At 40.1% G+C, this 57043-nt stretch carries 57 protein-coding genes, 1 tRNA gene, 3 rRNA genes and 1 other annotated feature; of the genes, 60 read left to right on the top strand and 1 reads right to left on the bottom strand.

Features of this window, described 5'->3' with window-relative positions; genetic code table 11:
- From ACE1TI_RS14945 to rsmI, 12 genes are all read left to right on the top strand, one after another.
- Window positions 1-88: ribosomal RNA gene (locus ACE1TI_RS14945) — 23S ribosomal RNA — on the top strand; the annotation flags it as partial.
- A gap of 149 nt (window positions 89-237) precedes the next feature.
- Window positions 238-354, top strand: a 5S ribosomal RNA gene (rrf, locus tag ACE1TI_RS14940).
- Window positions 355-597: 243 nt separating this feature from the next.
- Window positions 598-801, top strand: coding sequence for a sigma factor G inhibitor Gin (locus ACE1TI_RS14935; RefSeq protein WP_375008370.1), 204 nt, complete (start codon window positions 598-600; stop codon window positions 799-801).
- A gap of 68 nt (window positions 802-869) precedes the next feature.
- On the top strand, window positions 870-2321 hold the full coding sequence (locus ACE1TI_RS14930) for an aminotransferase class I/II-fold pyridoxal phosphate-dependent enzyme (RefSeq protein ID WP_375008369.1): 1452 nt from the start codon (window positions 870-872) through the stop codon (window positions 2319-2321).
- A gap of 2 nt (window positions 2322-2323) precedes the next feature.
- The gene (gene tmk, locus ACE1TI_RS14925) at window positions 2324-2962 is read left to right on the top strand and encodes a dTMP kinase (RefSeq protein WP_375008368.1); all 639 of its coding nucleotides are present in this window, start codon (window positions 2324-2326) and stop codon (window positions 2960-2962) included.
- A 274-nt stretch (window positions 2963-3236) separates the two neighbouring features.
- A complete protein-coding gene (locus ACE1TI_RS14920) occupies window positions 3237-3566 on the top strand; it encodes a cyclic-di-AMP receptor (protein WP_375008367.1) in 330 nt (109 codons plus the stop codon).
- Window positions 3567-3581: 15 nt separating this feature from the next.
- Window positions 3582-4568: a DNA polymerase III subunit delta' gene (gene holB, locus ACE1TI_RS14915; RefSeq protein WP_375008366.1), complete on the top strand. Its 987-nt coding sequence runs from the start codon at window positions 3582-3584 to the stop codon at window positions 4566-4568.
- Between the two features lie 2 nt (window positions 4569-4570).
- Window positions 4571-5386 carry a PSP1 domain-containing protein gene (locus ACE1TI_RS14910; protein WP_375008365.1) on the top strand — a complete coding sequence of 272 codons (816 nt, stop codon included), beginning with the start codon at window positions 4571-4573 and terminating at the stop codon, window positions 5384-5386.
- A 30-nt stretch (window positions 5387-5416) separates the two neighbouring features.
- Window positions 5417-5764 carry a DNA replication initiation control protein YabA gene (gene yabA, locus ACE1TI_RS14905; RefSeq protein ID WP_375008364.1) on the top strand — a complete coding sequence of 116 codons (348 nt, stop codon included), beginning with the start codon at window positions 5417-5419 and terminating at the stop codon, window positions 5762-5764.
- Between the two features lie 156 nt (window positions 5765-5920).
- Complete coding sequence (locus ACE1TI_RS14900; protein ID WP_375008374.1) at window positions 5921-6658, top strand: tRNA1(Val) (adenine(37)-N6)-methyltransferase; 738 nt, start codon at window positions 5921-5923, stop codon at window positions 6656-6658.
- Window positions 6645-6920 (top strand): GIY-YIG nuclease family protein, encoded by a 276-nt coding sequence (locus tag ACE1TI_RS14895; RefSeq protein ID WP_375008363.1) that lies wholly within the window; start codon window positions 6645-6647, stop codon window positions 6918-6920. Before ACE1TI_RS14900 ends, ACE1TI_RS14895 begins: the two co-directional genes overlap by 14 nt.
- Before the next feature lie 96 nt (window positions 6921-7016).
- The gene (rsmI, locus tag ACE1TI_RS14890; protein ID WP_375008362.1) at window positions 7017-7883 is read left to right on the top strand and encodes a 16S rRNA (cytidine(1402)-2'-O)-methyltransferase; all 867 of its coding nucleotides are present in this window, start codon (window positions 7017-7019) and stop codon (window positions 7881-7883) included.
- 45 nt (window positions 7884-7928) lie between these two features.
- Here the strand turns inward: rsmI and ACE1TI_RS14885 are convergent, their stop codons facing one another.
- Window positions 7929-8219: a transition state genes transcriptional regulator AbrB gene (locus tag ACE1TI_RS14885; protein WP_375008361.1), complete on the bottom strand. Its 291-nt coding sequence runs from the start codon at window positions 8217-8219 to the stop codon at window positions 7929-7931.
- A gap of 440 nt (window positions 8220-8659) precedes the next feature.
- Window positions 8660-8914, top strand: a binding site (T-box leader).
- 124 nt (window positions 8915-9038) lie between these two features.
- Here ACE1TI_RS14885 and metG point away from each other — a divergent pair.
- The 48 genes from metG to ACE1TI_RS14645 all read left to right on the top strand — a co-directional run.
- Window positions 9039-11036, top strand: a complete 1998-nt coding sequence (metG, locus tag ACE1TI_RS14880) for a methionine--tRNA ligase (RefSeq protein ID WP_375008360.1) — start codon at window positions 9039-9041, stop codon at window positions 11034-11036.
- Window positions 11037-11160: 124 nt separating this feature from the next.
- Window positions 11161-11928: a TatD family hydrolase gene (locus tag ACE1TI_RS14875; RefSeq protein ID WP_375008359.1), complete on the top strand. Its 768-nt coding sequence runs from the start codon at window positions 11161-11163 to the stop codon at window positions 11926-11928.
- A 212-nt stretch (window positions 11929-12140) separates the two neighbouring features.
- On the top strand, window positions 12141-13337 hold the full coding sequence (locus ACE1TI_RS14870) for a resuscitation-promoting factor (protein WP_375008358.1): 1197 nt from the start codon (window positions 12141-12143) through the stop codon (window positions 13335-13337).
- Between the two features lie 227 nt (window positions 13338-13564).
- On the top strand, window positions 13565-14134 hold the full coding sequence (rnmV, locus tag ACE1TI_RS14865; RefSeq protein WP_375008373.1) for a ribonuclease M5: 570 nt from the start codon (window positions 13565-13567) through the stop codon (window positions 14132-14134).
- The gene (rsmA, locus tag ACE1TI_RS14860; RefSeq protein ID WP_375008357.1) at window positions 14131-15021 is read left to right on the top strand and encodes a 16S rRNA (adenine(1518)-N(6)/adenine(1519)-N(6))-dimethyltransferase RsmA; all 891 of its coding nucleotides are present in this window, start codon (window positions 14131-14133) and stop codon (window positions 15019-15021) included. The genes rnmV and rsmA overlap by 4 nt, the downstream gene beginning before the upstream one ends.
- A gap of 192 nt (window positions 15022-15213) precedes the next feature.
- Window positions 15214-16098 (top strand): sporulation peptidase YabG, encoded by an 885-nt coding sequence (gene yabG, locus ACE1TI_RS14855; protein WP_375008356.1) that lies wholly within the window; start codon window positions 15214-15216, stop codon window positions 16096-16098.
- 624 nt (window positions 16099-16722) lie between these two features.
- The gene (locus ACE1TI_RS14850) at window positions 16723-16974 is read left to right on the top strand and encodes a Veg family protein (protein ID WP_375008355.1); all 252 of its coding nucleotides are present in this window, start codon (window positions 16723-16725) and stop codon (window positions 16972-16974) included.
- Window positions 16975-17120: 146 nt separating this feature from the next.
- Window positions 17121-17300: a small, acid-soluble spore protein, alpha/beta type gene (locus tag ACE1TI_RS14845; RefSeq protein ID WP_375008354.1), complete on the top strand. Its 180-nt coding sequence runs from the start codon at window positions 17121-17123 to the stop codon at window positions 17298-17300.
- Between the two features lie 166 nt (window positions 17301-17466).
- Window positions 17467-18333 (top strand): 4-(cytidine 5'-diphospho)-2-C-methyl-D-erythritol kinase, encoded by an 867-nt coding sequence (gene ispE / locus ACE1TI_RS14840; protein ID WP_375008353.1) that lies wholly within the window; start codon window positions 17467-17469, stop codon window positions 18331-18333.
- A gap of 60 nt (window positions 18334-18393) precedes the next feature.
- Window positions 18394-19236 (top strand): pur operon repressor, encoded by an 843-nt coding sequence (purR, locus tag ACE1TI_RS14835; RefSeq protein ID WP_375008352.1) that lies wholly within the window; start codon window positions 18394-18396, stop codon window positions 19234-19236.
- The gene (locus tag ACE1TI_RS14830; protein WP_375008351.1) at window positions 19233-19607 is read left to right on the top strand and encodes a RidA family protein; all 375 of its coding nucleotides are present in this window, start codon (window positions 19233-19235) and stop codon (window positions 19605-19607) included. The genes purR and ACE1TI_RS14830 overlap by 4 nt, the downstream gene beginning before the upstream one ends.
- A gap of 625 nt (window positions 19608-20232) precedes the next feature.
- On the top strand, window positions 20233-20526 hold the full coding sequence (gene spoVG, locus ACE1TI_RS14825; RefSeq protein ID WP_375008350.1) for a septation regulator SpoVG: 294 nt from the start codon (window positions 20233-20235) through the stop codon (window positions 20524-20526).
- Window positions 20527-21004: 478 nt separating this feature from the next.
- Window positions 21005-22369 (top strand): bifunctional UDP-N-acetylglucosamine diphosphorylase/glucosamine-1-phosphate N-acetyltransferase GlmU, encoded by a 1365-nt coding sequence (gene glmU / locus ACE1TI_RS14820; protein WP_375008349.1) that lies wholly within the window; start codon window positions 21005-21007, stop codon window positions 22367-22369.
- Window positions 22370-22404: 35 nt separating this feature from the next.
- Complete coding sequence (locus tag ACE1TI_RS14815; RefSeq protein WP_375008348.1) at window positions 22405-23355, top strand: ribose-phosphate diphosphokinase; 951 nt, start codon at window positions 22405-22407, stop codon at window positions 23353-23355.
- A 165-nt stretch (window positions 23356-23520) separates the two neighbouring features.
- Window positions 23521-24168, top strand: coding sequence for a 50S ribosomal protein L25/general stress protein Ctc (locus ACE1TI_RS14810; RefSeq protein WP_375008347.1), 648 nt, complete (start codon window positions 23521-23523; stop codon window positions 24166-24168).
- 292 nt (window positions 24169-24460) lie between these two features.
- Window positions 24461-25024: an aminoacyl-tRNA hydrolase gene (pth, locus tag ACE1TI_RS14805; RefSeq protein WP_375008346.1), complete on the top strand. Its 564-nt coding sequence runs from the start codon at window positions 24461-24463 to the stop codon at window positions 25022-25024.
- A gap of 94 nt (window positions 25025-25118) precedes the next feature.
- Window positions 25119-25352: an anti-sigma-F factor Fin gene (gene fin / locus ACE1TI_RS14800; RefSeq protein ID WP_375008345.1), complete on the top strand. Its 234-nt coding sequence runs from the start codon at window positions 25119-25121 to the stop codon at window positions 25350-25352.
- Between the two features lie 309 nt (window positions 25353-25661).
- Window positions 25662-29198 (top strand): transcription-repair coupling factor, encoded by a 3537-nt coding sequence (mfd, locus tag ACE1TI_RS14795; protein ID WP_375008344.1) that lies wholly within the window; start codon window positions 25662-25664, stop codon window positions 29196-29198.
- Between the two features lie 305 nt (window positions 29199-29503).
- Window positions 29504-30043 (top strand): stage V sporulation protein T, encoded by a 540-nt coding sequence (gene spoVT / locus ACE1TI_RS14790; protein ID WP_375008372.1) that lies wholly within the window; start codon window positions 29504-29506, stop codon window positions 30041-30043.
- A 152-nt stretch (window positions 30044-30195) separates the two neighbouring features.
- Window positions 30196-31815: a putative polysaccharide biosynthesis protein gene (locus tag ACE1TI_RS14785; protein WP_375008343.1), complete on the top strand. Its 1620-nt coding sequence runs from the start codon at window positions 30196-30198 to the stop codon at window positions 31813-31815.
- Window positions 31805-33283: a bifunctional methyltransferase/pyrophosphohydrolase YabN gene (gene yabN, locus ACE1TI_RS14780; protein WP_375008342.1), complete on the top strand. Its 1479-nt coding sequence runs from the start codon at window positions 31805-31807 to the stop codon at window positions 33281-33283. Before ACE1TI_RS14785 ends, yabN begins: the two co-directional genes overlap by 11 nt.
- Before the next feature lie 32 nt (window positions 33284-33315).
- Window positions 33316-33576: an RNA-binding S4 domain-containing protein gene (locus ACE1TI_RS14775; RefSeq protein ID WP_375008341.1), complete on the top strand. Its 261-nt coding sequence runs from the start codon at window positions 33316-33318 to the stop codon at window positions 33574-33576.
- An 86-nt stretch (window positions 33577-33662) separates the two neighbouring features.
- Entirely contained in the window at window positions 33663-33959 is a 297-nt protein-coding gene (yabP, locus tag ACE1TI_RS14770) for a sporulation protein YabP (RefSeq protein WP_375008340.1), read from the top strand.
- A complete protein-coding gene (yabQ, locus tag ACE1TI_RS14765) occupies window positions 33956-34540 on the top strand; it encodes a spore cortex biosynthesis protein YabQ (RefSeq protein WP_375008339.1) in 585 nt (194 codons plus the stop codon). Before yabP ends, yabQ begins: the two co-directional genes overlap by 4 nt.
- A 16-nt stretch (window positions 34541-34556) precedes the next feature.
- Window positions 34557-34946 (top strand): septum formation initiator family protein, encoded by a 390-nt coding sequence (locus ACE1TI_RS14760; protein WP_375008338.1) that lies wholly within the window; start codon window positions 34557-34559, stop codon window positions 34944-34946.
- A 92-nt stretch (window positions 34947-35038) separates the two neighbouring features.
- Complete coding sequence (locus ACE1TI_RS14755; protein ID WP_375008337.1) at window positions 35039-35473, top strand: S1 domain-containing RNA-binding protein; 435 nt, start codon at window positions 35039-35041, stop codon at window positions 35471-35473.
- A gap of 197 nt (window positions 35474-35670) precedes the next feature.
- A tRNA-Met gene (locus tag ACE1TI_RS14750) sits at window positions 35671-35747 on the top strand.
- A gap of 538 nt (window positions 35748-36285) precedes the next feature.
- A complete protein-coding gene (gene spoIIE / locus ACE1TI_RS14745) occupies window positions 36286-38790 on the top strand; it encodes a stage II sporulation protein E (RefSeq protein WP_375008336.1) in 2505 nt (834 codons plus the stop codon).
- Between the two features lie 102 nt (window positions 38791-38892).
- The gene (locus ACE1TI_RS14740) at window positions 38893-39636 is read left to right on the top strand and encodes a vWA domain-containing protein (RefSeq protein WP_375008335.1); all 744 of its coding nucleotides are present in this window, start codon (window positions 38893-38895) and stop codon (window positions 39634-39636) included.
- Window positions 39596-40612, top strand: coding sequence for a protein kinase domain-containing protein (locus ACE1TI_RS14735; protein WP_375008334.1), 1017 nt, complete (start codon window positions 39596-39598; stop codon window positions 40610-40612). The genes ACE1TI_RS14740 and ACE1TI_RS14735 overlap by 41 nt, the downstream gene beginning before the upstream one ends.
- 27 nt (window positions 40613-40639) lie before the next feature.
- Window positions 40640-41398 carry a threonine/serine exporter family protein gene (locus tag ACE1TI_RS14730; protein WP_375008333.1) on the top strand — a complete coding sequence of 253 codons (759 nt, stop codon included), beginning with the start codon at window positions 40640-40642 and terminating at the stop codon, window positions 41396-41398.
- A gap of 27 nt (window positions 41399-41425) precedes the next feature.
- Window positions 41426-41872 (top strand): threonine/serine exporter family protein, encoded by a 447-nt coding sequence (locus tag ACE1TI_RS14725; RefSeq protein WP_375008332.1) that lies wholly within the window; start codon window positions 41426-41428, stop codon window positions 41870-41872.
- On the top strand, window positions 41856-43271 hold the full coding sequence (tilS, locus tag ACE1TI_RS14720; RefSeq protein ID WP_375008331.1) for a tRNA lysidine(34) synthetase TilS: 1416 nt from the start codon (window positions 41856-41858) through the stop codon (window positions 43269-43271). The genes ACE1TI_RS14725 and tilS overlap by 17 nt, the downstream gene beginning before the upstream one ends.
- A 125-nt stretch (window positions 43272-43396) precedes the next feature.
- Window positions 43397-43939, top strand: coding sequence for a hypoxanthine phosphoribosyltransferase (hpt, locus tag ACE1TI_RS14715; protein WP_375008330.1), 543 nt, complete (start codon window positions 43397-43399; stop codon window positions 43937-43939).
- A gap of 67 nt (window positions 43940-44006) precedes the next feature.
- Window positions 44007-46076, top strand: a complete 2070-nt coding sequence (gene ftsH / locus ACE1TI_RS14710; RefSeq protein WP_375008329.1) for an ATP-dependent zinc metalloprotease FtsH — start codon at window positions 44007-44009, stop codon at window positions 46074-46076.
- Window positions 46077-46295: 219 nt separating this feature from the next.
- Window positions 46296-47078 (top strand): type III pantothenate kinase, encoded by a 783-nt coding sequence (locus tag ACE1TI_RS14705; protein ID WP_375008328.1) that lies wholly within the window; start codon window positions 46296-46298, stop codon window positions 47076-47078.
- 5 nt (window positions 47079-47083) lie between these two features.
- A complete protein-coding gene (gene hslO / locus ACE1TI_RS14700) occupies window positions 47084-47980 on the top strand; it encodes an Hsp33 family molecular chaperone HslO (RefSeq protein WP_375008327.1) in 897 nt (298 codons plus the stop codon).
- A 100-nt stretch (window positions 47981-48080) separates the two neighbouring features.
- Window positions 48081-49007 carry a cysteine synthase A gene (gene cysK / locus ACE1TI_RS14695; RefSeq protein ID WP_375008326.1) on the top strand — a complete coding sequence of 309 codons (927 nt, stop codon included), beginning with the start codon at window positions 48081-48083 and terminating at the stop codon, window positions 49005-49007.
- Window positions 49008-49159: 152 nt separating this feature from the next.
- Window positions 49160-50605 (top strand): anthranilate synthase component I family protein, encoded by a 1446-nt coding sequence (locus tag ACE1TI_RS14690; protein ID WP_375008371.1) that lies wholly within the window; start codon window positions 49160-49162, stop codon window positions 50603-50605.
- The gene (pabA, locus tag ACE1TI_RS14685; protein ID WP_375008325.1) at window positions 50589-51173 is read left to right on the top strand and encodes an aminodeoxychorismate/anthranilate synthase component II; all 585 of its coding nucleotides are present in this window, start codon (window positions 50589-50591) and stop codon (window positions 51171-51173) included. Before ACE1TI_RS14690 ends, pabA begins: the two co-directional genes overlap by 17 nt.
- Window position 51174: 1 nt before the next feature.
- Window positions 51175-52077: an aminodeoxychorismate lyase gene (pabC, locus tag ACE1TI_RS14680; RefSeq protein WP_375008324.1), complete on the top strand. Its 903-nt coding sequence runs from the start codon at window positions 51175-51177 to the stop codon at window positions 52075-52077.
- Complete coding sequence (folP, locus tag ACE1TI_RS14675; protein ID WP_375008323.1) at window positions 52070-52912, top strand: dihydropteroate synthase; 843 nt, start codon at window positions 52070-52072, stop codon at window positions 52910-52912. Before pabC ends, folP begins: the two co-directional genes overlap by 8 nt.
- Window positions 52905-53267, top strand: a complete 363-nt coding sequence (folB, locus tag ACE1TI_RS14670) for a dihydroneopterin aldolase (protein ID WP_375008322.1) — start codon at window positions 52905-52907, stop codon at window positions 53265-53267. Before folP ends, folB begins: the two co-directional genes overlap by 8 nt.
- On the top strand, window positions 53264-53797 hold the full coding sequence (gene folK / locus ACE1TI_RS14665) for a 2-amino-4-hydroxy-6-hydroxymethyldihydropteridine diphosphokinase (protein ID WP_375008321.1): 534 nt from the start codon (window positions 53264-53266) through the stop codon (window positions 53795-53797). The genes folB and folK overlap by 4 nt, the downstream gene beginning before the upstream one ends.
- Window positions 53749-53952 (top strand): helix-turn-helix domain-containing protein, encoded by a 204-nt coding sequence (locus tag ACE1TI_RS14660; protein ID WP_375008320.1) that lies wholly within the window; start codon window positions 53749-53751, stop codon window positions 53950-53952. Before folK ends, ACE1TI_RS14660 begins: the two co-directional genes overlap by 49 nt.
- Before the next feature lie 18 nt (window positions 53953-53970).
- On the top strand, window positions 53971-54972 hold the full coding sequence (gene dusB / locus ACE1TI_RS14655) for a tRNA dihydrouridine synthase DusB (RefSeq protein WP_375008319.1): 1002 nt from the start codon (window positions 53971-53973) through the stop codon (window positions 54970-54972).
- Between the two features lie 127 nt (window positions 54973-55099).
- Complete coding sequence (gene lysS / locus ACE1TI_RS14650; protein ID WP_375008318.1) at window positions 55100-56596, top strand: lysine--tRNA ligase; 1497 nt, start codon at window positions 55100-55102, stop codon at window positions 56594-56596.
- A gap of 355 nt (window positions 56597-56951) precedes the next feature.
- Window positions 56952-57043: ribosomal RNA gene (locus ACE1TI_RS14645) — 16S ribosomal RNA — on the top strand; the annotation flags it as partial.

The following is a 57043-nucleotide window of genomic DNA, read 5'->3' as shown; positions in this document are numbered from 1 at the left end:
CTTGCAGATGACAAGGTTGATAGGTCTGAGGTGGAAGCGTGGCGACACGTGAAGCTGACAGATACTAATCGGTCGAGGGCTTATCCAACACAAAGGAAAGCGCCTCGGTGGCTCGAACATTCGTTATGCAGTTTTACTAACACAGGATGTGTTGGCTTCTGCGTTGTGCACAGGACGTGCACGATCTTAGCAGAAGATCCATAATCTCCTCATCCTTAAGATCATGGAACATCCCTGTCTGGTGACGATAGCGAAGAGGTTCCACCCGTTCCCATGCCGAACACGGAAGTTAAGCTCTTCAGCGCCGATGATAATGAAGGGGCAGCCCTTTGTGAAAGTAGGACGTTGCCAGGCAATGAAAGAAAGCTGTCAGATTAATTTCTGGCAGCTTTTTGTGTGTTTCATGATTTTTCCCCCTCTAGATATTTTTTTCTCCGGACGTGGCATCCCTTTATTATATTTCTTCCTGACTCGTGATTTTTTCTGAGTTCCTATCAAGTCTTTTCACAGGTTTTTCGTAGAAAGATATAAGAAATAGAAAGATGGATAAAATCTAACTGTTTCGGAGAAACTAAGATTGATAGGGAGGTGAGCACGTTGACTATTCACAAAAAAGATAATGAGTGGAGCGAACCTTGTATTCTATGTGAGCAGGAAAAGAAAGAAGGCATCCATATTTTAGAAGCTTTTTTATGTAAAGAATGTGAAAGGGAAGTCGTCCGCATGGAACCAGAGGATCCAGCCTATGCAGATAAAATAAAAAAGTTACGGAAAATTAGAAGTACTACATTATTCTCATAGAAAAATTGCAAGAATCAAAGCAATGCGTCATAATTTTAATAGAAAGTCATCGTGAATGAGGTTCTTAAATGGAACAGCAATCTATGCCTCTTGTGGAGGCTTTACTAAGACATACAAAAAAACAGCCCATTTCTTTTCATGTTCCAGGGCATAAAAATGGCAGCATCCTTTCAACTTCAGTAAAAAACATTTATGAGTCTGTCTTACCTTTTGATCAGACAGAGCTTACAGGACTGGATGATTTGCATGATGCCGATGGTGATATTGCATCAGCTCAAAATCTATCAGCTGAACTTTACGGTGCTGCCGATACGTTATTTCTTGTAGGTGGTTCGACGGCTGGAAATTTGGCAATGATACTTGCTGCATTTAAACATGGGGATACAGTGTTCGTCCAGCGGGATTCCCATAAGTCAGTGATAAATGGAATAAGACTGGCAGGGCTAAAGCCGGTTTTTCTCATTTCTGACTATGATGAAGAAACACAATTATCAATGGGACTCTCTTTGAACACTGTTGAAAAAGCTTTTTCTTCTTATCCTGAGTCAAAAGGTCTTCTCATTACTTCTCCAACATATTATGGATTGGTTCGGCAGCTTGGCCCGATTATTAAGCTGGCTAAAAAGAAAGGAGCAACCGTGGTTGTAGATGAAGCTCATGGTTCTCATTTTACTGCTGGCTCGGTCTTTCCTAATTCAGCGCTTGAGCAGGGGGCTGACGCCGTTGTGCATTCAGCTCATAAGACACTGCCGGCAATGACGATGGGAGCGTTTTTGCATATAGGAGCAGGCAGCAGTGTTTCTGCAGACGTGGTAAAAGAAACAGCTTCTATGGTTCAGTCTAGCAGTCCATCTTATCCTGTTATGGCCTCCTTAGATGCAGCTAGAAAATATCTTTTTGATATAAAACAAATACCGGACAAATTTTTAACAGACCATTTTAAAATGATGAGAAATAATATAGAGAAAGCTTCCAGTCTTTCGTTAGTAACTCTTAGAGGAATAGATCATGATTTATTGAAATGTATATTAAAAGCTCCGGATGGTTATAGCGGCTGGACCCTTCAATATTTTTTAGAAAAAGAAAACATTTTTGTTGAATTAGCAGATCACAAACATGTTTTGCTGATTCTGCCGCTTACTATAGAGCCTCTTCCTTCTCAAACTTATGAGAAGCTTCAAACAGCAGTTGAACGAATGAAATCTGAGTGTCCGTCTGAAAAGAGCGAAGCACCTATTAAGATACCCTCTTTTACTTCAAAATTGATAGAGACAGAAGGTGGACGATCAGCGTTTCATGTGAAACATTTGAAAGTACGTTTGAAAGAAGCATATGAGAAAAAGGCTGGTGCTGATATTATTCCTTATCCGCCCGGTATTCCATTATTTTTAAAAGGAGAAAAAATAAGAGGCGAGCGCTACGCATATCTGATTGAATGGTTACAAAAAGGAGGGAGGGTCCAGGGGGTAGAATACAAGAAGCATGATTGGTACATAAGCATACAAATAAAGGATGAATGATAATGAGAGAAAATGGCGGGGCTTTTATCACGTTTGAGGGATGTGAGGGAGCAGGGAAGACGACAGTAATTGAACATGTACGACAAATTTTAGAGAATCAGGGGAAGCCTGTCATAAAAACGCGAGAACCCGGGGGAATTGACATCGCAGAAAAAATACGCACTGTCATTTTAAATCCTGAGCACACAAAGATGGAGGAACGTACAGAAGCTTTATTATATGCTGCAGCAAGAAGACAGCATTTAATAGAAAAAATCGTACCAGCATTAGAGAACGGCTGTATCGTTTTATGCGATCGATTTATCGACAGCAGCCTTGCTTATCAAGGATATGCGCGAGGCATTGGATTGGAAGAAGTGTTCACCATTAACAAGTTTGCTATCGGAGAACATATGCCAGATAAAACTATTTATTTAGACATAAATCCTGAAAAAGGGTTGTCACGCATTCACCAAAATAAAGAGCGCGAATTTAACCGACTTGACCAAGAAGTAATGGAATTTCATCAAAAAGTATATGAAGCATATCATCAATTATTAGAGCGTTTTCCAAAGCGCATCGTTCATGTAAATGCAGATCAATCAATAGATATCGTTGTTCAAGAAGCTGCATCCCATGTTCTATCCGTATTGCCGGAGTGAAGGAAAGGTTCTTTCTTCGTAATATTTTCAGTAAGATAATAAAAAACCTGTTTTGTTACCAGGAATATAACGAGAATGCGTTTAATTGTAAAAGAAGCTCTCCCCAAAGAAAGGGGACAAGAACACCCTGCTTTAAGATAAGGAGATTGAAATACAGAAACCTTTTCTGTGCAGTCCATGGCATTTGCACTTATCTTTTAGATTCATTCATAAAATGAGCTTTCTGAAGTGAAGAAAATTCTTAAAAGAAATGGAAAAGAAAGAGGGGGTTTTGATGAAGCTAATCGTTGCTGTAATACAGGACAAGGATAGCAATAGACTGTCCAATGCATTGATTGAACAGGATTATCGTGCAACAAAACTGGCCAGTACAGGTGGTTTTTTGAGAGCTGGAAACACTACTTTTCTCATTGGAGTAGAAGATGACCATGTAAACAAAGTATTAGAGATTATTCAAGACAACTGTAAATCGCGGGAGCAGCTCGTCGCCCCTGTTTCGCCTATGGGAGGAAATGCAGATTCCTATGTTCCTTATCCAGTGGAAGTACAAGTTGGCGGAGCTACCGTTTTTATTATGCAGGTAGAACAGTTTGAACAGTTCTAAAATTGAGGGATGGACATGAATTGGGAAGAAATGAAAATTGATCAGCCGACTGTAATGACAATGCTTGAAAGAAGTATGGAAAAAGACAGACTGGCTCATGCATATATATTTGAAGGTATGAGAGGAGCAGGTAAGAAAGCTGCGGCTGTTCTTCTCTCCAAAAGCCTTTTTTGTCAACAAAAAATAAAATCAGCACCGTGTGGAAATTGCGCTGAATGCCGGCGGATAGACCATGGCAATCACCCTGATGTCATGCTGGTCGAGCCAGAAGGAGCGACTATAAAAAAAGCACAGGTGGAGTCTCTACAGAAAGAATTCACATATAAAGGCATGGAAGCAGGATTGAAAGTATATATTGTAAATGAAGCGGACAAAATGACAGCAAGCGCAGCCAACAGTTTGCTGAAATTTTTAGAAGAGCCAGAGAGTCCAACACTGGCTCTTCTATTGACAGAAAATACTCATTTTATGCTTGATACTATTATATCCAGATCTCAAAAAGTAACCTTTGCACCACCTCCTTTAAAAAAACGAACAGCTATTTATATAGAAAAAGGATTTAGTGAAGCAGCAGCCTCCCTATTGGCAAGACTTCCTGATCAAATAGCAGGAGAATATGCTGAAGAGAGAAAAGACTGGATTGTACATGGAAGAACTCTAGTGATACAATTGGTAGAAGAGGTGCACCATCGGCCTCAGCAGATGCTGTTAACAATACAAGAAAAGTGGCTAGCCCATTTTACGGATAGAAAAGAGCTGGACATCGGCCTGGATTTGCTGCTTTTCTGGTATCGCGACCTTTTGGCGGTCAAACATAAAAAAGATAATCTTGCTTACCCAGATCAAGTAGATAAATTAGAGCAAGACGCCCTTCAAATGTCAGAAAGAGAGGTTGCCCAGCGGCTGCAGCAGATCCTCGAGGCGAAACGCCGTCTTCGCGCCAATGTTAATGCGCAGCTTCTTATGGAGCAATTACTGCTCCGCTTACAGGAGGGATCGTAGCTTTGCATGATGTTGTTGGAGTTAGATTTAAGAAAGCAGGGAAAATATATTATTTTTCCCCAGGCGATCTTCATATAGAGAAAGATGAATGGGTAGTAGTTGAAACTTCCCGAGGTCTTGAATTCGGTAAAGTGGTAATTGGGAAAAAACAAGTAAGCGATGATGATGTCGTTCTTCCATTAAAAAAAGTTCTTCGGCTTGCAAATACACAAGACAAATTAACGATAGAAGAAAATAAAGAATTAGCAAATAAAGCTTATGAAGTATGTGCAACGAAAATCGAAGAACATAACTTAGATATGAAATTGGTTGACGTAGATTATACGTTTGATAGAAACAAGGTATTATTTTACTTTACTGCAGACGGACGAATTGATTTTCGGGATCTGGTTAAAGACCTTGCTTCGGTTTTTCGTACACGTATTGAGTTGCGCCAGATCGGCGTTCGAGATGAAGCCAAAATGCTTGGTGGTATCGGACCATGTGGACGAGTGCTTTGTTGTTCTTCCTTCCTGGGGGATTTTGAACCGGTCTCCATCAAGATGGCAAAGGATCAGAATCTTTCACTCAATCCTGCAAAAATTTCAGGTTTATGCGGTCGGCTTATGTGCTGTCTGAAGTACGAAAATGATCATTATGAGACGGCTAAAAAAGAACTGCCTGATATTGGGGAAAAGATTACTACACCTCAAGGAGTAGGGAAAGTAGTAGGGATAAATATTCTTGAACGTCTCGTAGAGGTGGATCTTGCTGAACCACAGAACGTATTGGAATATAGTTTGGATGAATTGATGGAAGAAGGATACATTGTGAGCTGAAGTCACATGGGTGATTGAGGTGGAAGGAACGTGGAGAAGAAGGAAATATTTTCTCAAGTGATTCATATGGAAGAGCGGATTGGAGCTCTCCATGATGAATTGGGAGAATTAAAGGAACAGCTTGCAATGCTGATTGAAGAAAACCAGGCGCTCGCCTTGGAAAATCAGCATTTGCGCGAACGAATGGAAGAAAAAGACCAGACGCAGAAATCAACGAAGCCAAAAAAAACTGTTAAAGACCGCCCAAATGTAGGAGAAGGGTATGATAACCTAGCCCGTTTATACCACGAAGGATTTCATATTTGTAATTTACACTATGGAAGTCTAAGAACGGATGGAGATTGTTTATTTTGTCTTTCATTTTTACATCAAAAATAAACGTTAAGTGCTGTCCCATTAAGAGGGACAGCCCTTTTTATATACCGGTTGAGCGCTTATAATTAATGGATTATTATTAATATAGATAGAACTGAAAAGGGTTCTTTTTCGTAAAGCACGAAATGAAATAATCTAAGGAGATGGATGGTGAAAAGGATGCCTCCATTGCTAGAAGGAGAAAGAATTGATTATGTAACAGAAGGACTGGAAATAATCCAAAGCAAAGACGTGTTTGCTTTTTCTATAGATGCAGTCCTTTTAGCAAAATTTACATATGTACCTATTACCAAAGGATCAATCATAGATTTGTGCAGTGGAAACGGTATTATTCCTTTAGTTCTTTCCACACGCAGCTCAGTACCAATAACAGGAATAGAGATACAGCCCAGGTTAGTGGATATGGCAAGAAGAAGTGTACAGTATAACCATCTTGATGGCAGACTAACATTTATAGAAGGCGATATTAGAGAAAAAAACATCATAGAGAAGGCAGGTAAAGCAGACTTGGTCACTTGTAATCCGCCTTATTTTGCCACGCCAGGGAAAAAGCAGTGGAATAATAATCCTTATTTCACAATGGCACGTCATGAACGTAATGGAACCCTTAATGATATGACAGCAGCTGCTGCAAGCCTGGTGAAACAAAAAGGAAAAGTGTCCATGGTGCTAAGACCAGAAAGACTTCCTGAGTTAATGGAAGTTTATCGAAAACACGATTTAGAACCTAAACGTCTGAAGTTTGTTCATCCCAAAGCAGGAAAAGAGGCAAACATTGTATTACTAGAAGCGATAAAAGGTGGTAAGCCAGGGCTGACATGTCTGCCTTCATTAATTGTATACAATGAAGATGGGAAATATACAGAGGAGTTTCAAGATTACTATGCAGGAAACTAAACATTATGTGTATATGCTTCATTGTGCAGATGATACCTTTTATATTGGTTATACACCAAACATAGAAAGAAGACTCGCCATGCACGAAAGTGGGAAAGGGGCAAAATATACAAGAGGCCGCGGTCCGTTCCGTTTAGTTTACAAAAAAGCATTTTCGACAAAAAAAGAAGCTATGCAGGCTGAATATCTGATGAAAAAGATGAAACGAAAAGAAAAAGAATCATTGGCAAAGAAACAAAAAGGGTGTGGCGAAGGTAGTTAGTTTAATGGTATATCTAGAAGGAAGGACAAGCTTTGTGCAAAATTAACGAAAACACTTTCGCTTCCCTTTGCATTTTTGACAGATAGGGTGAAATAGATGAAGCTGCAAAAAAGTTTTCAAAAGAATGACTCAGGTGTCTTATACTTAGTTCCTACTCCTATCGGTAATTTAGAGGATATGACCTTTCGAGCAGTAAGAATATTAAAAGAAGTAGATCTTATCTTTGCAGAAGATACAAGACAGACTCGAAAGCTTCTTTCCCATTTTGAGATTTCTTCTCCTCTAGATAGTTATCACGAATATAATAAAGAAAATAAAGGAGAGAAATTATTAGCAATTTTACAAAATGGAAAGTCTGCTGCACTTGTTAGCGATGCAGGAATGCCCCTCGTTTCTGATCCTGGCAGAGAAGCAGTCCAGCAATGTATAGAAGCAGGTTTTCATGTCATCTCCCTCCCTGGCGCAAACGCTGCCACTACAGCCTTAACAGTATCCGGTCTTGGAGGGGGCCCCTTTTATTTTCACGGTTTTCTGCCGCGGAAAAAAAAGGAACGAGAAGATATATTAGAAGAGCTTACTTATATTAGTGCTCCCCTTATTTTTTACGAATCCCCTTATCGTTTAAAAGAAACGATGGAACATTTAGAGAAAAAATGGGGAAATCGAAAGGCTGTTTTAGCCAGGGAATTAACTAAGAAGTTTGAAGAACTGTGGAGAGGTACGTTAGATGAATTAAAGAACCATCTTGAGAATCATACCGTAAAAGGAGAATGCTGTTTAGTCGTAGAAGCAGGAAATACAGAAGAGAGAGTACAAAGACGCTGGTGGGAAGAATTAAGTATTTCTGAACATGTTGATTGTTATGTTCAGAAAGGTATGCCGCCTAAAGAGGCAATAAAAGCAGCGGCTAAGGAAAGAAACCTTCCTAAACGAGAAGTTTATGCTCATTATCATGATTTATAAATAAAAAGACGATTTCATTCTAGGAGAAATCGTCTTTTTTAATCTTTATGCGTTAGATTTTTTATTTACATAACCTTCGAGGTCTTTTATTATTTCTTTTGCGCCTTCAGGAGAAAGAATGATCTTACCATCAGCGAGAGCAATGTTTTCATCGGACACTTCCCCCGTTACTTGACACGTCATGTTAGGCTTGTACTTTTTTAAAACGATGCGGTCATGGTCTACATAAATTTCGAGAGCGTCCTTTTCTGCAATATCAAGAGTTCTTCTCAATTCAATTGGAATAACCACTCGGCCTAGCTCGTCCACTTTCCGTACAATACCAGTAGATTTCATAAAAGCTCCTCCTCAAATAAATATGGCTCAGGTATATGTCGTCAATTTTCGACAATTTTCTCTTTCTATGTGTACTAAGAATACCAATCTTTCCAAATCACGTCAATTCATTTAGTTTAAAAAAATGATAAACTTTGAAAATTTTTCTATATTTCTTAAATTCCTGTCATAACAGGCATTAAAAGCAAAATATTACATTTAACATACCTAAATTTAATACAAAGTACAAGTAAATTTCGATTTAATGAACAAAAGTTATACTTTTAATAGAACAATAGATGTATTTCTTCGACATAGATGCTTAGAAGTTTGTCGAATGTATGAGCTGAACCATTGATGGTAATTATATAGAAAGCGCTAGATGACCTGACTTGTCAAGCTTGACACAATAAACCTGCTTCGTTATAGTCTTAGTGAGAATTACTAGGTGAAGCCAATAATGTAATCCGATGAAGGGATGAGTAAAGGGGAAAGCTGTTTCAGAGAGCCGGATAAGCTGGGAACCGGTACAGCCAGAACTCTTGAAGATGGTCCCGGGAGGATTTTCTTTTCGAGCCCTTGAGTAAGAGAAGAACGTATTTCTGCGTTAAAGGAAGAGCGCTTTATCCTATTAAAGGCAGCGCATAAAGCTTCGTCCTTGCAAAAGGCGGAGAAAATTTGGGTGGTACCGCGTGAGTATAACTCTCGTCCCTTTGCAGGGCGGGAGTTTTTTTAATATGTATCAGTCGGCCAGCCAATGAGCTTTTCTTTCAATTGTACGATTAGCACACACATCTTAAGTTTGATTTTATAAGAAATTAAAATGAAGGAGGATTCATTATGGCAGCTGAACAAAAAAACTTTTATATTACAACACCTATTTACTACCCGAGTGACAAACTCCACATTGGACACGCATATACCACTGTAGCAGGAGATGCAATGGCCCGTTATAAACGCTTGCGCGGATATGATGTGAGATATTTAACAGGTACGGATGAACATGGTCAAAAAATTGAACGTAAAGCAAAGGAAAAAGGAGTGTCACCACAGCAGTTTGTTGATGAAGTGGTAGCTGGTATAAAAAATTTATGGGATAAATTAGACATTTCTTATGATGATTTCATAAGAACGACGGAAGAACGTCATAAAAAAGTAGTGCAGCAAATATTTGAAAAACTAAAAGAAAATGGAGACATTTACCTTGATGAATATGAAGGCTGGTATTCTGTGCCGGATGAAACCTTTTATACTGAACTTCAGCTTGAAGAGCCGGTGCATGATGAAAATGGTAAGATCATAGGCGGAAAAAGTCCGGAAAGCGGCCATCCAGTTGAATGGGTTAGAGAAAAATCTTATTTTTTTCGTATGAGTAAGTATGCTGATCGTTTACTAAAATTTTATGAAGAAAACCCTGAATTCATTCAGCCGGAATCACGTAAAAATGAAATGATTAATAATTTTATTAAGCCAGGTCTTGAGGATCTTGCGGTGTCACGAACAGCTTTCGAATGGGGAATCCCTGTAAAAAGCGACCCTGAGCATGTCGTGTATGTTTGGATTGATGCGTTGTCGAATTATATTACTGCGCTCGGATATGGAAGTGACAATGATGAAGCATACTTAAAATATTGGCCGGCCGATGTACATTTGGTTGGAAAAGAAATAGTGCGTTTTCATACGATTTACTGGCCTATTATGCTGATGGCCCTTGATCTGCCTTTACCTAAGAAAGTATTTGGTCATGGATGGCTTTTAATGAAAGACGGAAAAATGTCAAAATCAAAAGGTAATGTAGTAGACCCAATTCCGCTTATCAATCGGTACGGTCTTGATGCACTCCGTTATTATTTACTTCGCGAAGTACCTTTTGGTTCTGATGGTGTATTTACTCCAGAAGGCTTTGTGGATCGTATAAATTACGATCTTGCCAATGATTTAGGAAACCTGTTAAACCGCACCGTAGCTATGATAAATAAATACTTTGACGGAGAATTGCCGGCATATCTAAAAGACGGAACTCCTTATGATGCATCTCTTGTGGATTTAGTGTATGCCACTGTCAATAAAGTTGAAAATGCAATGGAGGATATGGAATTTTCCGTAGCTCTTACTGCTATTTGGCAGCTAGTCAGCAGAACGAATAAATATATCGATGAGACGCAGCCGTGGATGCTGGCAAAAGAAGAATTGCAAAAAGAACAACTCGGAGCAGTGATGTATCATTTAGCGGAATCCCTCCGCTATATTTCCATCATGATTCAGCCGTTTATGACTGAAACTCCGCAGAAAATGTGGGAACAAATCGGCGTTCCATCTTCTTTAACGGAATGGGAAACAATGCGTACATTTGGTCAGCTTCCTGAAGGAACCAAAGTCGTAAAAAAAGGGAAACCAATTTTTCCGCGTCTTGAAGTAGAGCAGGAAGTAGCAGCAATCATTAAAGATATGGGCGGAATTGTAAAAACAGAAGAAGAACAACAAAATGAAAAAAATCAAGAAGAAGAAAAAACGAATGTAATCGATATAGATGATTTTTCAAAGGTAGAATTGAAAGTTGCAGAAGTCTTGGAAGCAGAACCTGTAAAAAAAGCAGATAAATTATTGAAAATCCAGCTGGATTTAGGTTATGAAAAACGTCAAGTGGTGTCTGGTATTGCAGAACAATATACACCAGCGGATCTAAAAGGGAAAAAGGTTATCTGTGTTACGAACTTAAAACCAGTAAAACTACGGGGAGAGCTTTCACAAGGTATGATCCTTGCAGCTTCGAAAGGCAGTGAATTAACCTTAGCAACCATTGATGCTAATCTTCCAAATGGTTCGGATGTAAATTAATCAAGCAAGGAGTCGCCCTGGGAAATACAAAGCTCGGGGCGTTTTACATGAAGTAATTTTTTTATTAGTCACACATTTACAGCCGATCAGGAGGCTTATGCTTTTCAAAATAAGGGGGATAACGATGTTATTTGATACTCATGTTCACTTAAATGCAGATCAGTTTGAAGAAGATGTAGAAGACACCATCAAGAGAGCAAAAGCAGAAGGAGTAGAATGGATGACCGTTGTTGGCTTTGACCGGGAAACCATCCCTAAGGCCATGAATTTAGCGGAAACCTATGATTTTATTTATGCTGCTGTCGGCTGGCACCCAGTTGATGCGATTGATATGACCGAAGACGATTTAAAGTGGCTGGAAGATCTGGCCGCCCATCCAAAGGTAGTGGCCCTTGGAGAAATGGGATTAGATTATCATTGGGATAAATCACCAAAAGAAGTGCAAAAAGAGGTATTTCGCAAACAAATTCATATAGCTAAAAAAGTAAATCTCCCGATTATTATTCACGACAGAGATGCTCACCAGGACATTGTCGACATTTTAAAAGAAGAAAATGCTGCGGAAACTGGAGGCATCATGCATTGCTTTGGGGGAAGTTTGGAAATAGCCCAAGAGTGCCTGAAAATGAATTTCTATATTTCTTTTGGAGGCCCTGTCACTTTTAAAAATGCGAAAAAACCAAAAGAAGTAGCGAAGGAAATACCAATGGACCGGCTCCTAGTAGAAACAGACAGTCCATTTTTGGCTCCTCATCCGTACCGCGGAAAACGTAATGAACCTGCCTATGTGAAACTCGTAGCAGAAAAAATTGCTGAATTAAAAGAAATATCTTTTGAAACATTAGCCCAGCAGACGACGGCAAATGCTAAAAAACTTTTCTGCATAAACTGACAGCTTTCTCTGTCAGTTTATGTAAAGGCTTGTCACCTTCGTGGTTGTTTCGAAATCCTTCTATTCTTCTCTCCTTGTACATACATTACAGTGTCGATAAGTTTTTCTTCACTTGTTTCCTTTTATGGAAGATAATGAGAAGGGAAATTATATGGTTTGACATGGGGGGTGGAAATCTCTATAATGCTTAGCTTGTAGAGGAGGATTAGGCCATGAGTTCAAAAATGAAGTCCTTTTTTCCAAAAGTAAGTATGGGAAAAAGACTTGCTTTGGTCTTTTCAGCAATTTTTATAATGGTTGCTTTTGCTGTTTATCAAACAACCAAAGCAACTGTCACTATTATGACGGATGACAGAGAAGATATTACCGTCACGACCCATGCCGAAACAGTGGGTCAACTGCTGAAAGAACAGGAGCTTAGCATAAGTGAAGAAGATGAAGTAAGCCCATCTCTTCATGAACCTATTACTGGAAATATGACTGTAGAATGGATGAAGGCAGCAAAAATCTCTGTTTCTAAAGACGGAGAAGACCAGGACGTCTGGACAACAGCTGACACAATAGAAGAAATTATAGATGAACAAAATATTACACTGAATAAACATGATTACTTAAACAAAGATTTAGATACTTCAGTAGAAGAAGGTATGCAGGTAACATATGAATCTGCTTTTCCTGTAACCCTTAAATATGACGGGGAAAAAGAGGAAGTAATGACAACTTCGACTACGGTCGCTGACCTTTTAAAAGATGCCGGTATAGAAACAGACAAAGACGACCGGATAGAGCCGGGAAAAGATAAGAATATAACCGGCAAAACAGATATTGAGATTGTACGGGTGGAAAAGGTTACCGATGTAGTGGAAGAAGAAGTAGATTATGCTACTGTTACCCGCCGCGATGATTCCCTTCCTAATGGAGAAGAAGAAGTGGTGGAAAATGGTAAAAAAGGTGTAATCGAAAAACATTATGAGGTTGTCCTTGAAGATGGTGAAGAAGTTTCTCGGGAGTTGATAGAAGAGGAACTTGTAGAAGAAAGTAAGGATAAGGTAGTAGCGGTAGGGGCGCGGACGGAAACGGCGGCGGCTTCTCGTGGAGGCAGCAGTCAAACGGCATCAGAGCGTACTATTTCGATGCAGGCTACTGCATACACTGCAAACTGTTCGGGTTGTTCAGGAGTGACGGCAACCGGAGTTGATTTGAACAGCAGTCCAAATAAAAAAGTGGTGGCGGTTGACCCTTCGGTAATCCCGCTTGGTTCAAGAGTGTATGTAAAAGGGTACGGAGAAGCAGTGGCTGCTGACACAGGTGGAGCAATAAAAGGTAATAAAATTGATTTGCATGTTCCTAGCAAAGCAGAAGCAAGAAGGTTTGGAGTACAGACGCTAGAGGTTACGGTATTGGATTAATCGAGCGAGATGCAGCTGATTTAGACGTAATACAGTTTTTGGGAAAGAACAAAAACTGTATTACGTTTTTTGTAATGGCAGAACTCTAATTTATAAATGGGTACCGGTATTCTCGGGTGATCTTTTCTAATCGTAAAAGAACTAGTATAATAAGGCAGACTAAAAAATGACAAGAACAGCAGGTGGTCCTTACTATTCTTACGCTTGCTGGGAGGCATAAATATTTGATGAAAATTAACGAATGTATTGTAGTTGAAGGAAAAGATGACACCATTGCGGTAAAACGAGCACTTGATGTAGATACTATTGAAACGAACGGGTCTGCTATAGGAGAAGCGGTACTGAAGAGAATTGCTCTTGCGCAGCAAAGACGAGGAGTTATTATTTTTACCGACCCGGACGTTCCTGGAGAGAGAATCAGGAGAATTGTCAGCAGGGAGGTACCAGGCTGCAAGCATGCTTTTCTAACAAAAGAAGACGCTTTATCCCCTTCAAAAGATAACTTGGGGATTGAAAATGCTTCTGTACAAGCAATAAGAAACGCTATTTTAAAAGTTAGAGAAGAAACTGCCTTCCCCATCGAACATAACAACTCAGTTACCCGTCAAGATTTAATCGATGCTGGAATGATGGGTGGACAAGAATCGCAGCGTCGAAGAGAACGAGCAGGAGAAATTTTAAATATTGGGTATGCCAATGCTAAACAATTCTTAAAACGATTAGAAATGTTTAACATAGACCGTCATGAATTTGCCAGAGCGGTACAAGAGGTTTTAGAGGAGGAAAGACGTCCGTGACAAAAGATATTGCCACTCCAGGCAGAACAAAGGAAATTCTTGAAAAACACGGGTTTTCCTTTAAAAAGAGCCTGGGACAAAATTTCTTAATTGACGTTAATATTTTAAATCAAATAGCTGATGCTGCCGGCACGAATGAAAATGACGGAGTGGTTGAAGTCGGGCCGGGAATTGGAGCATTGACTGAACAATTTGCGAAAAGGGTCAAACAAGTGGAAGCCTTTGAAATAGATGGGCGGTTAATACCAATTCTAGAAGATACTCTTTCCCCTTATGATAACGTAACTATTCACAATGAAGATGTTTTAAAGGCAGATGTAAAAAATGTAATAAATGAAAAAATGCATGATGTACATGAAATAGCTGTGGTAGGTAATTTACCTTATTATGTAACCACTCCTATATTAATGAAACTGCTTGAACAGCGTTTGCCTGTTACTCGGATTATAGTTATGATTCAAAAAGAAGTAGCGGATCGAATAGCAGCCAAACCCGCCTCCAAAGAGTATGGTTCTTTATCGATTGCGGTCCAATATTATTCAAACGCGTCTACTGTCACGATTGTTCCTAAAACTGTATTTGTACCAAGGCCAAAGGTAGATTCAGCGGTGCTTAAGCTGGAGATTAGAAAAACACCTCCTGTACATGTCAAAAATGAAGAATTTTTCTTTAAAGTTGTTAGGGCATCATTTGCCCAGCGAAGAAAAACGATTTGGAATAATCTTCAGCATAACCTTTTAGGAAAAGAAAGAAAAGAGCTTCTTGCTCAATCATTAAAGCAAGCAGGGATTGAGCCGCAAAGAAGAGGAGAAACTCTTTCCATGGAAGAGTTTGCAAATTTAAGCAATGAGCTTTATGACTTTACCTCCGGATTATCCTCTTTATAAAGTGCTGGCGCAGGACTGTCACAACTGTGGCAGTTTTTTTTCTATTTGTGGAGTGTATTGTATTGTATTGATACCAGGTAGACACGATGCTTTTATGGTTTGACCTGTTCTTATTTGTTCATTTCCTCTTACTTTTGTGCACACATTTTTCAAGTTTGGAATAGGCTGTGACGAGAGAAGGGGGAGAAGCAGGTGGAACTTAAAGTAGGTGATCTCGTCGCACGCTATTCCTATGACTGTGATATTATATTTCGGATAACAGCTATTGATCAGGATAAGGCAGAGCTTGCGGGAGAGGAGCTTCGCCTGGCCGCTGACGCACCTCTCGACGATTTAAAAAAGGTAGATGATGAAGAGAGAAAAACACACGAAAAAAATGCTCGCGAAAAAGAAGAGTACAGCTATAGGTTATTCCGCCAGGAAGCCCGGCTGATGAAAGAACGAAACGAACATGAAGTCTCAGATGGATATAAAGAGCAGACCTCTTATTTTGAAATGCGGGGCCGTGTGCTTCATCTAGACGGTGATCCTTATTATTTGGCAAAATGTACTACATTATATGAAAGACTGGGAATACCTGTTTACGGCGTACACATACCTGAAAAAGAAATGCCAGATCAAGTAGCTTCTCTGCTGCACATGGTGCGTCCGGATATTTTAGTTATTACAGGGCATGATGCATTTGTCCCTTCTAAAGGCGGAGAAAACGATTTGAAAGCTTACAGGCATTCAAAGGTTTTTGGTCAAACTGTTAGGGAAGCAAGAAAAGAAGTCCCCCAACTGGACCAGCTCATTATATTTGCAGGAGCCTGTCAGTCTTACTTCGAATGGCTGTTAAAAGCAGGCTCAAATTTTGCCAGTTCACCGGAACGAGTAAATATACATGCTCTGGATCCTGTATATATCGCAGCTAAAATCAGCTTGACACCGTTTATGGACAGAATTAGTGTCATGCAGCTGATCCGTCACACATTAACAGGACAGGAAGGATTGGGAGGACTTGAAACCAAAGGAGTTCTCCGGAAGGGGCTACCATGGAAAGAGGACCACTCCTTTTCAAATGAAATCGATGAATAAATTTGCTTATTAAGCATTGAAAACAGTGGGGTGTCTCGGAAGGAAGAGGCATCCCTTTTTAGACTTGAAACCCAAGATAGGAGATAGAAAGATGAAATGGTAACCAAGGAAGGGATTTGAAGCCCGAAGTCAGAGCAAGAGAGGAAAAACGGTAACAAAGCAAAGATCCTTGACGCATTTCGTGGGGTGTTGCGGCAGATCCTACTCGAGTAAGGTTCACATCAAGCGCTGCGCCAACTTTCTAAATAAACGCAATGGCACCCGTCCGTAGAAAAAAGAAAATCATGCAAAACAGCCGGCTGTTTACCATGCAGCGGCTTTTGAGACAGCTCCGAATTGCAGTAATTTTGAAATATTTGTTTTAACAAGGAATACGAAACCAAAACTAGCGTAAACTATACATTGTGAGCCAAATTCTTATAAATGTCAGAAATTATAAGCGTATGGACAATACAAGATAAACGAAAGCTTCCGCCATTAAACTTGGCAACAAGCAAGTTTTTCTAATAAATTCGTTTATAGTTATTGACAATAAAACCATATCATTGATATAATTAAAAATTTTATTTGACATTTGAGGGGGGAAATGCTACAATAAAATACGAGTGAGGTGGGTCCGATATAATGGGAAAAACGCTGATAGAAATTAAAGAAGCACTGGATGCTAATGTCGGAAAAAAGGTCACGGTTATCGCAAATGGTGGGCGCAAGAAAACAATCGAACGCTCTGGCTTGCTTGAAGAAACATATCCTTCTGTCTTTATTGTTAAGTTAGACAAGGACAAGCATTCTGTTGAACGAATTTCTTACAGTTATACAGATGTACTCACCAAGACAGTACAGCTAACCATGAGCGAAGAAGAGCTTCAAGCATAAAAAGTGAATGGAAAATCATTCATAAAACGGTGTAAATTGGCTTTCTGTTGATTGCGGACAGGAAGCTATATTTATGTCTTTTTCGAGTAATCTATACATATACCTGCGGTGTTTAGACAATTCTTTCTTTTAAGGAGATGGGCGTAATGAGCCGGAGACGCGGTATGATGTCTGAGGATTTAAAAGTAGAAATTGCAAAAGAGCTTGGTTTTTATGAAACGGTGCAGAAGGAAGGCTGGGGAGGCATCAAATCCCGAGATGCGGGTAACATGGTGAAACGAGCCGTTCAGATGGCTGAAGAAAGTCTGGCCGAGAATAAAAAATAGCAGGACACATCGCAGGTATTTCATGCTCCGGGGGCATCCCCCGGAGTTTTTCCTCCTTTTATGTTCGAGCCTGTACATGCACTGCATTTTCGACTAAAATGTACAGAGATATTAACGTTTTAATCAATAAAGATGGGTTATGTAGGGAAGAGAAGGAGAATAAAAGGTGAAACGATCAATAAAAGCCCCAGCGAAAATTAATTTATCGCTCGATGTGCTGCACAAAAGAGAAGACGGTTACCATGAAGTGAAAATGGTTATGAGCCAGGTGGACTTAGCAGATCGGCTGGATTTAGAAAGAAGAGAAGACGGGCAAATAAAAGTAGAGCTGTCAGAAGGATTTTTGCCTGTGGATCATCGAAATTTAGCTTATCAAGCTGCTTCACTTCTGCAAAAACGTTATAAGAATAAGCTGGGCGTTTCTATATATATACATAAACACATTCCTGTGGCAGCGGGATTAGCTGGTGGAAGCAGTGATGCTGCTGCTGTTTTAAAAGGGCTTAATGAGTTGTGGGAGCTTGGTCTTTCCACGGATACATTAGCAGATCTTGGTTCCGAAATCGGCTCTGACGTTTCTTTTTGCGTATATGGAGGGACAGCCCTTGCGACAGGAAGAGGAGAAATCATTAAACCACTTCCCTCTCCTCCGCCTTGCTGGGTCATTTTAGCAAAACCTCCAATTGGAGTGTCCACCAGGGATGTTTACCAAAGTTTAAATTTAGACGGCTCCATTAGAGAAGAATACTCAGATCGGATAGTCAGAGCCATAGAGTACAATGATTATCCCTCCATTTGCGCTAACCTTTTCAATACATTAGAGGAAGTTACACTTCCTATGTACCCGGAAGTAAGGCGAATTAAAGAAAGAATGAAGGATTCAGGCGTAGATGCTGCTTTGATGAGCGGCAGCGGCCCAACAGTATTTGGCTTAGTGAAAAAAGAGTCAAGGCTCCATCGAGTGTACAACGCCCTGCGAGGTTTTTGTGATCAAGTGTACGCAGTTCGTTTGATAAGTGATAAGGAAGCTTGATAAAATCCGTATAAAAATGGTATATTTCAAATACAACATTCGGGTTTTATGGAGGTTTTCATGAAAAAACTGAAGCGGAGCGGTCGGTTGGTGGATATGACCTATTATTTGTTGGAGCATCCTCACCAACTAGTATCGCTAAGTTACTTTTCGGAAAGATATCAATCCGCAAAATCTTCTATCAGTGAAGATTTAACTATCGTAAAAGAAATTTTTGAATCACAAGGGATTGGCTCCTTGTTAACGATAGCCGGTGCAAGCGGCGGAGTGAAATATGTACCTATGGTTTGTGAAGAAGAAGGTACACAGCTTGTAGAAGAGTTATGCAGTAAACTTGAAGACAAAGAACGTCTTCTGCCTGGCGGATATTTATATATGATGGACATCCTCGGAAGTCCTCGGTTAATGAACGAAATTGGCAGATTGTTTGCTGCTGTCTTTTCAAACCAAAAGATTGATGCAGTAATGACGGTAGCCATGAAAGGAATACCGCTTGCATACGCTATCGGTTCTTATTTGGATGTTCCAGTAAGCATAGTGCGCAGAGACCACCGCGTAACAGAAGGGTCTATGGTCAGTATCAATTATGTATCAGGCTCGGCAAAACGTATTCAAACAATGTCGCTTGCAAGAAGAAGTCTTGAAGAAGGCGCAAACGTGCTTATTGTCGATGACTTTATGAAGGCTGGCGGAACCGCACGCGGGATGATGGATCTCTTAAAAGAGTTTAACGCTAATGTGGTTGGTATTGGTGTATTAGTAGAAGCAGAAGATGTCGAAGAACGGCTCGTTAATGACTATGTGTCTATTGCCCGGCTTGAAGAAGTGAACGTAAGACAAAAGCTGGTTAAAGTGGTGCCGGGTAACTTTTTAAAGAAATTAAATGAGGTGAATCAATTATGAAAGAAGTTTTCACACCAAAAGCTCCTGAGGCCATCGGTCCCTACTCTCAGGGTATTGTAGTGAATAATATGTTTTACAGCTCAGGTCAGATTCCTTTGACGCCTGAAGGAGAAATTGTTAAAGGAAATGTTGAGGAACAAACTCATCAAGTATTTAAAAATTTAAAAGCAGTCCTTCAAGAAGCTGGTGCCTCGTTAGATACTGTAGTGAAGGCAACCGTATTTATCAAAAATATGGACACTTTTCCAGCCGTTAATGAGGTCTATGGCCAGTATTTTAATGAACATCAGCCGGCAAGATCTTGTGTAGAAGTTGCCCGCTTACCCAAAGATGTTCTAGTAGAGGTCGAAGTGATTGCTCTAGTTAAATAAAAATCTATATTACTTCAAAAAACCGCTGCAATGCGGTTTTTTATTGTTTAGGAAATTATGTTTTTACAAGTTGTGGATAACTATCTTCATATTGTTTGATCCGCGTCTAGCTTAAGCGCCCAGCCTCTCGGAGGCCCAAGACGGTTTAAGGAACTTTTGCTAGAATCGGGAACATCGTGTTCGCAACGCAAAAGTCAGCACATCCTGTGCAAGCCAGTTCGACGTTGTCACAGGACGTGACGTTCTTAGTCGAACATCCTTTAGGACCCTTCTGCTAAAGACGCACACGTCGACGCACAGGACGTGGCGTTTTTGGCTACGAAAGTGCAACGCAGAAGTCACCGCATCCTTGTGGAAGTAAGAGCGCCTTTCATGACTGAAGAACATTTACCTGTCGAGGCTGATCAGGGCGCTTGCGCTTTTGTTCATTAGAGCAGAGATTACGACAGAAGGTAATGGATGGATACAAAGGCCGCATGATTCAGGTAGTTCATATTATTCAGGGACTCAGTACCCAATTAATTTAAAAATTTTAATATTTTTTAGCTCTATAAGAAGGAAATAACATCTGACCTGTTGAATTATATGTCAGAAGTATTTTTATTTGGAAAAAGGTGGTGAAAGAATGGAAGTAACAGACGTAAGACTTCGTCGGGTGAACACTGATGGACGCATGCGGGCCATCGCTTCAATTACAATGGACAGTGAGTTTGTAGTACACGACATTCGGGTGATTGATGGGAATAACGGCTTGTTTGTGGCTATGCCAAGTAAACGTACGCCTGATGGAGAATTTAGAGACATCGCCCACCCGATTTCATCGCATACACGCGAAAAAATCCAAACAGCCGTTTTGGGTGAGTACAAACGCCAGGGAGAATTTGAAAATCCTGAATATGAAGAAGCTGGCGCTTCATAAAAGGGATAAAATATGGAAGTATATTTACGCTATCAGGCGGCCTGCTCCAGGCCGCCTGATTTTTCTAATTGTTTAGGAAATTATGTTTTTACAAGTTGTTGATAACTATCTTCATATTGTTTGATCCCGTCTAGCTTAAGCGCCCAGCCTCTCGGAGGCCCAAGACGGTTTAAGGAACTTTTGCTAGAATTGACATCGTGTTCGAAACGCAAAAGTCAGCACATCCTGTGGAAGTAAGAGCGCCTTTAGTGACTGGAGAACATTTACCTGTCGAGGCTGATCAGGGCGCTTGCGCTTTTGTTCTTTACTAATCGTCATAACTATTCGCTAGGGTTAAAACGAAGGGCTGTTTTCCCTTTTATATCTTTCAAAATCCGGAAAGTTTTGTAAAGTAACGATAATGTTTTGTGTTTCCTTGAAATAAAGAGAATTTTAGGATATATTCGTAAGGAAAAACCGGATACTTGGAGGATGGATAATGAGCAATCGTTACGCGGTTATTTTAGCCGCCGGACAAGGAAAACGAATGAAATCAGATTTGTATAAAGTGCTTCATCCGGTATGCGGAAAGCCTATGGTAGAACATGTGGCAGACCAAGTAAGTCAAGCTGGACTTCAAGAAGTGGTAACGGTAATAGGACACGGCGCCGATGCAGTAAAGGAGCATTTGGGTGATCGTGTTTCTTATGTGTTACAAGAAGAGCAGCTGGGAACCGGACATGCTGTCATGCAGGCGGAGGAGCTGTTAGCGGATAAAGATGGGGTAACTGTCGTGCTTTGCGGAGATACGCCAATTATCCGGGCAGAAACCATGCAGTCGCTGATGGAACACCACGAAAAAACAGGGGCTAAAGCCACTGTTCTTACAGCAAGAGCTGAGGATCCAGCAGGTTACGGACGCGTCATTCGTGACAAAAGCGGTCAAGTAACCAGAATTGTCGAACACAAGGACGCAAATGAAGAAGAGCGTACCGTAAAAGAAATAAATACAGGAACTTATTGTTTTGACAATAAAACACTTTTTCAAGCCTTAAAACAAGTAGGTAATAACAACGCACAAGGGGAATACTACCTGCCTGACGTTATTGAAATTTTAAAGAAAAATGGTGAAATATTAACTGCTTGGCAAACTTCTGACTTTTCCGAAACGATAGGAGTAAATGATCGTGTAGCTCTTGCTAAAGCTGAAAAAGCATTAAGACAACGAATTAATGAACATTGGATGAAACAAGGTGTTACTATCATAGACCCGGACCATACTTACATATCTGCTGATTCTATTCTAGAGCAGGATACTGTTTTATATCCAGGTACGGTGCTGAACGGTTCTGTGAAAATCGGCAGAAATTGTGTACTGGGGCCGAATACAGAAATAACAGAGAGTGTAATCGGGTCAAACTCTGAAATTAAACAATCTGTTGTATCCCAAAGCGAGATAGGGAAATATGTTAAAATAGGACCTTTTGCTCATATCAGACCTGATTCTTCCATCGCTGACGAGGTGAAAATAGGAAACTTTGTCGAAATTAAGAAATCCCGCTTTGGAAAAGGAAGCAAGGCTTCTCATCTTAGTTACATTGGAGATGCGGAAGTCGGAAGTGACGTGAATTTAGGCTGTGGATCTATCACCGTTAATTATGACGGTCAAAATAAATTTCTTACCAATATTGAAGATGGAGCATTTGTTGGATGCAATACGAATTTAATTGCTCCGGTAACAATAGGAGAGGGAGCTTATGTGGCAGCAGGCTCCACTATTACCGATGATGTTCCTCGGGAAGCTCTGTCTATTGCCCGCTCTAGACAGACGAATAAAGAAGGTTATGCAAAAAAGAAGGATTGATCACTTTTTAAATTTTTGTAACGGAGGGAATATTGATGTCAATCTATGACGATCCTTATTTGAAGGTGTTCACCCTAAACTCCAATCCTGGTCTGGCATACGAGGTTACCAAACAAATTGGAGTAGAGATGGGGAAAAGTTCTGTAAAGAGATTCAGTGATGGAGAAGTTCAAGTAAATATTGAAGAGAGTATCCGCGGGTGTGATGTGTTTCTTGTTCAATCTACATCTGAACCAGCTAATGAACACCTTATGGAACTTCTTATTATGATCGATGCCATGAAAAGAGCCTCAGCGGAAACCATTAATGTGGTCATTCCTTATTACGGCTATGCTCGTCAAGATCGAAAAGCAAGATCAAGAGAGCCAATTACTGCAAAGCTAGTAGCAAACTTGGTTGAAACAGCAGGAGCAACTCGAGTGCTGACGATTGATCTGCATGCAACTCAAATTCAAGGATTTTTCGATATACCAGTAGACCAGCTCTTAGCAGAGCCTATCTTGTCCAAACATTTTCAGGATAAAGGCGTGGAAGACACAGTTATTGTATCTCCTGACCATGGCGGAGTTGTGCGGGCAAGAAAAATGGCTGACCGCTTAAAAGCCCCAATTGCTATTATTGATAAACGCCGCCCAAAACCAAATGTATCAGAAGTAATGAATATTGTTGGTAATGTAGAAGGAAAAACAGCCATTATTGTAGACGATATTATTGATACAGCTGGAACTATGACGTTAGCGGCAGATGCTCTTTTAGAAGCTGGAGCAAAGGAAGTATATGCCTGCAGTACACACCCAGTCCTATCCGGGCCGGCTATTGAACGCATTCAAAACTCCAGTATTAAAGAGCTAGCGATTACCAACACAATCGTACTTCCTGAAGAAAAGAAAATTGATAAAATCAAACAGCTCTCACTCGCTCCATTAATTGCAGAAGCCATTATTCGTGTACATGAACAAACATCTGTCAGCACATTGTTTGAATAAGGGTCTTTTGAGATAGAACGTCACGGAAGGAGCTCGAGGTAAGCCTTCATATTCCCGCTCAAAGGTTTAAATGCTTGATTTTTAGGTAAATGAATGGTAAAATCCCGTTTTAAGTGAGTGAAAAGAGTAACTAATAGAAGATAAACTAAATGAGGTGAAACAATCATGTCTGCAGTATTAGAAGCTAAGACACGTAACGATCTAAAAAGATCAGAAACAAAACAATTACGTCTTGATGGATATGTACCTGCTGTACTTTATGGAAAAGAAACAGAGAGTACCCCAGTGTCCGTTCAGAATATTGCTTTCATAAAAACCCTCCGTGAAGTTGGGCGGAATGGTATTATTGATTTAGATGTTGAAGGAGATAACAAAAAACATAAAGTGATTGTGCACGACCTTCAAGTTGATCCAATTAAAGATTATCTTGTTCACATTGATTTTTTTGAAGTAGACTTAAAATCTGAAATGGAAGCAGAAGTTGCTGTAAATCTTGTCGGTGAAGCACCTGGCGAAAAAGAAGGAGGAATTTTATCTCCACTTCTCTATAATGTAACAGTACGTGCTCTACCGACCGACATTCCTGAAGAAATTACGGTTGATATTTCAGATCTGAATATAGGAGATTCTATTCAAATAGCGGACCTTAAATCAGGAAAAGCTTTTGAATTTACTAATGAGCCAGAAGAAACTGTGGTAACTGTTCTTCCGCCAGAACAAGAAGAGCCGGAAGAAGATGAAAGCGAAGGAAAAGAACCTGAACTGGTTGAAACTGACAAAGACAGCAGTAAAGAAGAAGATAAGTCTGAGTAATATATAACAGAAGGGTATAGCCGCATTGCGGTTATGCCTTTTTACTGACTTTAAGAAAAGTCTTGAAATTTAGGTGAACTCGCAGACAGAAGAGGTTTTCTAGAGAAAGCGGACCAACAGCTCTCTTTTCCAAAAAGACAAACCCCGGCTGTCTGCGTTCTTTACACTGTTAGGAAAGTAATATATTTTTGGTGAACAATATAAGTAAAACTACGGCTTTTGCTATAACGACTCGGCGATAAGCCGAGTTTTTCTAATCATGTTAAACAGGCAGATGGAAGGGGAGGCAAACGTGAAAGTTGTTGCAGGTCTTGGAAACCCCGGTCAAAAATATAAAGATACCCGTCATAATGTAGGTTTTGAGGCATTAGATGTGTTAGCAACCAAAATGGGTTTGTCATGGAAAGAAGGAAATAAAAGCCTTGTTGCCGAAACTAGAGTAGAAGGGGAAAAAGTTTTTCTTCTAAAACCAATGACCTATATGAATTTATCAGGAGAAGCATTACGTCCTCTGATGTCTTTTTATAATGTGGAAATTGAAAACCTGATGGTGATTTATGATGATTTAGATTTAGAGCCTGGATCCTTGCGTCTTCGTTTAAAAGGCGGACATGGCGGGCATAACGGTATAAAATCCATCATTAATCAACTTGGAGCAAAAGAATTTAAGCGAGTTCGTATAGGTATTGGCCGGCCGCTAGAAGGTGATTCTGTCACGTCCCATGTTCTTGGAACGTTTCCACCGCAAGATAAGAAAGCAGTGGACGAAACCATTCAATTATCAGCAGAAGCAGCAGAAGCATGGTTCTCTAAGCCATTTAATGAAGTGATGAATCAATATAACAGGAAAAATTAACCATACGTAAGTATAGCTCTCATTTTTGCGGTTCATACTAAGATAACAAATTACAGTTTAGAACATCATGAATGATCGCAAAAGGAGCTGAAATATGGCTATTCGGTACTATTGCCGGCATTGCGGCACTTCTATTGGAACGCTTGAAGATGAAGAATTATTGGTGTCTCCACGTTTAGGTTTTGATCAATTAACGGATGAAGAACAGCAGCAGATTATCCATTATGGATCGGATGGACATGTTCACGTGAGAGTAACATGTGAAGACTGTGAACAAGCTCTGGAAAACAACCCCCACCTTCATGAGTTAGATCGCTGGATCCACTAGCATTTTTGCTAAACGTATAATAAAAAATGGGGACTGGCCCTTCATGCACACACTAACATGAAGAAGGCCGGCCCATTTTTCTGCTTATTAAAAATTTAGCCAATGTATTCTTTCTTGATTTAGAAATGGATGTCTGATTTTATAATGAACTGGTATACGCTATAATTTCAATTAAGTAAAGGGCTCCGGATTGTAATGCATGTTTTTCTCTCTAAGTGGAATATGATTAGTAAAAAGATATAAACGTAAAAGATTCGTTATGGGTAGAAAAGGGGACTTTGGGGAAGGAATGAAGGAGGAAAAAGAGCCATGAAGGGATTACAGAAGGCCCTGGCAGACAATGAACATGTAAACGCAGTGTTAGATGGTATAAATAATAATATGAATGAACAGTTAGTGGCAGGTCTGAGCGGGTCTGCTCGTACCTTTTTTGTGTCATTAACCAAGTCTGAAATAGATAGACCGCAGCTAGTCATTACACATACTTTATACCAGGCACAAAAGCTTTATGAGGATTTAGTAGATTTAATAGAAACCGATGTGTATTTATATCCAGTGAATGAGCTGATTTCTTCAGAAATTGCCATTGCCAGTCCGGAAATGAGAGCACAACGGATCGAAGTGCTTAATAAACTTGTCCAAGGGTTTAATGGAATTGTCATTGTGCCAGTGGCAGGAGTTAGAAGACTGCTTCCTCCAGTGGAACTTTGGAAAGACGCCCAGATTTTATTGCAGCAGGGAAGAGATATAGAGTTAGATTCTATAATCTCCGATTTATCCGCTTTAGGGTATCAGCGAGCGGAAATGGTTTCGGCCCCGGGAGAGTTTAGCGTTAGAGGCGGAATAATTGATATTTATTCCTTAACTGAAGAAAATCCTGTTCGTATAGAATTATTCGATACAGAAATTGATTCTTTAAGATATTTTCAAGTGGAGGATCAACGTTCTTTAGATTCTGTCCAAGAAGTTACAATTGGACCTGCGCAAGAGACAATTCTTTATCAAGAGCAATTTAAGAAAGCGGCTGACCAGCTTGATCAATCACTTTCTAATACATTAAGAAAAGTGCAAGATACCGGTGTAAAAGAAAAATTACAGGAACATTTGGCTTATGAAAAAGAACAATTAAGAGAACAATCCCGTTTTCAGGGATTATACAAATATATGGAATATTTTTATGAAAAACCGGCAACACTTTTATCTTATTTTTCAGATAATGCAGTTGTTTTTCTTGATGAAGTCAGCCGTGTGCAGGAAATGGCCGAACGTTTAGATAAAGAAGAAGCAGAATGGTCTACGACTGTTTTAGAACAAGGAGAAATACCTAATGATATTTCATTATCAGTAGGGTTTGACGATTTATTTGCAGGTTGCAAAAATCCTCGTATTTATTTCTCTTTATTTTTGAGAAATATACCTTCCTTGCAGCCTCAAAATATAGCTAACATTCAATGTAAAGCTATGCAGCAGTTTCACGGTCAAATGCCGGTTTTAAAAAGTGAAATGGAACGCTGGAAGAAAAGCGGCTATACTGTTGTGTTTGTTGCAGGAGATGACGAGAGGGCAAAACGCCTCGAAAATGTTCTAGATGATTATGGTATTGAGGCAGATCGTGTCCAAAGAGACGGTCCTTTTTCTTCAGAGAGACCTTCTATCGTTCGCGGTCAGTTAAATAGCGGTTTTGAACTGCCAATGGAAAAAATTGCAGTCATTACGGAGCAAGAAACTTTTACGAAAAAATTAAACAGAACACGACGCAGACAGAAACTTTCTAATGCAGAACGAATAAAAAGCTATTCAGAGCTGCAGGTTGGAGATTTAGTGGTTCATATTAATCATGGCATTGGAAAGTATTTAGGTATTGAAACGCTGGAAGTTAGCGGTATTCACAAGGACTACTTGAATATCTCTTATGCTGGAAACGATAAATTGTATGTACCTGTCGAACAAATCGACCAAGTGCAAAAATATGTTGGTTCTGAGGAAAAAGATCCTAAGATTTATGCGCTTGGAGGCAGTGAGTGGAAAAAAGTAAAACGTAAGGTACAATCTTCTGTTCAAGATATCGCAGATGACCTTATTAAATTATATGCCGAACGAGAAGCTTCAAAAGGCTATGCTTTTTCTAATAATGAAGCAGAAGAACAGGAATTCGCTTCTTCTTTTCCATATCAGGAAACGGAGGACCAAATCAAAGCTATCCGGGAAATCAAAGAAGATATGGAACGAGAGCGTCCTATGGACCGGCTGTTATGCGGAGATGTTGGTTACGGGAAAACAGAAGTAGCGATTCGTGCTGCTTTTAAAGCGATTCTTGATGGAAAGCAAGTGGCTTTACTTGTGCCAACTACCATTTTAGCTCAGCAGCATTTCGATACAATTTCAGAACGTTTTACTGATTACCCAATTAATATAGGGCTTTTAAGCCGTTTTCGGACCCGGAAACAACAAACCGAGACTATTAATGGGATAAAAACGGGCGGAATTGATATTGTGATAGGTACTCATCGAATATTATCTAAAGACGTTAAATTTAAAGACCTGGGACTTTTAATAGTCGATGAAGAGCAGCGGTTTGGTGTAACCCATAAAGAAAAAATCAAGCAAATGAAAGCAAACATAGACGTGCTGACTTTAACAGCGACGCCAATACCTAGAACCTTGCATATGTCGATGCTTGGAGTACGGGATTTATCTGTTATCGAAACTCCTCCTGAAAATCGTTTTCCAGTACAAACCTATGTGCTTGATTATAATGCTTCTCTTATCAAAGAAGCAGTTGAAAGAGAGTTAAGCAGAGGAGGTCAAGTATACTTTTTGTACAACAGAGTCGATGACATAAGCAGAATGGCTGAACAAATTTCTATGCTTGTTCCAGAAGCAGAAGTAGCTTATGCTCACGGCCAAATGAATGAGCAGGAACTTGAGTCGGTGATGATAGATTTCCTTGATGGAAATAAAGATGTTCTGGTTACTACGACCATCATTGAAACAGGCGTGGATATTCCAAATGTGAATACATTAATTATTTACAATGCTGATAAGATGGGACTTTCGCAGTTGTACCAAATCAGAGGACGTGTAGGGCGCTCAAACCGAGTAGCTTATGCTTATTTCACTTATCAGCGTGATAAAGTGTTAACAGAAATTGCAGAGAAACGCCTGCAGGCCATAAAAGAATTTACTGAGCTTGGATCCGGTTTTAAAATCGCTATGCGTGATTTATCAATAAGAGGTGCAGGCAACCTTCTCGGTGCCGAACAGCATGGCTTCATTGAATCGGTTGGCTTCGATTTATATTCCCAAATGCTTAAGGATGCCATTGAAGAGCGAAAAGGGGACAAACCAAAAGTAAAAATACCTGATATAGAAATAGATGTGAAAGTCGATGCTTACATTCCAGCAAATTATATTGGTGATTCTAAGCAGAAAATAGAGATGTATAAGCGATTTAAAGGGTTGGAAACGCTTGAGGATCTTCAGGATTTACAAGATGAAATGGTTGACCGGTTTGGTGATTATCCAGAAGAGACCAATTATCTGTTTACCTTATCCAAAATTAAAATAATGGCAAGAGAAAATGGGGTCGAATCTATTGTTCAAGAAGGCGGTAAAACCACACTTCTTATTGGAGAAGAGACAAGCCAGAATATTGATGGTTCGAAGCTTTTTGAAGCGGTAAATGAATTTGGAAGAGAGGTTGGACTAGGCACCAGCGGCCAGAAAATAAAACTTGTTATTCATCAAAAGCGGATATCAGGCAAACGTCTTTTAGAAATACTGGAAGTGTTAGTAAACAAACTTCCGACGACCAAAAAAGTAAAAGAAGAAACTGCTTCTTCCTAATTAAAAAAACAGGCTTGTATCAAGTACGACACGTCCTGTAGTTTGAATGAAACATCTGCTTTATGCTGTTTGCCAGATTTATACTTTTCCTAACAATGTCAAAAAGAAAATGGCAGCTTTATAAAAAATAATGAATAGTTATTTACCTGCGGTGGATAATAAAAACAATATAAGAAAGAGACGGGGAAACTTCCAACTCCGCTATTTTACCTCGAATTAAGGAAGCGGCAGAAACATGCACTAATCCTTATGTCTCTTAACCATCTTAAGAAAAACACCATTAGAAAGGGAGGCACACTTCCATGATGAAAGCAACAGGCATTGTCCGCCGCATTGACGATTTAGGAAGAGTAGTAATACCCAAAGAAATCCGCCGCACATTACGAATCAGAGAAGGAGACCCTCTCGAGATCTTTGTCGACCGCGATGGGGAAGTAATACTGAAGAAGTATTCTCCTATCTCTGAACTTGGAGATTTTGCCAAAGAGTATGCAGAGGCCTTATATGATACACTTCATCATCCTGTTTTAGTAGCTGATCGGGATACATTTATTGCTGTATCCGGCGGTGTAAAGAAAGATTATGCAAATAAAAGCATTGGCGGTGCAGTAGAAGAGGCAATCAATGAACGAAAAACAAAAGTGACGTCCAGTAAAGGAGATTACAACATCGTCAGTGACCATGAAGAAACCATGAGAGGGTATGCGGTGGCCCCTATCATAGCTAACGGAGATCCTATTGGAGCAGTAGTAATGATTGCAAAAGATGATAAGGTGGATGAAGCTATCTCCGGGAAATTACTTGAAACAGCTGCAGGCTTTTTGGCAAGACAAATGGAACAATAGCGTTTGTGTAAATTATAGTCTAGAAAAATGCATAGCACGAGATGCAGCTGCCTTTAAAACAATTAAGGGCAGCTTTTTCGCTGTCTAATCCTGTCCTCTCTTAGTTTCTTTCTTAGCTGTGATATACTGGGAAAAGCGAAAGGGAGATAGTAATGTCACAACCATACATAAAGGGCAAAAGCATATGGAAAGGAGCTTTTCTCATTACCGGTGCAGCGTTTCTTGGAAAAATTCTGAGTGCATTATACCGCGTGCCTTATCAGAATATAACTGGAGATTTGGGATATTATGTCTATCAGCAGATATATCCTTTTTATGGAGCAGCTATGGTTATCTCTATGTACGGGTTTCCCGTCATTATTTCAAAGTTAGTGATGGAAACAAACGAGCAAGAAGGAGTAAGAAAAGCAGCAGAAACAGCGTACGCTTCTTTATTGATTTTGTTGCTCACTCATGCACCATTATTTTTTATTTTGTTTTTTGGGGCAGTACCAATAGCAGCTGCGATGGGAGATGAAAAGCTGGCTGTACCCCTGCGTATCATTTCTTTCGTTTATTTATTTATTCCTATTTTTTCTGCGTGTCGTGGTTATTTTCAAGGAATGGGAGAAATGAAGCCTACAGCTGTATCTCATATGATTGAACAGTGCGTTAGGGTAGCAGTTATTTTAGGACTTGCCTTTCTTGTCGCTTTATCAGGAAAGGGAGCCTATTCTTCTGGTGTCGCTGCAGCGATCGGCTCGATTACAGGAAGTGCTGCAGGTGCTGTTTTCCTTATAAAATTTTTCTTTACTCTGCACATTGAAAGGCGTAATCGAGTGAATTGGACTGGTGTCCTGGAAAAGGTCAAACAATTAAAGACGAAGGTCTTAAGCAGAGGTTTGCTAGTTTGTACGGGTGCTATGATATTTATTCTTTATCAATTCATTGATGCTTTTTCTGTAGCCCGCATATTGCAAAACTATGGAATGTCTTCAGAAGAAGCAAAGGCTGGTAAGGGAATATTCGATAGGGGACAGCCGCTTTTGCAATTTGGCACCGTTATTGCCACGTCTTTTGCTATGGCTGTGGTTCCTCTTATAGGCAGAGAAAAACTCAAGGGTAACATGGAAGCCTCTCAGAAGTATGCAGCACTTGCTGTTCAAATAAGTTTTTTAATCGGTGCTGCTTCTGCTATAGGCCTTTTCATTATAGCGGAGCCTGTTAATATTATGTTGTTTGAAAACGCAAAAGGCACAGATATACTTCGTATATTAGCAGTCTCGCTTGTTTTCAGCGGGTTGGTTATGGCTGCTGCAGCAGTGATGCAAGGCCACGACTATTTTGTAGTGCCAGCTGCTTTTCTTTTGCTTGGTTTATTAATGAAAGCTGCAGGAAATGTATGGCTGATTCCTTTATTTAATGAGAAGGGAGCAGCTGCAGCAACCGTTATTGGAATGACAGCCACTGCTCTATGTAATATTCTATTTATTTATAAACAGCAATTAATGACGTTTCCTTCTTGGCGATGGATTACAAAAGCTATCATATCACTTAGCTGTATGGGCCTGGCAGCAGTTGTGCTGTATTTCAGTTGTTCTTATATTTTTTCGATCACCACAAGGCCAGGAGCTGCAGCAGTCTCTTTAATTACAGCCCCTGCTTGTGCTTTTATATTTGTTTGGCTTTTGGTTCGTTTATCTCTTTTTACTCGAGAAGAACGTTTTCTGCTTCCTGGCATGGAAAAAATAGAAAAGATAATAGACCGAAAGGAGAAGAAACATGAACAGTAATTTGGATAAAAACACACTACCGCAAATCGTGGTAATTGGTCTTGGTATTGGTGAATTAGCACAGCTTCCTCTTGGTTTATATAAAACGCTGAAAAAAGCGGAACCACTTTTTTTGCGTACAGCTGAGCACCCAGTTGTGAAAGAACTAGAGGAAGAAGAGGTTTCGTATTTAAGCTTTGATCACTTGTATGAAGCTAATGAGACTTTTGAAGAAGTTTATGAAAATATAATAGAGGAATTAATGGAGGCAGCATCGAAATTTAATCATATCTATTATGCAGTGCCCGGCCACCCGATGACAGCTGAATTAACAGTAGAGCGGCTTATAGAGAAGGAAGCAGAGGGACTGGTGGAAGTTGAAATTCTTGGCGGACAAAGCTTTTTAGATCCGATGTTTTCATCTCTTCGAATCGATCCTAATAATGGGTTTCAACTGTTGGACGCCACCTCTCTGCAAACGCATGATTTAAAAATGACCCAGCATATTATCATTAGTCAGGTTTATGATGAAATGACTGCTTCAGAGGTTAAACTGACTTTAATGGAAAAATATCCAGATGATTATGAGGTAACACTTGTAACAGCGGCTGGCACATCCAAAGAAAAGCTGCAAAAAATTGCTCTTTTTGAATTAGACCGGGAAATGACACAAAACAATCTCACTGCTCTCTATGTACCGCCAGTTCGCCTAGACAACTTATTATATCGTGAATTTGAGACCCTTCGTCATGTTATTGCAGAACTTCGTGGCCCGGATGGCTGTCCATGGGATAAAAAGCAGACCCACCATTCTTTAAAACGGTACCTTCTTGAGGAAGCTTATGAAGTGATTGACGCGATTGATCAGGAAGATGATGAACATTTACAGGAAGAGCTTGGTGATGTACTTCTGCAGGTCATGCTTCATGCGCAGATTGGAGAAGACAAAGGATATTTTAACGTAGAAGATATAATAGAGACGTTAACTTCTAAGATGATACGTCGGCATCCGCATGTCTTTGCTGACACAAAAGCTCATACAGAGGAGCAGGTGAATGAGAATTGGGAAGCTGTCAAACGTTCCGAAAAAGAATCAGAAGGTTCGCTTTTGAGCGATATTCCAGCTTCTATGCCAGCACTTATGCAAGCTTATGAACTGCAGAAAAAGGCAGCAAAAGTTGGATTTGACTGGGACGATGATGCTCCGATGTGGAAAAAGCTGCAGGAAGAAACAGCAGAGTGGCTGCATGAAGTAAAGCAAGGCAACAAAGAAGCAATGAAAAAAGAATTTGGAGACTTGTTGTTCGTACTTGTCAATTTAGGACGTTTTTATAAATTACATCCTGAAGAATCTCTGCATATGACTAATATTAAATTTAAAACAAGATTTGCTCATATTGAAGAAACTTTAGCAAAACAAGGAAGAACTCTCGAAGACACATCCTTAGAAGATATGGACCGATTATGGGAAGAGGCAAAACGAAAATAGTTCAGTACATTTTCCAGGAGAGGAGAAAACATATGCGAATCGATAAATTTTTAAAAGTTTCAAGACTGATTAAACGAAGAACCTTAGCAAAAGAAGTTGCTTCTCAAGGAAGAATTACGGTAAATGGAAACAAAGCAAAAGCAGGCACAGAAGTAGCGCCTGGAGATGAAATTTCTATAAAGTTTGGTTCTAAACTTGTAACAGTTCGGGTGGATGAAATAAAGGATACGACCAAAAAAGAAGCCTCTAACACGATGTACACCGTACTAAAAGAACAACCGGTAAACGAATAATCAAAAAAAGGTATATTTCTACTACTATCTCTTATTCAAGACACATATATATGTGACAAGCTATCGATAAGAGGAGTGTGTGGAATATGTCTTTTAGAGAAGATTCAATGGCTCAGCGTCCGCAGCCCCCCCATGAAGTAATATTAAAAGGCAGAAAAAGTCTTGATATTACAGGGGTAAAAGAAGTAGAGAGTTTTGATAATGAAGAATTTTTGTTAGAAACGTCCCTCGGCTTCCTGTCTGTACGCGGTCATAATTTGCATATAAAAAACTTAGACGTGCATGAAGGCATCATATCAATTGAGGGGAAAGTAGATGACCTGGTTTACGTCGATCAAACTACTGGAAAATCTAAAGGATTCATAGGGAAGTTGTTTAAGTGAGTCTTACCATTCAATTTCAGACCATGTTTGCGATGGTAGCAATGGGACTTGTAGTTGGAATGAGCCTGGATTTTTATCATCGGTTAACGGTTCGGTCAGTGAAAGCCTTCTGGCCGCGAGTGTTATGGGACCTTTTGTTTTGGCTTGTACAGGCTCTTCTTGTTTTTTATGTGCTGCTTCATGTTAATGAGGGTGAGCTTAGAATATATATTTTTCTTGCATTAATGATAGGTTTTTTTATCTATCGCCGTTATGGAAGGAGCCCCTTTATCAGAACCATGGAGGTTGGCTTCTCGCTGGTTCGCTGGATTAGAAAAGCAATAACAGCAACGTTCCAGGTGATGATAGTCTCTCCTGTAAAATTCGTATTGAAACTCATCACCTCGTCCGTTATGATAGGATTAACCCTAAGTGGAAACGTTCTGATTTTTCTTTTACACCTCCTTATGTTCCCTTTGAAGCTGGCAGCTCGTTTTCTCATCCCAATATTGAGACGTTTACTTCCTCAACCGATCATTACATTTTCAGAAAAAACTTTTCATGCCATACGAAAAAGGGTAAAATGGAGGATTTTTAAATAAGCCGGGGTGATTTTTATTGGTTTCGGGAAAGAAAAAAGTAACGGAGATTAATAAGCCCTATGTGAAAGAGCAAGCTAGAGAACAAGAGCGTTTACAAGCCGCTTCCTCAAAAAGACAGCGCGGACTTGTTCGCCGCCTTACTGCTCTTTCGATTACAGGTGCAGTTCTGGCTGTCATATTCACCGTAATGCTGGTATCTCAATGGTCGACACTTGAGGCTAAGAAAGCAGAACGTGCTGAACTTGAAAATGAACTTGAAGAGCTGCATGCAGAAGAATCTCGCCTGAAACAAGACGTAAAAAACTACAATGACCTAGACTACATAGCAGAAGTGGCGAGAAGAGACTATTATTTAACAAAACCGGGCGAAACACTATTTAAAGTACCTGACGAATCAACAGATTGACACTTTTTTTATCATTCGAGTATAATAGTAATGATTTTAAGACTGTAAAGTCAGCTTTCTAAGGAAAGATAATAAGGAGGAGCTTTTTTTAAATGTCAATCGAAGTAGGCAGCAAGTTGCAAGGGAAGGTCACAGGTATCACCCATTTTGGAGCATTTGTGGAGCTGCCGGATGGTAAAACTGGGCTGGTTCATATTAGCGAAGTGGCTGATAAGTACGTAGACGATATCAATCAATTTTTAAGCGTTGGTGACGAGGTCACTGTAAAGGTAATGAAAGTGGAAGACGATGGCAAGATTGGTCTTTCCATTCGTAAAGCTCAGGAACGGCCTCAAAGTGACCGTCCAAGAGGAGATCGTTCTAAAGGGGATCGCCCTAAAGGAGATCGCCGAGGTGGTCCTGGAAAAGGACAGAGACCCTTATCTTTTGAAGAAAAAATGAATCGTTTTATGAAAGACAGCGAGGAGAGGCTTGCTTCTTTGCGGAAACAAACTGATTCTAAACGCGGCGGACGCTCCAAAAAATAAGCAGCTTGCTGCAGGCTTTACTGAATAAATTCTTGAAGACTGCTTTAAGAGATGATAGGGAGAAATCATAATGTAAAGAAATTTTCCGTTTCTCCTTACACTCTTTTGGCAGTTAATTCATTTGCTTTTAAAAATTTTTATGGAATGGTTGACGTGGCATCGATCACATTATATAATCATTCGTGTTGCATAAAGACGGCGGCGTAGCTCAGCTGGCTAGAGCGTACGGTTCATACCCGTGAGGTCGGGGGTTCAATCCCCTCCGCCGCTACCATACATATTAAAGTAAAAACACGAGTCTGACACTCCATGAGAGTCAGGCTCTTTTTTTGGGTTAAAAAGTTTATGTACCAACTGAAACGTTATCCGCACGGGGTGGTGGTATTATTTTAAACACCCATCTCCAAAAACACCGTGTCCTGTTTGTGGAGATAGACGCGAATGGAGTAAAAGTTTCTTTATGTTAGTCGAACTTCAATAAAGATCTTATTCTAAAAGCGCGAAAATCGTTTTTACAACCCAGAAGTTGCCTCACCCAGGCCCCAATCAGGACGTTTTAATTTTCTTTTTTAACATCATTCTGTTTGTTTTTACTTCAGAAACGAGCATTCTTTCTTATTTGCTGTAAGAAATTGTTAGTTGATGTACTGCAATTTTTGAGAATTGGGTGCAAAACCTTATGAACAGTGGCTTCTTTTTAAAAAATAAATCGTCGAAGACTTTTTTTGGATCTGTTGGTTATTTTGACAAACATTTAAAAACGGAGCATATATAATTAACCCACAAACTTTGTAGCAGGTGGTGGGTGGATAATGTATCAACGGGATCTAACTAAACGAGCAGAAGTGGCAGAAGAAACAGAGCCGATTTGGGATTTAGTACGGGCGAGATTAAAAAACGCAGGTCATCGAACGAAACAAAAATCTTTAAGAGGGCTGGAAATGTTGTTTATTCAATGGGGCGGTCTCGTATTTATTCTAGGAATTCTATTAGGACGAGCTGTTCTGCTTGCAGAACTTTTTCCGTTTGCACTTCCGTTTTTTGCCGCAGTATATTCCTGGCGAAAAGAAAAAGGAATTATTGCAGCTGCTGGGATTATTGTTGGTACTTTTTTCGGTCCCGTCTTCCATGGAGCCTTTGTTCTAGCAGCAATCGCTGTCTTTGTAGGTATCTATGAATGGATCACCCGATATGGATGGCGAATGAGTTGGGCCTTGCCATTATCGGTGTTAATAGCTACAGTATTCGCACGCGGAAGTACTGTCTGGCTCGAGCAAGGAAGCCTTTCTTCTTACTCGATGGTGATGGCAGGTGTGGAAGCAGGCTTGAGTTTTATTTTAACGATGATTTTTTTGCAAAGCATGCCTTTATTAATTACGAAAAAAAGAAAACAACCATTAAAACATGAAGAAATTGTTTGTTTTATCATATTGTTAGCTTCTGTCATGACAGGAGCCATCGGCTGGGTTATCTACGGGATGGCTGCAGAACATACACTTGCAAGATATCTCGTACTGTTGTTTGCGTATACTGGTGGTGCGGCGCTTGGAGCATCTGTTGGTGTTATAGCCGGGCTTGTCTTAAGTCTTGCCTCTGTTGCTAATTTATATCAAATGAGTTTGCTTGCCTTTGCAGGTCTTCTTGGCGGGCTTTTAAAAGAAGGCAAAAAAATTGGTGTTAGTATTGGTATGCTGCTCGGTACGGCTTTAATAGCTTTATATGGTGACGGGATGAATGGAGCTAGTTTGACGCTGGCTGAGTCTGCCGCAGCTATTGCTTTGTTTTTGTTTACTCCTCGTTTTATCACTTCTTTTATAGAAAAGTATATTCCAGGAACTCCGGAATATGCTCGTGAACAGCAGAAACATATGAAAAAAATAAGGGACATTACCGCTTTAAAGGTGGAAAAATTTTCTAAATTATTTCAAACGCTCTCTAAAAGCTTTATGTCTCAGCCTGAAATGGCTGAAGCGGAAAGGGAAGATAAAGAAAGAGATGAATTATTAAGTAAAATTACGGAAAAAACATGTCAAACCTGTTTTCGGAAAGAAAGATGCTGGGTCAATCAATTTCATGAAACCTATGATGGAATGACAAATATGCTGTATGAACTCGATAAAAATGGAAAGGTAGGTGCTGCTGCAAAGAACCAATGGAAAAAGCACTGTCATTATGACACGAGGATGATAAATGTGATGGAGGAGGAATTAAAACAAGATCAAGCGAGAAGGGAGCTGACAAAACAAGTAAAAGAAAGCCGCCAGCTTGTAGCTGACCAGCTTAAAGGGGTCTCAGAAGTTATGGATGATTTCGCTCGGGAAATACAGAGAGAAAAAGAAGCGCATCATTGGCAGGAAGAGCAAATTCATGAAGCTTTACAGGACGCAGGACTTGATATTGGTCATGTAGACATATACAGGCTTGATGAAGGTAACGTTGAAATAGAAATGAGTGTATTAAAGGGGGTTGGAGCCGAACAAGCAGAAAAAATAATAGCCCCTATGCTTTCTGATATTTTAAAAGAACACATTATTGTAGAAAAAGAAGAACCATACGAAAATATATCTGAATATTCCAATTTCACCTTTGTTTCTGCCCGAACTTTTACAGTTGATATTGGTACAGCCTCAGTAGCTAAAGGAGGAGGGTGGGTTTCAGGGGACAGTTACGCCTCTATGGATATTGGGGCAGGTAAACATGCTATTGCGATAAGTGATGGAATGGGAAGCGGAGAGAAAGCACATAGAGAGAGCAGCTCCGCTTTGCAAATTTTACAGACTATTTTGGCTTCCGGGATGGATGAAAAAACAGCTATACGCTCCATTAATTCTATATTAAGTTTGCGTTCAACAGAAGAAATGTTCTCTACCCTGGATCTTGCAATGATAGATTTGCAAGAAGCCAAAGGAAGGTTTATCAAAATAGGGTCCATTCCAAGTTTCATTAAAAGAGATGATAAGGTAAAACAAATTGAAGCAGGGAATCTGCCTATTGGTATGATGGAGCATGCCGAATTAGATGTGGTCACCGAACAAATGAAAGAAGGAGATATGCTAATTATGATGAGTGATGGAATATTTGATATTCCAGGTCCAATTGAGAATACAGAGATATGGATAAAGCGTATTATGACCCAGCTTGAAACAGACGATCCGCAGGAAATGGCTGACTTGCTTTTAGAGAGAGTGATGCGGGTATCTCAGGGGAAAATAAATGATGACATGACCATAGTAGCTGCCAAAATAGAACGCAACTTATCAAAATGGGCAGCCATACCGGTTCGTCATTCCGTTCCATTAAAACGAAAAAAAGCCTGATAACAAGTTATTTCCTTGGTTTAAGAGTCCTCCCGGCAGGTATATATTTTGTCAACATCGTCTAAGATGAAAATAATACCAAAAACGGAGGGGAATTTTTATATGAGCGGTGGAAAAATAAGGCAGATTTTATTGTTAACGGATGGTTGTTCTAATGAAGGAGAAGACCCAGCCGCAGTAGCTGCTTTTGCGAAAGAAAAGGGAATAACTGTTAATGTGATTGGCATTCTAGAACATGGTGCCGCGCGTGAACATGGCATAAAAGAAGTAGAAGAAATTTCTATGGCCGGAGGAGGTGTCAGTCAGGTTGTATATGCTAACCAATTATCGCAAACTGTGCAAATGGTTACTAGACAAGCTATGACGCAAACTCTTCATGGAGTGGTGCATAATGAATTGCGCCATATTTTAGGTGAAGAACAGGAAATGGAAGATCTTCCTCCTGATAAAAGAGGAGAAGTGATGGAGGTGGTGGATGAGTTAGGTGAAAAAATTAGTTTAGAGGTTTTAATACTTGTAGATACCAGCGCAAGCATGAAATCTAAGCTTCCTATGGTACAAGAAGCGCTTTCTGATTTATCCATCAGTTTAAATTCCAGAACAGGTGGAAATCACTTTTCCCTGTTTTTATTTCCCGGGAAAAGAAAAGAGGTTGAAAAAGTATTAGACTGGACACCAAAGATCAACTCTCTGACAGGTACTTTTAACCGTATGATTACAGGAGGAGTAACTCCAACCGGGCCAGCCTTAAAAGCTGCATTATACCATTTTGAAAAACGTCATGATAGAAGGAGTCTGATTGAATATGGAGAGAAAGAAGGTCCATTTGAAGAATCAGGCTTCTAATCTAGCTCCCGGAACAAAATGGCTCGGGAAGTGGAACAAAAATCCTTACCGAATTGTTAATAAGCTAGGCAATGGAGCGACCGGGTCTGTTTATTTAGTGGAAACCAGGACCGGCCAAGCTGCAGTGAAAATTGGAGAAAACAAAATGTCGCTCACTTCGGAAATAAATGTATTAAAGCATTTCTCCAAAGTGAAAGGCAATGTTCTTGGTCCCTCTTTATGGGATGTAGATGATATAGAAATCAGAAATGAAACGTACCCTTTTTTCTGTATGGAGTATTTAAAAGGGGAGCCGCTTGTGACGTTTACTAAAAGAAAAGGTATAGAGTGGGCTCCAGTACTGATGGTCCAGTTATTAGGGGATCTGGACCGCTTGCACAGAGAAGGCTGGGTGTTCGGCGATTTAAAGCCGGAAAATTTAATTATTACAGGCCCGCCAGCACGAGTTAGATGGTTTGATGTAGGAGGCACGACTAAAATTGGGAGAGCAATCAAGGAATATACAGAATTTTACGACAGAGGGTATTGGGGTCTTGGAGACCGCAAAGCAGAGCCATCTTATGATTTGTTTTCTGCAGCAATGATTTTTATTCAAACTGCATATCACGAGAGGTTTAACAAACCAGCTGATAAGGAAAACAGCATAGATTATTTAACAAGACGGATTACAAGCATGTCTTCTTTGGCTCCTTATAAAAAAATACTTCTTAATGCCTTAAAAGGAAACTATGCCGGAGCTCAATGGATGAAAAAAGATTTAATGGAAGCCATTGAAGCTCGTTCACATAAAAATTCGCATAAAATCAAGAAGCCGCGTCGCTCATCACGGCCGGCTAAAAATACTAGAAGCCCTGCCAAGCCGCCACAAAATAAAAGAAATAAAGAAAAATCCTCCTCCTACCGAATAGAAATCATTCTTACAGCCTCTTTTCTCTTTCTATCATCTATTCTATACTTTATGGGACAATGGATGTAAGAGTGGGAAAAGAGGTGGAGGCTTTTCATGGGAACAGCAGAGCAAACAATGGAATGCTGTTTATTAGGCGGAAAATTAATGCTTCGATACGGTGCTGAAACGTACAGAGTAGAAGATACAATGACACGCATGGCTCAATCTGCTGGAATGCATAATGTGAGCAGTTTTGTCACTACTACCGGCATTTTTCTCGCCTTTCGTACAAAAAATGGGCAGGATTTAATGCAAATGATTCGTGTGCGCGAAAGGTACCAGGATTTAAGCAAGGTAACATCAGTAAATCAGGTTTCAAGAGAATTTACCCATGGTAAATTAACCATTGAAGAGACAATCAAGGAACTTATTGATATTGAAAAAGCACCTATGAATTATCCCCTGTGGCTGATTTATTTAGCTTCCGGTATTGGAGGAGCTGCTTTCTCCTACTTAATAGGGGGAAGCTTATTTGATGTTTTTCCAGCGTTTATTGGAGGATTAATTACCACTGTCTCCCTTGTGCTCTACCAAAAGTATTTAAAAGTGAAATTCTTTTCAGAGTTTTTGGCTGCTTTATCTGGTGGGATAGTAGCCATATTAATAGTTCAGTCTGGCTTTGGCATGAATATTGATCAAATCATAATCGGTACACTCATTCCGCTGGTACCCGGGGTTCCCCTGACAAACTCTGTAAGAGATCTTATGTCAGGAGATCTTGTAGCCGGTGTTGCTCGCGGGGCGGAAGCAGGCGTCACCTCTCTATCTATTGCAGCAGGTGTTGCTGTTTCCCTGTCAATTCTTTATATTTAATTCAATATACGTTCAGGAGTGTGTCCGATGGTTTGGATAGAATTATTATTATGTTTTATAGCTACCGTTGCCTTTGGCATAATATTTAATATACCGCTCCGCCTTGTGTGGTGGGGCGGGATTATTGGTGTTCTTACTTGGTTTATTTACAGCTCCCTTCCAGATTTTGGCTGGACCAAAGTGTTTTCTGCTGCTGTGGCAGCATTCGCAGCCGCTTTTGCTTCTCATTGGCTGGCACGTTTTAAACGTGTTCCAGTAACCACTTTTACGATTCCGGGTATTATTCCGCTTGTTCCTGGCGGGAGAGCTTATTCTACTATGCTTGCCTTTGTCGAAGAAGATTATTTTAATGGGTTGGAGCTAGGAGTAGAAACTTTACTGCAAGCCGGTGCCATTGCTGCAGGCTTAGTGTTCGCCCTGTCTATTTTTTCTATTGGTAAAGGAGTAGGACAGCGTTATGAAACAAATCATTGAGCAATGGATCACAGAACGAAATCTGTTAAAGAACGGAAATAAAGTTTTAGCAGCTGTGTCTGGAGGGCCGGATTCTATGGCTCTTTTGTATTTATTAAAGGAATGTAAGTTTAAGTGGGAAGTAGAAGTTTATGCAGCTCATGTTAATCATGGATTAAGAGAAAAAACCGCAGAAGAAGATGAGAGGTTTGTAAGAAAATGGTGCAGCAATAACAGCATACCTTTTTTCTGTAAACGTGTAGCAGTCAAAGAAGCATTAGAAAAAGAAGGCGGAACCGTTCAAGAACAAGCACGTTATCTTCGCTATCAATACCTGAAGTCCTTGATGGCTGAGAATAAATTAGACGTACTGGCAACGGGCCATCATGCTGATGATCAAATAGAAACAATGCTCATGAAGCAGGTTACAGGAAGAGCAGTTTTGGGTGAAACAGGTATAGCACCCTCCAGACCTTTTGGACAAGGAAAATTAATTCGGCCATTGCTGCCCGTTACGAAAGAAGACATTCTTTCTTATTGTCATGAAAACCACATTCCTTTTCGCATGGATGAAAGCAACTCCTCCAACAAATACACAAGAAACAGGTTCCGGCATAATGTGCTTCCTTTTTTAAAGCAGGAAAACAAGCTGGTTCATCGTCATTTTCAAGATTTTCTAGACTGGACAAGTGAAGAACAGCGTTATATTGAGGCTCAGGCGGAAAAAGAAATCCAGCGTCTCCTATTAGAGGAGAATGAACATTTCGTGACGATTTCTGCAGAGGGGTTGAGAGCGCTTCCGCTCCCTTTACAAAGAAGGGGGATTCATCTAACATTAAGGTATCTTTGTTATTCACAAGTTCCTGAATTATCCATTTTACATATTAAACAGTTGATTGATTTATTACACCAGCGTCACCCCTCCTTTTCATTGGATTGGCCGGGAGGGGTAAAGGTGTCTCGTTCGTATGATTCCTTATGTTTTATGCTTTACAATGGTGCAGGACAAGTATCAAAAGAGAGACAAACACGGAGTTTAAATGTACCGGGACAGGTCTCTTATGATGATATGAGCTTTATTGCTAAAAAAACTTTTAATATGAAGGGGTCTGAAAATCAAGAAAATGTGTTTGTATGTAAAGAAGAAGACGCAGCATTTCCGCTGTTAATTCGTAAAAGGAAGGCTGGAGATAAAATTCAGCCATTAGGAATGAAGGGAACAAAAAAGGTAAATCGTATCTTTATAGACGAAAAAATTCCACAAGTTAAACGAAACATTTGGCCGGTTGTGACCGATGCAAATGGAAAGGTGCTTTGGATTCCATACCTTAAAAAATCTTCTCACCATGTGAAAAATCCGGAAATAGATGGGAATTATATTGTTATACAGTGTTCCGGGACCCCTTATTATTATTTATAGGCATAGAGTCAAGCCCTGAAGGGTGAAATCTAGTAAGAAGTCGTGGTAAGATAGGGAACGGACATTTTTAGCACCAGATAAATATGGTGGATTGAACCAACGCTTGGGAGGGTATATAAGTCCAGATGCATGATGAAATTGAAAAAGTATTAATTAGCGAAGAAGAGTTACAGGAAAAGATCCGCGAAATTGGGAAATATATAACAGAGGAATATGACGGGCGGTTCCCGTTAATTATCGGAGTCCTTAAAGGAGCTCTCCCTTTCATGGCCGATGTGACCAAGCGGATTGAAACGCACCTTGAGATTGACTTTATGGATGTGTCAAGCTATGGAAACAGTACTGTATCATCTGGAGAAGTCAAAATTATTAAAGACCTGGATACGACTGTGGAAGGCAGAGATATAATTATTTTAGAAGACATTATTGACAGCGGCATTACGCTGAACTATTTGGTTAGTTTAATAAAGCACAGAGGGGCGAAATCATTAAAAATCGTCACTTTGTTAGACAAGCCGGACGGAAGGAAAGTTGACCTGGTTCCAGATATGGCTGGGTTTACGGTACCCGACGAGTTTGTTGTAGGCTACGGGCTCGATTACGCAGAAAAGTACCGCAACCTCCCTTACATTGGTATATTAAAGCCTGAAATATACAAGGGGTCATGATTGTGAGAAACAAAACAAATATGGTACTATTATTGAAGTTGTCAATGCCCGTGGGAGGAGGTCAGGAATGAACCGGATTTTTCGTAATACCGTTTTTTATTTGCTTTTATTTCTTGTCATTATAGGTATCATTAGTTTCCTGAGCAATGATCAGACGGAAACAAATGAAATGACAACGAATGAATTTTTATCAAAATTAGAAAATAACGAAATAAGTTCTGTAACTTTACAGCCGGAAGGTGAAGTATATCTTGTTGAAGGCCAGGAGGCTGGACAAGAGGAAGAGCAGACCTTCCAGACATATGTCCCTATTTCCGAAGAAAATACGCAAACGTTAATGACCGCTCAAGGTCCTGATGGAGAGGCGCTTAATTTAGAAACAGAACCTGCAGAAGAGCCAAGTGCCTGGGTTACTTTCTTTACATCCATCATTCCTTTTGTGATTATTTTTATTTTATTCTTCTTCCTGCTTAGCCAAGCTCAAGGCGGCGGCAGCCGTGTAATGAACTTTGGCAAGAGTAAAGCTAAGTTATATCAAGAGGACAAAAAGAAAGCCCGCTTTAAAGATGTAGCCGGGGCAGAAGAAGAAAAACAAGAATTAATAGAAGTTGTTGACTTCTTAAAAGATCCTAGAAAATTTGCTAATATAGGTGCTCGTATTCCAAAAGGGGTGCTCCTTGTTGGGCCTCCAGGAACAGGGAAAACCTTGATTGCCCGTGCTGTTGCCGGTGAAGCAGGCGTTCCATTCTTCTCTATCAGTGGTTCTGATTTTGTGGAAATGTTTGTTGGTGTCGGGGCTTCTCGTGTTCGTGATTTGTTTGAAAATGCAAAGAAAAATGCACCTTGTATCATTTTTATAGATGAAATCGATGCAGTCGGAAGACAGCGTGGTGCCGGACTTGGCGGAGGCCATGATGAAAGGGAGCAAACATTGAACCAGCTCCTAGTTGAAATGGATGGTTTTAGTGCAAATGAAGGAATCATCATCATTGCAGCTACAAACCGTTCTGACGTATTGGACCCTGCATTGCTGCGCCCGGGTCGTTTTGACCGTCAAATCATGGTTGGCCGTCCTGATGTGAAAGGTCGTGAAGAAATTCTTCATGTCCATGCTCGTAATAAACCGATGGCTGATGACGTTGATTTGCAAGCAATAGCCCAGAGAACACCTGGATTCTCAGGTGCCGATCTGGAAAACCTGTTAAATGAAGCTGCTCTTGTTGCAGCAAGGGCTGACATGAAAAAATTACGTATGAGCCATATCGAAGAAGCAATTGACCGTGTCATTGCTGGTCCTGCTAAGAAGAGCCGTGTTATTTCCGAAAAAGAGAAAAACATTGTCGCTCACCACGAAGCAGGTCATACAGTAGTCGGTGTCAAGCTGAAAAATGCCGATATGGTGCATAAAGTTACCATTGTTCCTCGTGGGCAGGCAGGCGGCTATGCTGTTATGCTGCCAAAAGAAGACCGTTACTTTATGACCAAGCCTGAGCTGCTTGACAAAATTGTAGGATTATTAGGCGGCCGCGTAGCAGAAGAAGTTATGTTTAATGAAGTAAGTACTGGAGCTCATAACGACTTCCAGCGTGCTACTGATATTGCTCGAAAAATGGTAACGGAGTACGGCATGAGTGAAAAGCTTGGACCTTTGCAATTTGGATCGAGCTCTGGAGGACAAGTTTTCTTAGGCCGTGACATTCAAAACGAACAAAATTACAGTGATGCAATTGCTCACGAAATTGATAAAGAGGTTCAGCGAATTATTAAAGAATCTTACGATAAATGTAAGCAGATCCTTACGCAACACAAGGGTAGGCTCGAACTTGTTGCACAGACTCTGTTGGAGTTAGAAACACTGGATGCCCAGCAAATCAAATCTCTTGTAGAAGAGGGCAAGCTTCCAGAGGATCACCATTTAAACAAAAGTGATGATGAAGTAAGTGTCACGAATGAAAGCAGCCAAAAAGATGATGTAAAAGTAAACATTCAGTCAAAAGCCGATTCGGAAGAAAACACGAATGAGGCCGATGATGAAACTTCTAAGACTAAAACGGACGTCACAGAAGGAAAATCAGAGGCTGAAAAGCTAGGAAATAACAATCCTCCTTCTTCCGAAGAAGACGATAACCGGAAATAAGGTGTAATTGCCTACTGGTAAAAAGGGGTGCCCTCATAAGGCATCCCTTTTTTTCCACTGGTAAGAAGGAACAAAAGTGTAAGAGGGAAAAAATTTCAGCTTTAAACGATAGAGCGTACTAATGCCGATGCTTCCATAGGAGGTTGCACTACTAGCCAAGGCCGTGTTTTTCTTAAGATGGTGCAGGATAAATTAGTATTGCTATAGGTGGGAATGTTAATGATACTGGTTTTGGATGTAGGGAATACAAATATTGTTCTTGGGTTATACAAAAAAAAGAAATTAGTTTCTTATTGGCGCTTATCAACCAACCAAAAAAAGACCGAAGATGAATATGGTTTGCAGCTGCTCAGTGTTCTTTATACCAAGAAGGTAGAACCAGAAGAAATAGAAGGTGTTATTCTATCTTCTGTTGTGCCTCCAATTATTTACACGCTTGAACAAATGTGCCGCAAGTATCTTATGCTTTCTCCTATGGTGATTGGCCCGGGAATAAAAACCGGCCTTAATATTCGTTATGATAATCCAAGAGAAGTAGGGGCAGATCGAATCGTTAATGCGGTAGCAGCTATTGAGGAGTATAATGGCCCTTTAATTATTGTAGATTTTGGAACGGCAGCAACTTTTTGTTATATTGATCAACACAATCAATACATCGGAGGTGCAATTGCTCCGGGAATGAATGTTGCAACCGATGCATTATACCAGCAAGCCTCTAAGCTTCCCCGTATTGAAATTGGGAAACCGGACCAAGTTATTGGAAAAAACACCGTGCATGCCATGCAGTCAGGTATTTACTATGGATATGCCGGACAAGTTGACGGGATTGTTTCAAGAATGAAAGAAGAAGCAGAAGGAAATCCTTTTGTCATTGCAACGGGAGGGTTGGCTGCGTTGATTAGTAAAGCTTCGAAGACCATTGATCGGGTAGATCCTTACCTGACTTTAAACGGCTTGTATTATATTTATGAGAAAAATAAACCGCGTAATAAGAAGGGATGAACAAATTGGAAGATTATCTAATAAAATCGACAGCTTATGAGGGGAAAATAAGAGCTTACGCCATTCGTACAACGAACATGGTGAATGAAGCAGTACGACGCCACCAGGCCTGGCCAACGGCGGCTGCTGCATTAGGGCGTGCTATGACGGCAGGATCTATGATGGGGGCAATGCTCAAGGGAGATGACAAATTAACCATTAAAATTGAAGGCGGAGGACCAATGGGGCCTATTGTAGTTGATAGTACCGCTTCAGGTGCTACGCGTGGATATGCCCATAACATGCAGGTGCATTTTGACCTTAATCAACATGGAAAGTTAGACGTCGCCCGTGCCGTTGGGACAGAAGGAACCTTATCTGTTGTAAAGGACCTGGGGATGAAAGAACATTTTACAGGAAGTGTTCCGATTGTATCAGGAGAATTAGGGGAAGATTTCACTTATTATTTTGTATCATCAGAACAAATCCCATCTTCTATCGGGCTTGGGGTGCTTGTAAACCCGGATAATTCTATTCTTGCAGCAGGTGGTTTTATTATTCAGCTGCTCCCTGGCGCAGATGATGAACTGATAGACAAGCTTGAGAATCAAATTAATAACATGCCTCCCGTCTCAAAATTAATTGAAAAAGGGAAAACTCCGGAAGAAATGCTTCACGTCATATTTGGAGAAGAAGTCAATATTTTAGATCGTCACCCTGTATCTTTTTCCTGCCAATGTTCTTTTGAACGAGTGGCAAATGCATTGATTTCTCTTGGAACAGAAGAACTTCAGGATATGATTGAAAAAGATGGCGGTGCAGAAACACAGTGTCATTTTTGTAATGAAAAATATTATTTTTCTGCAGAGGATTTAAAGGAACTTCATCAACAAGCATGGAATATAGAAAATAAAGTGCAATAGTCCAGTGCAATTGATTGATTGACACCTTTAGGAAAGGCTGATACTATAATAACAATAAAACCAATAAAATTACTTGGTATTATTGAGGGGGAATTGATTAATGAAAGTGGCAAACAACATTACAGAACTAATAGGAAATACACCATTAGTAAAATTGAACCGGCTGACTGGTGAAAATGATGCTGATGTTTATTTGAAGCTTGAATTTATGAATCCTGGCAGCAGTGTTAAAGACCGTATTGCCCTCGCCATGATTGAAGCGGCTGAACGTGATGGGAAAATCAAGCCTGGAGATACAATCATTGAACCTACGAGCGGTAACACCGGTATTGGCCTTGCAATGGTTGCAGCTGCAAAAGGATATCGTGCTATCCTTGTTATGCCCGAAACAATGAGTATGGAACGTCGTAACCTTCTCCGTGCTTATGGAGCAGAATTAGTACTTACCCCAGGGCCGGATGGAATGGGCGGAGCCATTAGCAAAGCAAACTCTTTGGCAAAAGAGAATGGATACTTTGTGCCACAGCAATTTGAAAATGAAGCAAACCCGGAAATTCACCGAGAAACAACAGGCAGAGAATTATTAGAACAAGTTGACGGCCAAATTGACGCATTTGTATCGGGTATTGGTACAGGCGGTACTATTACTGGTGCTGGTAAACTGTTAAAAGAGAATTTCCCAAATCTCAAGATTATCGCTATCGAGCCTGCTGATTCTCCTGTTTTAAGCGGAGGCAATAAAGGGCCGCATAAAATTCAAGGAATCGGGGCAGGTTTTGTTCCTGAAATTTTAGATACCGATATTTACGATGAAGTAGTTACAGCAACCACGGAGCAATCTTTTGAATTTGCAAGAAGAGCAGCGAAAGAAGAAGGAATTCTTGGTGGTATTTCTTCAGGTGCAGCTATATATGCCGCCCTCGAAGAAGCTAAAAAACTTGGCAAAGGCAAAAAGGTAGTAGCAGTTATTCCAAGTAATGGTGAACGTTACCTTAGTACCCCTCTTTACCAATTTGAAGAAGAGTAAACAAAAAGCAGGGCTCAATGCTCTGCTTTTTTTAATGATAAAATCACTGTTCCGTGATAGGATAAGAACAATTGAATTGGTATAACGCAGGAGGGAAAGTCATGTTAGAGGATTTGGCTCCGTTACCAGATCGTTCAAAATCATATAAGGTAATGGCGTCTTCATTTTTATTTCCAGAACAACAATTTTTCTCATCTTATCAAGCATTAAGTGCTGATAAAAATCACCATATCCTATTAGAAAGCGGACAAAGAGGGAGATACAGCATTGCGGGTCTCACCCCGTTTGCGGTAATAAAAGGGAAAAACAACAGCCTTTTTATAAAAACCCGGCAAGAGAGCGTTCAAAAGAGCGGAGAACCTTTAGAAGAAATGAAAAAATGGCTCGAACCTTATAAAGTAAACTCAAAACCTAATCTCCCGGACTTTCAGGGAGGAATATTAGGATATATCAGCTACGATTATATAAGGTATATAGAAGATCTTCCGATGAAATCAAGCGATGATTTAAACACCCATGACTTATATTTTTTGGCTTTTCATCAAGTTTTTATATATGACCATGAAGAAAAAAAGATGTGGATCATAGTGCACTATGCAGACGGGAAAGAAACAAAAGCGAAGGCAGATATTCAGCGGTTAAAAGTTTTATGGCAGCATCCTCCGCATTTTTCATGGGACCAATATAAAAAGGTTGGGTCTATCAGACATAATAAAAACCTGGTTCCTTCTTTTACAGAGAGGACCTTTACAGAATCGGTAAGGAAAGTGCAAGAATATATAAGGGCAGGCGATGTCTTTCAAGTGAACTTGTCAGTAAGACAAACTCGAGAGCTGTCAACGCCCCCTTTTCATATATATGAAAAATTAAGGGAATTTAATCCTTCTCCCTACATGGGCTATATGCATACTCCGGAATTTCAGCTCGTAAGCGGATCTCCGGAATTATTGGTAAAAAAAAGAGGAGAAGAAGCATCTACAAGACCTATAGCAGGTACGAGGCCGCGCGGAACCACAGCAGAACAAGATAAATTTTACGAAAAAGAGTTGATAGCAACAGAAAAAGAGCGGGCCGAACATGTAATGCTTGTAGACCTTGAAAGAAATGATTTGGGGAAAGTATGCACGTATGGCAGTGTAGAGGTTGATGAACTTATGGTTATTGAACGATACTCCCATGTGATGCATATTGTTTCCAATGTAAAAGGAAAACTTGCCGAACATGTAGACGAATATGATATGATAAAAGCAGCGTTTCCAGGCGGAACGATTACTGGTGCTCCAAAAATACGGACGATGGAAATCATTGAGGAATTAGAACCTGTCAGGCGGGGAATGTATACAGGTTCCATCGGCTGGATTGGGTTTAATGGAGATATGGAATTAAACATAGCCATACGAACTATGATTGCTAAGGACGGGATGGCTTACGTGCAAGCCGGTGCTGGGATTGTCATTGATTCTAGTCCTGAAGCAGAGTACCAGGAATCATTGAAGAAAGCTAGAGCGCTCTGGAAAGCGCAGGAGATTAGTGAAGAAGAGATGGCTGTAAAGCATAGCCGAGCAGAGGAGGAAAAAGTATATGATTTTAATGATTGATAACTATGACTCGTTTACCTACAACCTTGTCCAATACCTTGGGGAAATGGGAGAAGAACTTGTAGTTCGTAGAAACGATAAGATAACTATAGAGGAAATAGAAGAACTTGGTCCTGATTATTTAATGGTTTCTCCAGGTCCGTGCAGTCCGGATGAAGCAGGTATCAGTATTAAAGCCATTGAGTATTTTTCTGGGAAGATTCCAGTATTTGGTGTGTGTCTGGGACATCAATCGATCGCTCAGGCGTTTGGAGGAAAGGTGATTCGGTCAGATCGGCTTATGCATGGAAAAACATCTGAAGTGAGTCATGATAAACAATCTGTTTATAAAGGGCTGCCTAATCCGTTCACTGCTACTCGCTACCACTCATTAATTGTGGAACGAGAAAGCCTTCCGGATTGTTTTGAAATTACATCCTGGACAGACGAAGGAGAAATTATGGGGATACGCCATAAATCTCTGCCTGTAGAAGGGGTGCAGTTTCATCCCGAGTCCATAATGACCGGAGAAGGGAAAAAACTGCTTCGTAATTTTGTAGGAACTCACCGGAATGCACAGGGAGTCTAACATGTTTATTTATATAAATGAAGAAATAAAAGAGGCGGGCCAGGCTCGCCTTTCTGTTTTTGAACACGGCTTTATGTATGGACTTGGGTTATTTGAGACATTTAGAATATACAACGGCCATCCGTTTTTAATCGATGATCATTTCAGGCGAATGGAAAAAGGCCTTCAATTAATGAATATAAAATGGGCGTATGAGCGAGCGGAAGTCATGCAGCAACTAAATACTCTGCTGGAAGCAAATCAGTGGAAAAATGCCTATGTCCGATACAATATATCTGCAGGAAATGGAGAGCTTGGACTCACTACAAATTCCTATCATTCACCTGCTGTTATAATATATATGAAGCCTCTTCCAGAGACAGGGGTAAATCCACCCTCAGATAAAAAAGGAAAGCTGTTAACGGTAAAAAGGAATTCGCCCGAAGCATCGATACGTTTAAAGTCTCATCACTACTTTAACAGTATTTTGGGTAAAAGAGAAACAGGCGAGGATTCCGCCATTGAAGGTCTTTTTGTAAATGAAAAAGGAGACCTTGCTGAAGGAGTAGTTTCTAATCTTTTTTGGGTAAAAGGGACGACGATTTATACCCCATCCATTAAAACAGGGATATTAAACGGTGTCACCCGTTCTTTCGTGATAAACTTAGCTAAAAAGCACTCTTTTTATATACGTGAAGGCAGCTTTAAACCTGATATGCTTTTTGAGGCAGATGAAGCATTTGTAACGAATTCCATACAGGAAGTAGTACGTCTTAAAGCTGTCGATCAGCATACTTTTGAGAAACATGATAACAAGGGTCGTTCGACAGTTGATTTTTTACAGAAAGAGTATAATAAATATCGTCAACAATTATGGAGTTCAGCTGAGATTTTTGACGAGGAAAGGAAGAAAGCACATGAGTAGAACTTCTATTTCTTGGGGACCTTGGACATTAAATTTTTCTCAAAAAACCTATGTGATGGGAATTTTAAACGTTACACCAGACTCATTTTCTGATGGCGGACGTTTTGATAATTTAACAAGTGCAGTAGAACGGGCACAGGAAATGGTTAAACAAGGTGCTGATATCATTGATATTGGCGGTGAATCCACTAGACCCGGTCATGTAAAAGTGGAGGGAGAAGAAGAACGCAGACGAGTCCTTCCGGCTATCAAAGCGATTGCTAAGAAAGTAAATGTCCCAATTTCAATTGACACTTATAAGGCAGAAACAGCAAGACAAGCTATCGAATCCGGAGCTTCTATCATTAATGACGTCTGGGGGGCTAAAGCCGATCCGGAAATGGCAGAGGTTGCTGCTCAATATGATGTACCAATTATCCTTATGCACAACCGTGAAGATATGGAGTACAGCAACCTAATGGCGGATATTTTAAGAGATATGGAAGAAAGTATTACTCTTTGCTGCAATGCAGGGGTAAAAGAAGAGCGAATCATTTTAGATCCAGGTATAGGGTTTGCAAAAACCTACGAACAAAACCTTGAAGTTATGAGAAAACTGGAACAATTTACTGCTCTTGGTTATCCAGTATTATTGGGAACCTCAAGGAAATCTTTAATAGCAGAGACGCTTAATCTGCCGGCAAATGATAGAGTAGAAGGAACAGGCGCCACCGTCAGCCTTGGTATTGAAAGAGGCTGTGATATTGTTAGAGTACACGACGTATTGGAAATGAGCCGGACGGTAAAAATGATGGATGCCATGCTTGGAAAGGGTAAGGTGACCACAGTTGGATAAAATATATCTAAAAGGTATGGAATTCTACGCCTATCATGGAGTGTTTCCTGAAGAGAATAAACTGGGGCAGCGTTTTCAAGTAGATCTTGTCATGAAGGCGGATTTATCTGAAGCGGCGGCGGAAGATAACCTTGAAAAAAGTGTTAATTACGCAGAAGCTCATCAAGCTGTAAAAGAGATAATGGAAGGACAAACTTTTGATTTGGTCGAATCCATAGCCGAATCCATAGCTTCTAACATTTTACAGAAATTTAATATCGTCGAGCAGGCCACAGTGAAAGTTATTAAACCAGACCCGCCGATTCCAGGCCACTATGAACACGTCGCTATTGAAATCACGAGGGCAAAAACATGAAAAATCACGTGTACCTTGCTCTTGGTTCTAATATAGGAGATCGGCTTCACTATTTACAACAAGCAGTGGAAAAATTGCAGCAAGATGAAGAAATAAATATTATCCAGCTTTCCTCTATTTATGAAACAGAGCCTGTAGGAGTAACGGAACAAGCACCATTTTTAAATATGGTACTTGAGCTTTATACTTCATTAGAACCGAAACGCTTACTAGAGACAACACAGCGTATAGAAGAAGAATTAAACCGTGTGAAAATAAAACGTTGGGGGCCGCGGACAATAGACCTTGACATTTTACTCTTCAATGATGAAAATATTAGAATGGACGAATTATCTATTCCGCATCCGCGGATGCATGAGCGAGCATTTGTGTTGATACCGTTAAATGAAATAGCTTCAACTGTTATTTATCCACTTAATCATAAATACATCCAGGAGCTTGCCGAAGATCTATCGAAAAAAGAAAAAGAAGGTGTCCGTTTATGGAGGAGCTGCTCTGGGCCAGCAGGGTTCGGGCTTTTCGGAAGCTGAAAGGATATACACAGGAAAGCCTTGCAGACAAAATGGGGATTTCTGTTTCTATTCTCGGGCAAGTAGAACGAGGCAGTCGTATTGCAGACGAGAAATTTTTAGACAAAGTAGTTGAGGCATTAGGTATAACAAAAGAAGAGCTTCAGTCTGGCTGAAACGTAGGAGGTGGAAATATGTTAAAAATCGGAGACATAAAAATGAAAAACCAAGTCGTGCTTGCACCGATGGCAGGAGTGTGCAATCCGGCTTTTCGTCTAATAGCTAAAGAATTTGGGGCAGGTCTTGTATGTGCCGAGATGGTTAGTGATAAAGCCATTGTCAATAAAAATGAAAAATCATTGAAAATGCTTTACGTCGATGAACGGGAGAAGCCTTTAAGTTTGCAGATATTTGGCGGGGACAAAGAAACAATGGCAGAAGCTGCCAGAGTTGTCGACCAACAAACAAATGCAGATATAATTGATATTAATATGGGGTGCCCGGTTCCAAAAATCACAAAATGTGACGCAGGAGCGAAGTGGCTTCTTAACCCTGATAAAATATATGAAATGGTTTCTGTGGCAGTAAAAGCTGTTGAAAAACCAGTAACAGTGAAAATGAGAATGGGCTGGGACGATGAAAATATTTTAGCCGTAGAAAATGCCCAAGCAATTGAAGCAGCTGGAGGAAAGGCTGTCGCTGTTCATGGGCGTACACGTCTGCAAATGTATGAAGGTACAGCAAATTGGGATATATTGAAAGAAGTTAAGGAGGCTGTAAATATCCCTGTTATAGGAAATGGGGATGTGAAGACGCCTCAAGATGCTAAAAACATGTTGGACACTACTGGTGTAGACGGTGTCATGATTGGAAGAGCAGCACTAGGCAACCCTTGGATGCTATATCGCACCATTCATTACCTCGAGACAGGAGAGCTTGCACCGGACCCTTCTCCTCGTGAAAAGATCGATGTGTGCATGATACACATGGATCGGCTGATCAACTTAAAAGGAGAAGATGTAGCTGTTCGGGAAATGCGAAAGCATGCTGCATGGTATCTTAAGGGACTTAGAGGCAATAACAAAGTGCGCGATCAAATTAATCAGCTCCATACACGTGATGAAGTGGCGTCTTCTTTATATAACTTTGTCGATGGCTTGGAATCAGCACAGAAAGAAAAAGCATCGGCAGTATAGTTTTTTCTTTAATTATTTAAAAATGGTGGGACTGCCCCTTTTGTACAATAGGGTCAGTCCCTTTACATGAACGAAAAAAAGGTTTATGAGTACTTAAATATATCAATTAAATTAAGGGGTGGATAGTATGAGTCAAGAACAGGAATATAACGACCAGATAGCTGTCCGCAGAGAGAAGCTACAATCTCTGCAGGAAGAAGGAAAAGATCCGTTTGGACAGCGTTTTGATAGGTCTCATACCGCAGCTGCTATGATGGAAGAGTTTGATGAGTTTAGTAAAGAAGAGCTTCAAGAAAAAGAAGCAGAAGTTTCTATTGCAGGAAGAGTCATGACAAAACGCGGAAAAGGGAAGGCCGGCTTTGCTCATATTCAAGATTTAACAGGGAAAATTCAAATTTATGTAAGAAAAGATCAAGTGGGGGAAGAGGCCTACGAGCTTTTCCAAAGTACGGATATTGGTGACTTTGTAGGTTTGAAAGGCTTCGCTTTTAAAACGAAAGTTGGCGAACTGTCTGTAAAAGCTTCGGCGTTTGAATTGTTGTCTAAATCTCTGCGCCCTCTGCCGGACAAGTTTCATGGATTGAAAGATGTTGAACAACGCTACCGACAGCGCTATCTTGACTTAATTGTAAACCCTGAAGTGCGTGATACATTTGTGGTTCGCAGCAAAATTTTGCAATCTATGCGGCGTTATTTAGACGAGCAAGGGTACTTGGAAGTAGAAACACCAATGCTTCACTCTATTCCAGGCGGGGCATCGGCACGTCCTTTCATTACCCATCATAATGCTCTTGATATGGAATTATACATTCGTATTGCAATCGAATTGCATTTAAAGCGTTTGATTGTTGGTGGAATGGAAAAGGTATATGAAATCGGTCGTGTATTTCGTAATGAAGGAATATCTACGAGACATAACCCTGAATTTACAATGATGGAACTTTATGAAGCTTATTCCGATTATAAAGATATTATGGTTTTAACTGAGAACTTAATAGCACACATAGCACAAGAAGTCCTCGGTGCTACTACTATCTCTTATGGAGAACACGAAGTGGATTTAAAACCGGAATGGCGCCGTGTTCATATGGTAGATGCTATTAAAGAAGAAACGGGAATTGATTTTTGGCAAGATATGAGCGATGAAGAAGCACGGTCTTTGGCTAAAGAACATCAAGTGCCATTAAAAGAAAATATGACATTTGGGCATGTAGTGAATGAGTTTTTTGAGCATTTTGTGGAAGAAAAATTAATACAGCCGACTTTTGTATATGGACACCCTGTTGCTATTTCACCGCTTGCAAAGAAGAATGCGGAAGATCCGCGTTTTACAGATCGTTTTGAATTATTTATAGTTGGACGGGAACACGCCAATGCTTTCACAGAACTTAATGATCCTATCGACCAACGTCAGCGTTTTGAAGCCCAGGTACAAGAAAGAGAACAAGGTGACGATGAAGCTCATATGATGGATACGGATTATTTAGAAGCAATGGAATATGGACTTCCTCCTACTGGCGGCTTAGGGATCGGTATTGACCGTCTGGTTATGCTCTTGACTAATTCAGCATCTATTAGAGACGTGTTATTATTTCCCCAGATGCGAAAACAATCAAATGAATAAACTGAAATTAACGGGCCCGCTTTGCGGGCTTTTTTTATGGAAAGCATTTAGAAAGCTGTATAATACTTTCTGTGTATTAGTAAACAAATTTTTTGTGTATAAATTTAAAATTAGGGGTTGCGAGAAGTATTAGATGGTGATATATTATTACCTGTCGCTGAAAACAGCGCAACAGTCAGTTTTCATTAAGAAAAAAACAGTAAAAAATCTATTGACACTCTATTGAGCAGGTGTTAATATAAAAAAGTCGCCAATTGAGGCGAAGGAAGTTGTCCTTTGAAAATTGAATGAAAGTCAAGCGTCTGTTACTTTCTTTAACGAATTATTTTTAAGATACAGCTTGTATCAATCTCTTTTCATGGAGAGTTTGATCCTGGCTCAGGACGAACGCTGGCGGCGTGCCTAATACATGCAAGTCGAGCGCGGGAAGCAGGCAGATCCCTTCGG

Source organism: Alteribacillus sp. JSM 102045 (assembly GCF_041949975.1).
In the GTDB taxonomy this organism is placed as follows: domain Bacteria; phylum Bacillota; class Bacilli; order Bacillales; family Marinococcaceae; genus Alteribacillus.
This window is presented reverse-complemented; position numbering and strand designations above follow the sequence as displayed.

What these genes read in the sequence shown, in the direction of transcription:
- ACE1TI_RS14850 (WP_375008355.1), top strand. Translation starts at nt 16,723, where the DNA reads ATGGGAAAAACGCTGATAGAAATTAAAGAAGCACTGGATGCTAATGTC.
- yabN (WP_375008342.1), top strand. Translation starts at nt 31,805, where the DNA reads ATGAACAGTAATTTGGATAAAAACACACTACCGCAAATCGTGGTAATT.
- pabA (WP_375008325.1), top strand. Translation starts at nt 50,589, where the DNA reads ATGATTTTAATGATTGATAACTATGACTCGTTTACCTACAACCTTGTC.
- rsmI (WP_375008362.1), top strand. Translation starts at nt 7,017, where the DNA reads ATGAAGCTGCAAAAAAGTTTTCAAAAGAATGACTCAGGTGTCTTATAC.
- ACE1TI_RS14830 (WP_375008351.1), top strand. Translation starts at nt 19,233, where the DNA reads ATGAAAGAAGTTTTCACACCAAAAGCTCCTGAGGCCATCGGTCCCTAC.
- ACE1TI_RS14740 (WP_375008335.1), top strand. Translation starts at nt 38,893, where the DNA reads ATGAGCGGTGGAAAAATAAGGCAGATTTTATTGTTAACGGATGGTTGT.
- folP (WP_375008323.1), top strand. Translation starts at nt 52,070, where the DNA reads ATGAGTAGAACTTCTATTTCTTGGGGACCTTGGACATTAAATTTTTCT.
- ACE1TI_RS14660 (WP_375008320.1), top strand. Translation starts at nt 53,749, where the DNA reads ATGGAGGAGCTGCTCTGGGCCAGCAGGGTTCGGGCTTTTCGGAAGCTG.
- ACE1TI_RS14690 (WP_375008371.1), top strand. Translation starts at nt 49,160, where the DNA reads ATGGCGTCTTCATTTTTATTTCCAGAACAACAATTTTTCTCATCTTAT.
- ACE1TI_RS14735 (WP_375008334.1), top strand. Translation starts at nt 39,596, where the DNA reads ATGGAGAGAAAGAAGGTCCATTTGAAGAATCAGGCTTCTAATCTAGCT.
- ACE1TI_RS14785 (WP_375008343.1), top strand. Translation starts at nt 30,196, where the DNA reads ATGTCACAACCATACATAAAGGGCAAAAGCATATGGAAAGGAGCTTTT.
- metG (WP_375008360.1), top strand. Translation starts at nt 9,039, where the DNA reads ATGGCAGCTGAACAAAAAAACTTTTATATTACAACACCTATTTACTAC.
- mfd (WP_375008344.1), top strand. Translation starts at nt 25,662, where the DNA reads ATGAAGGGATTACAGAAGGCCCTGGCAGACAATGAACATGTAAACGCA.
- ACE1TI_RS14755 (WP_375008337.1), top strand. Translation starts at nt 35,039, where the DNA reads ATGTCAATCGAAGTAGGCAGCAAGTTGCAAGGGAAGGTCACAGGTATC.
- folK (WP_375008321.1), top strand. Translation starts at nt 53,264, where the DNA reads ATGAAAAATCACGTGTACCTTGCTCTTGGTTCTAATATAGGAGATCGG.
- cysK (WP_375008326.1), top strand. Translation starts at nt 48,081, where the DNA reads ATGAAAGTGGCAAACAACATTACAGAACTAATAGGAAATACACCATTA.
- ACE1TI_RS14725 (WP_375008332.1), top strand. Translation starts at nt 41,426, where the DNA reads ATGGTTTGGATAGAATTATTATTATGTTTTATAGCTACCGTTGCCTTT.
- hpt (WP_375008330.1), top strand. Translation starts at nt 43,397, where the DNA reads ATGCATGATGAAATTGAAAAAGTATTAATTAGCGAAGAAGAGTTACAG.
- purR (WP_375008352.1), top strand. Translation starts at nt 18,394, where the DNA reads ATGAAAAAACTGAAGCGGAGCGGTCGGTTGGTGGATATGACCTATTAT.
- ftsH (WP_375008329.1), top strand. Translation starts at nt 44,007, where the DNA reads ATGAACCGGATTTTTCGTAATACCGTTTTTTATTTGCTTTTATTTCTT.
- ACE1TI_RS14870 (WP_375008358.1), top strand. Translation starts at nt 12,141, where the DNA reads ATGAGTTCAAAAATGAAGTCCTTTTTTCCAAAAGTAAGTATGGGAAAA.
- ACE1TI_RS14845 (WP_375008354.1), top strand. Translation starts at nt 17,121, where the DNA reads ATGAGCCGGAGACGCGGTATGATGTCTGAGGATTTAAAAGTAGAAATT.
- ACE1TI_RS14875 (WP_375008359.1), top strand. Translation starts at nt 11,161, where the DNA reads ATGTTATTTGATACTCATGTTCACTTAAATGCAGATCAGTTTGAAGAA.
- ACE1TI_RS14815 (WP_375008348.1), top strand. Translation starts at nt 22,405, where the DNA reads ATGTCAATCTATGACGATCCTTATTTGAAGGTGTTCACCCTAAACTCC.
- ACE1TI_RS14810 (WP_375008347.1), top strand. Translation starts at nt 23,521, where the DNA reads ATGTCTGCAGTATTAGAAGCTAAGACACGTAACGATCTAAAAAGATCA.
- ACE1TI_RS14885 (WP_375008361.1), bottom strand. Translation starts at nt 8,219, where the DNA reads ATGAAATCTACTGGTATTGTACGGAAAGTGGACGAGCTAGGCCGAGTG.
- ACE1TI_RS14900 (WP_375008374.1), top strand. Translation starts at nt 5,921, where the DNA reads ATGCCTCCATTGCTAGAAGGAGAAAGAATTGATTATGTAACAGAAGGA.
- pabC (WP_375008324.1), top strand. Translation starts at nt 51,175, where the DNA reads ATGTTTATTTATATAAATGAAGAAATAAAAGAGGCGGGCCAGGCTCGC.
- ACE1TI_RS14930 (WP_375008369.1), top strand. Translation starts at nt 870, where the DNA reads ATGGAACAGCAATCTATGCCTCTTGTGGAGGCTTTACTAAGACATACA.
- fin (WP_375008345.1), top strand. Translation starts at nt 25,119, where the DNA reads ATGGCTATTCGGTACTATTGCCGGCATTGCGGCACTTCTATTGGAACG.
- glmU (WP_375008349.1), top strand. Translation starts at nt 21,005, where the DNA reads ATGAGCAATCGTTACGCGGTTATTTTAGCCGCCGGACAAGGAAAACGA.
- rnmV (WP_375008373.1), top strand. Translation starts at nt 13,565, where the DNA reads ATGAAAATTAACGAATGTATTGTAGTTGAAGGAAAAGATGACACCATT.
- yabP (WP_375008340.1), top strand. Translation starts at nt 33,663, where the DNA reads ATGTCTTTTAGAGAAGATTCAATGGCTCAGCGTCCGCAGCCCCCCCAT.
- holB (WP_375008366.1), top strand. Translation starts at nt 3,582, where the DNA reads ATGAATTGGGAAGAAATGAAAATTGATCAGCCGACTGTAATGACAATG.
- spoVT (WP_375008372.1), top strand. Translation starts at nt 29,504, where the DNA reads ATGAAAGCAACAGGCATTGTCCGCCGCATTGACGATTTAGGAAGAGTA.
- ACE1TI_RS14705 (WP_375008328.1), top strand. Translation starts at nt 46,296, where the DNA reads ATGATACTGGTTTTGGATGTAGGGAATACAAATATTGTTCTTGGGTTA.
- lysS (WP_375008318.1), top strand. Translation starts at nt 55,100, where the DNA reads ATGAGTCAAGAACAGGAATATAACGACCAGATAGCTGTCCGCAGAGAG.
- tilS (WP_375008331.1), top strand. Translation starts at nt 41,856, where the DNA reads ATGAAACAAATCATTGAGCAATGGATCACAGAACGAAATCTGTTAAAG.
- ACE1TI_RS14730 (WP_375008333.1), top strand. Translation starts at nt 40,640, where the DNA reads ATGGGAACAGCAGAGCAAACAATGGAATGCTGTTTATTAGGCGGAAAA.
- ACE1TI_RS14775 (WP_375008341.1), top strand. Translation starts at nt 33,316, where the DNA reads ATGCGAATCGATAAATTTTTAAAAGTTTCAAGACTGATTAAACGAAGA.
- spoIIE (WP_375008336.1), top strand. Translation starts at nt 36,286, where the DNA reads ATGTATCAACGGGATCTAACTAAACGAGCAGAAGTGGCAGAAGAAACA.
- ACE1TI_RS14895 (WP_375008363.1), top strand. Translation starts at nt 6,645, where the DNA reads ATGCAGGAAACTAAACATTATGTGTATATGCTTCATTGTGCAGATGAT.
- spoVG (WP_375008350.1), top strand. Translation starts at nt 20,233, where the DNA reads ATGGAAGTAACAGACGTAAGACTTCGTCGGGTGAACACTGATGGACGC.
- ACE1TI_RS14920 (WP_375008367.1), top strand. Translation starts at nt 3,237, where the DNA reads ATGAAGCTAATCGTTGCTGTAATACAGGACAAGGATAGCAATAGACTG.
- tmk (WP_375008368.1), top strand. Translation starts at nt 2,324, where the DNA reads ATGAGAGAAAATGGCGGGGCTTTTATCACGTTTGAGGGATGTGAGGGA.
- dusB (WP_375008319.1), top strand. Translation starts at nt 53,971, where the DNA reads ATGTTAAAAATCGGAGACATAAAAATGAAAAACCAAGTCGTGCTTGCA.